Genomic DNA, 50,075 nt, shown 5'->3' with positions numbered 1-50,075 from the left:
CACCCGATTCAGCTTCTTTGATCATGGCAACAATTTGTGATTCGGTGAACTTGCTTTTTCTCATCGTAAAACTTCCTTCTTCTGTTAATGGGAATTCTACTCAAGAACTGTTGCAGTTTATGGGGGAGTTACAGCTTGAGACATGCTTAGTTGAGGATACCAGGCAACGCCGGAATTATTGGTTGAACCGTCTCCTATTCAGCAAACGCAAAAAAATAATAATCGTCTCTTGATGTTATTTTTCATGAGTGAATGTGGCATTTTGGCTCAGCTAATTCTACATCTCTTTTTCGAAAATCTTGAGCAACATCTCCATTCGACGTTCTAAGATGATAAAACTTTCGTCATATTTGAAAATAAGGGATATCTGATGCACTTTAAAGACCGATACTAACCAGTATCGGTCATTATTGTTTTTTGAAGTAAACCAGCTATATATCTTACAAATAAGCACGCTCAAAAAGATAAATCCAAGCAAAAGCTACGGCGTCATTTTTTTGCTGTGACCAATACTTTTTTAACGGCTTGAGCATGCTGAATAAATAGTTGAATTGATTTGGTTGTTTCGCTTTTGCCATTCAATAGAATATGAAGCGGGTTTTATAGCTACTAAAACTAGGATTGTATGTTTCACGAAGTATTTCATTCTCTGCCCCTCCTTACTGCTTTACATACTTAACATACAGCCAGTTACATTTGGTAGTCTATTAAAAATGCTTCATCTCAGATAACTGGGTTTGGCTAGATGAATTTGTGATTGTGTTGATTGAATTTTTTCCTTTACTTTTGCTGCACCTTTACAGGCTAGAATATTTGCTTCAGTTAACTTTTCTATGGCTGCTAGGAACATATCTTTTGTCTTTTGTGCCTTTGCAAAACGCAGCTTTTTATTCAGTTGTCGAATTCTTCTAGACGTTATATTACAAGCTCTTCTAAATTCCTTCTGCTGCTTTTTTAATATTAAAAGATGGCGTCGGAGTTGGCGCTGATTTCTGGGTCCATTGATACTACTTTTCAGTTTTTGAAATAGGTATTTCTCGATAAGGTCAACAAACAATGTGATGAATTCCTGTGCGTCATTAAAATAGCTCGGATATGCTTGTTTCAAATCTGTTATGGATTTTACTGAAACAAGTACAACATCTTTATTTAAGTCATTCTTGTAGCTTTGTTCTAACTTTGAATACTTTTGATTTACTTCTGGTAGTTCTGAGCTTTGAAACGGAATGATACTGACCTCATGTTCATTCATATCTGTCATCACTAAATAATAATCATAACTACCCTCTCCGCCATCAATTTCTTCAAATATCCTTTTGGTTGCGCTAGAGTATGCCAGCAGTTTGTGCGGCAATTGCAAGAAATCCCATAACGTTATGAGTCTTATACACAAGCTTTCTGTTCCGATATTAGTGTGTAATTTAACCTGATCATTATCAATAGCCATAAGGTCACCAAAATACCGGAAAAACTTAAGGCTTACTGTGTCTCCCTGTGAGCTTTTTAAGGATTGCTTTAAATATGCCCCCAATGTTTCTACCGCAGTAGCCCAGTAGTGCTGCCGCTTAGTCCTTAATTGTACTTCAATAAATAGTCCATCATGACCAGGAGATTCCCCAAAACTGTTATATTTATAAACTTGATGTATGCCTCGGTAGCCTGTATCTTTGGGAAATTGAATATAGTCATCAGTCCTTACCAACTCAAGATCGCCAAGTTGTGCAATTAGCTTTTCGCTTACATGGTAAACATTATTCAACGAGTTTAGTATTACTCTGCATCCTCCGATATCTTGCATATTTGCAAGGCTCATTGATGGCTGTAACAAGAGTTTATTAGTGATGGATGGCGTTCTTTTTAGTCTCTGCGCTACAACAGCTTCATCATCAACAACTTTTGAGACGGTCTTTAACTGATCAGCTATTTGTTTTAATGGATATGCATGGGATGCTCTCCAATTTGTTAGAACGGCCAGATCTTCTTCTGTGTACGTGTTTTTTCTTAAAGCCTTGCCAGCGTTCTGAATTCTCTTTTTACTATACTTAGGCTCTTCATTTGGTCTTGTTGCTGCTTCGCTGTTCAATATCTTAGTCCTTGAAAGATCTATAACGGATTTTAGCTGAGTAAAAATTAGCGATTACAAAGATGATAGAAACATCTTCTGTTTATGTAAAACGTTTTACACCTAAAACCTAGCTCCATCATTTTTACACTCGCTCCCACAGTAACCGACGAGCGAAGAAAAACTATGGAGCAATTGCCCCTACCCAAACCGCCTAAATTTTGCGTATTCCGGTTGAAACCGAACAGCCAGGTGCTTGTCAGCAAGGCCAACAACGCGTCAAAGGTCTGTGACCTTGAAGGCGCGCACCGGGAATTTGAACTCGAACTAACCAATGTCCGTGAGGATGACGCATTAGCCCTGGATGCGTTCCTGGCCGAATTCCGTGGTCAGCTGGGCAAGTTTGTCATGCAAGACTTCAAATCTAGAAAAAGCCCTGCTGTTGACCGAACTTGTTACAACTCAAACCTGTCGCTTGTATCGCTAACATTAGGCCTAAAAACAAGCCATTACCCTACTTCCTGACGTGACTGCCCTGCTTCAACAAAATAACAATTATGCAAAATGTTAAATTATACTGTATACAATATAATTTAACTGGTGTAAGTTACACAAAGCTTTCGTAACGTTCAAAAATCCACTGTATCTTTATGGTTTGAAGTTAGGTGGCTGATATAAATGCACTTTTATGCAGTTCCAGGAAAATAACAGAGTACCAAAAAAGGTACTTGCAACAACGCTACAAGTTAACTTCGGGGATAAGAAAACAGGTTCTTAACATCCATATGTTAACAAATAAAAACAACAGGAGAACACTATGCCTTTTTCTAAACGTGTGTTGGCAAAAACACCGACCAGAAAAACACTCTGCCAGGCTACGGCTATTTTGCTGACTACGCTGTCCCCCGTCACGGTATTTGCAGGCGAGCCTGTCAAGGTAAATCAAACTGCACTTGATAGTAGGATACAATCCGTATTTGCGAATTCCACCAGCCATAAACATGGAGGACAGATCTGTGGTACCGACCATAATTCACAGGACTGGTCTGCTATCCAAAAAGAGAATCTCAGACAACGGTCTTTGAGTTCCAGTTTCGCAACGCATATTATGTCTGAGCTTGCGAGTCAGGACGATCTTGCAGCAGAAAATGGCAATGGTGTTCCCGGGCGTTACTATATTCCTGTGGTAGTGCATATTTATGGCGACAGATACAACTGTGAAACAGGCACCTACTGCTTAACTGAGCAAAAAGTCATAGACGGACTGAACAAGTCTAACCAGGATTTCCTGGGTTTAATCACTGATGATGGACCCATTGCGCCCGAGTTTCAGGCAATCAGGCAAAATCTTAACATTGAATTTGTATTGGCAAAAAAAGATCCAAACGGCCAACCAACAAATGGTATTGTCCGCCACCCAGAAAAGGCAGGATATGGTAAAGGCAGTGGCGTTGACGATCAAATTTCAGCCGATGCCTGGGACAACTTTAAGTATATGAATATCTATATTCAGCAAGACTTATATGATGACGGGTCTACCAATAATTCCGGCGTTGCCTGGTATCCGCAATTGAGTATGTCTCAAAATGGCTTGTCACGGGTTGTTTATAATGGTGATTATGTTGGCGCTAACACCAATGAAAACTTCCGCTCTGTTTTGACCCATGAGTTTGGTCACTGGCTAAACCTGCCCCATACCTTTGATGGTGATGTCTGTACAATTCATTCTGAGGCTTTTTGTAATGCGACTGGCGACGGCTCGTGCGATACGCCGCAAATGAGTAGCAGCATATTACAGAACAACGTAAAAAACTGCCTGGGCCAGCCCACAAACACAGAAAACTTTATGCATTACTCTGATAACTATGCCATGTTCACCAGTGATCAGGTAAACAGAATGACCGCTGCCCTTCATGGGCCTGCAAGGGCAACGCTTTGGTCTAATGCAAACCTAATCGCCACTGGCCTTGATGAGTATACCAGCAATGCTGGTCATCCATGGGATGGCACGTCCGGCGCGGTTACGCCGCCAAAGGGCGATGTTATTCAGTCGTTTACAGATCTATCAGGTCAAAAAGGCGAAGTGGAAAACTACGAGATCTCGGTGCCGGCTGGTACGCAGGCTGTCGCATTTTATCTGGATGGTTACGATGAAGATCCTGATATGTATGTCTCTAAAGGTAAAGCACCGGTTAAAAATGGCGATAACTGGGACGCTGATTTTATCTCATTCAGAAGTGCAGGCTCTCCGGAGCTGGTGACGATTTCTGCTCCATCCAGTACAGTGCCCTATCACACTGCAATTGACGCTTTTAGTGCCTATTCAAATGCGACGCTCAGTGTCATTTCTGGCACTGACAATACGCTGTGCAATGGCTGTGAGCGCGTATTCTTAGCCGAGATTAATAACCTGGAGTCTGCTAAAGGTGCCGATCCAAAAACCTATCAGTTTGAAATCCCATCTGATGCTGTACGCACGGTTGCGGTAATGCCTGGCGGGTATCAGGGTGACCCAGATGCTTATGTTAGTATGAACTCAGTGCCAACGGCTGATAAACATGACTGCGGGCCATTCAGTGCGCCAAGACACAGCGAGTACTGCGAATTTGCAGCTGGCGGCGGTCAGTTAAATATCATGATTGACCCTTTCCTAGAGTATAGCGGCGCTTCGTTAGTTGTTTATTATGAACGAGCTGGTGACTCTGACTTACCCATCGCACAAGCGAATGGCCCTTATAGTACCACTATTGGAGAGTCTATTCAGTTTAGCAGTGCGGGCTCAAACGATGCTAACGGAAGTATTGTCAGTTACTACTGGGAATTTGGTGATGGTAACACCTCCACCGCTGCAAGCCCTGTGCATACCTACCAAAACGCAGAGGTATATACCGTGAAACTGACCGTAACAGATAATGACGGTAACACGGCAACAGATACTGCAACTGCTGAGGTGAAATCAGAACTTGTGGCCCCTACTGCACTAGCCAATGGCCCCTACTCTGCCATGTCAGGACAAGCCGTCGCCTTCAGCAGTGCAGGTTCTGAAGATCCGGATGGCAATATTGTTACTTACCAGTGGGAGTTTGGCGACGGCAACTCAAGCAATGAGCCGAACCCCAGCCATACCTACACTCAGGCTGGCGACTATACGGCAACTTTAACAGTGACAGATAACGTTGGACTGAGTAACAGCGCGCAAGCCGCCGTAAGCATTTCCGGCATTGAATACTGTTCAGCCAGTGGCAACACCCGATATGAATGGATCGCAAATGTACAAAATGGATCGTTCAGTAACCCTTCTCAGGCAGAAGGATATGGTGATTTTTCTAATCAGACTATTAAGCTTACAGAGGGAGCTAACCTGTTTACCTTCACGCCAGGTGGAAGTTACACCGAGCATTGGGTTGCCTGGATAGATTTTAATAACAATGGTCAGTTCGAAGAATCTGAGCAGGTTATGTCAGACGTGTCTGGTAAAGGCGAAGTGACAGGCTCAATTAATGTTCCTGCAAGTATGGTGGGTTCTAAAGCGAGATTACGTATTGCTATGAAGTACAACGGCGCTGCTGCCAGTGCCTGTGGCTCGGTAGGTGATGGAGAAGTTGAGGACTATACCGTTGAGATCATGCCCAAAGATATCAGTGGTTCGGTACCTGATGCATGTGCGACTCAGCAGCCAGTAAGCGGCGGTCGACTGGTAGCGGGCGAAGCGACCTGTCTGGGCGGAGACGGTACTTTATGGTTATCTATTGGAGATATTACCTCTACACAAAGCCTGGCTATTACAACAGCGCATGGCAGTGGAAGTCTGAACATCTTGTACAAAAATGGTGGCTGGCCAAGTGATAACGATAAGGACGCACAATCTAATTCTGGTGGCACAACGGAATGCATTCAAATCGCAGCTGGAAGCGAGTATTGGTCTTACCTAAAGATCTCTGGTAATGCAGAAAACACCAGCATAATTGTCGACTTTGACGCACAGCAATGTCGTAAACAGTAGTCGATAACAAGCTTAAGCCAAAAAGCAGCACCTGAAAAGTGCGCTGCTTTTTGGCTATTACTCTTTCCTAAGGTGTTTTTGCAGGAACATATCTGTGTTCACAAAGTTAAAAGAAAACTGCCCGCCCATAACTCAAGATAGTCAGAATTTACAAAACCTACTGGAACTTCTTAATGCAGATCATGTGTTTATTAAAGGGCCAAATAAGTGTGAATTACTCATAATTTATCACTAGCTGTTTACATTCATTTACATGAAAAATATATCATAACAACTCCAATAATCGTGAATTAAATATTACAAAACAACTAGCTGTGTGAAATCTGCTCAACTCTTATAACTCAAATTACATGTAATATAAGTAAACGGAATTTAAATTAAAAGTAACCTCGTGTTTACATTCAAGTGCCTTCTGTACGCATTGCTGAACGGAAGGAACAACAACTAAATCTAGGGAAAAACTATTATGACAACTAATAATTTAAAAATTGGTGCCGTTGCGCTGGCTATTTCAGGCATGTTCGCTGCAACTCAAGCTGTGGCAAATAACGCTGAAGCGTTCAATAGCGTTGCAAGTATGGCGCAGTTGAGCAAGAAAATTGAAGGCCAAAACACTGCAGGCACGCAGTTTATTATTAAATATAAGGACAATAGCAATCAGCTTATGTCCATCTCTGAGGCCGAGATGTCTCCGGCGATGATGAATTCACGAGCACAAACTTTTGTTAAGAGCTTCAAGAGTAAAAAGAAAGCCTCGTTACAAACTAAATATGTCCGTCAAATGGCATTGAGCAATCACCACGTTATGCGCGTTGACCAAACGCTTTCTGCGGCTGATGCGCATAGTCTGATGCAGGAAATGGTCGCGACTGGCAATATTGAATACATTGAAATCGACCAGATGTTGCAACCTTTCGCTACACCTAATGATCCACAGTACTCAAGCCAATGGCACTATTTTGAGTCTGCCGGAGGTATCAATGCACCTGCGGCGTGGGATAAGGCAACAGGTAATGGTGTGGTAGTGGCTGTGCTGGACACTGGTTACCGCCCTCACTCAGATCTGAACGCAAACATCCTGCAAGGTTACGACATGATCTCTAACTTGTCGGTAGCAAACGACGGCGGTGGTCGTGACAGCGATGCACGTGACCCGGGTGATGCAGTATCTGCTAACGAGTGTGGCTATACACATAGCGCACGTAGCTCCAGCTGGCACGGTACACATGTAGCAGGCACAGTCGCGGCGGTTTCAAACAACGGTCAGGGTGTGGCTGGTGTCGCATATGACGCCAAAGTTGTTCCTGTACGTGTACTTGGTAAATGTGGTGGTCTGACTTCGGATATCGCAGACGGTATCATTTGGGCATCAGGTGGTTCAGTATCAGGCGTACCATCTAACGCAAACCCGGCTGATGTAATTAACATGAGCTTAGGTGGCAGCGGCGCATGTAGCTCAACAACTCAGAGCGCTATTAACACGGCACGTGCTAACGGCACGACCATCGTAATTGCAGCGGGTAACGACAACTCAAATTCTGCCAATTTCAATCCGGGTAACTGCTCCGGCATCATCAATGTTGCTTCTGTAGGTCGTAACGGTGGCCGCGCATATTACTCAAACTACGGTTCAAACATCGACGTTGCTGCACCTGGTGGTGCGCAAAGCTTTGCCAATGACCCGGAAGGTATTTTGTCTACTTATAACTCTGGTAGTAACGGACCTTCAAGTGATAGCTATGCATACTCACAAGGTACGTCAATGGCGGCACCTCATGTTGCAGGTGTAGCGGCCCTTATCAAGCAAGCTAAACCCTCAGCAAGCCCGGACGAAGTTGAAAGTATCCTGAAGAGTACTGCTCGTAGCTTCCCCGCCACTTGTAGCAGTTGTGGTAGCGGTATCATTGATGCTTCGGCTGCGGTGGATGCAGCATTAAATGGTACCGGTGGCAATGAATTGCAGGATGGTGTAACCAAATCTAGCCTGAGTGGTGGTTCGGGCAGTGAAACCTTTTACACATTTAATGTTGGTAACGGGGTAAGCAAAGTGACGTTTACAATGAGCGGCGGCTCAGGCGATGCTGACCTGTATGTACGTGCAAACGCACAGCCTACTCGCACGACTTATGACTGTCGTCCTTATAAAAATGGCAATAACGAGGTGTGTACGGTTAATAACCCATCGGCGGGCACTTTCCACATCATGTTACGAGGCTACTCGTCGTATAGTGGCGTAAGTCTTAAGGCCCAAACAAACTAAGGTTTTGCTGTAAGCCAGGCGCCCATTCTCCTGGTTTACACTTAGTTTGGCTATAGCCGATTTAGTTATAGACAAACTACCAATTGGGCATTGTGCCACCTTTTGCGCAATGCCCTTTCATTTTCCCATGTATGCCGGCGCAGCAACCATACTTCTTAGCATTCGCCATTACTGTACACATACACAGTCTCAGAAATCGCTTTATTTTGGCGATGAACTCATCAAAAAATTAATCCTCACTGAAATTAAAACGGGCTTGTCCGGTCTTCTTGGTACATCCATTTGCATAGGACCATTATGTCACACTCAACAAATTATAAGGTGATTGCTTTTACCGTTGCCCTAAGCCTGATGTTACTCGGTAGCTCGTTTATTCTTGGGGGGAATATTGGTTACGTAGAAAAAGCCCTGGGTTTTTACTCGCTCAACGATTTATATTCAATGCAGAGTCTTAGTCAGGTATTTGGGCTATTTTTCTTAATTACGGGCATAAGCGTTGGCGCAGCGCTTTTTATAACTCAGTTACGCAGACCACAATTTGCTTTTCTCGTTGTATTGAGTGGTATTATGTTACTAACCCTGTTCGATGCTGGTCGCTGGATTGCAGCACACGGTGGGTTTCCGGTTATTGGTTCAGGTCAGGGTATTATTAAGTATTTTGCTCTGTTACCTTTGGCGTTTTATTTATGTTTCACTAAGCGGATCTCAGCACGCCAGCATGCAATATTAAATTATATTCCCGTAGCTATCGTACTTTTCTGGATTGGTGGAATGAAGTTTCTAGAATTGGAAGCCAAGGCCATAGTGCCTTTGGTCGAAACCTCCCCGTTTATGGCATGGCTTTATCAGGTGTTCACAATCCAGCAAGCGTCAGATTTAATCGGTGTTTATGACCTGGGATTTGCAATACTACTTGGCGCCGGCATTTGGCTTGGCCGACGTAATCTGGTTTTGATTGGTATAGCCGGTACAGGTGCTGTATTTATTATGACACAGACATTTTTGTTCACAGCCGATGGTGGGTTTTCACCGACTACCCTGATAGACGGGTTGGGGTTATTCATAATCAAAGATCTCTGGTTCATTTGTAATCTCGCCATCATCTTCGCGTACGCCCGTGAATTGCATGCTTCGAAAGCAGAAATTTAAGGCTTTGATATTTTAAGTGCTCGCTGCGGATAACGCGCGAGCTCGGTTTTCCGTTGCAATCTTGCTAAGCTTAGTTCAGAATAAAACACTGTTTATATAATCAGTGTTATACACATACAATGACGCCATTAGTTGATACGCTTAAGCAGCTCAGGTACTTAGTCGCACATCTTGAGGACAATACACTCGAGACAGAATACCCAGATATTGCCAACTTTCTAACCAGTGAGGTCTTTGATCCACATTGTTGTAAAAACGATCTGGCGTTTCTTTATCAATTTTTGTATGTATATGGGCGCAAGTCAGAAGCCACATTTAATCGATTTCGTAATGAAATAGAGCGCTTTTATCTGTGGTCCTGGACAATAAAAAAAGCTTCTGTATTTGATCTGAAACGTGAAGACATTGAGGCATATGTTGAGTTCGTCGTTGAGACCAGTGACGACTGGGTTGCCCAATCAGTGCAATGGCGTTTTAAGGATAGCAATGGTTTAAGGGTTGTGAATTCAAATTGGCGACCCTTTATATATAAGGCTAATGGGGTGAGTCAGCAAACACTCGCATCAATGTTCACCGCATTAAATGTGTTTTATAAGTTTGCCATTTTGGAAGAAAAATCATTTGCTAACTTTGTTCCCGTGGTGAAAAAGAACTGCCCTTATCTCGTAGTGCAGTCACAAATTAAGATGCCAGACACACTGAGTGACCTGCAGTGGGAATATGTGTTTGGTGTTACAAAAGACCGGTGTGAAAAGGACCCTAAGCTTGAAAGAAACCTGTTCACATTAGCTTGTTTAAAAGGCTTATATTTACGGATATCCGAATTGTCTGACCGCCCGCAATGGGCACCTGTAATGAGTCATTTCTGGCAAGATCAAGATGGTTTTTGGTTTTTGCGTATAATGGGCAAAGGAAACAAGCTTCGAGATGTCACATTAAGCGAAGAATTCATTGAGTATTTAAAGCGTTATCGTTTAAGCAGAGGGCTGACTTCCTTACCTCGCGTCGATGAACCCCACCCAATTATTCACAAGCTTCGCGGTAGCGGAGGTATGAATGTAAGACAAATTCGCAGAATCGTGCAGGAAAGTTTTGATCTGGCAATTAAAAAGCTCAACGAGGATGGGTTTCAGGAGGAAGCTGAAAACTTACAAGCAGCTACATCACATTGGCTTCGCCACACTGGTGCCACGCACGATGCGCAGCACCGCCCTCTTAAACATTTATCCGAAGATCTGGGTCATTCAAAAATAGCGACGACCGATCAGATATATATCCAGACTAATATTAAGGAAAGAGCCAAGTCTGGGATAAAACGTAAATTGTAGATCTCTTTTTTATTCTAAATACAACGAAAGCCTAATGATTTATTTGAGCATCATTGGGTATCGTTGTTACTTCATAAATGGAAGCTCTGTAAACCCTGATTCGTCTTCACACCACTATAGTTAAAATTCTCCGATCTCTTTAATTTAGAAGTGAAAAAGAACACATCATACTATATAGCGCGATGCTACTCCCGCGACATTATTCCCGTTTATCTAAAAAAACAGTCAAATGGAATGTTGATTTTTAAATTATGTTAAATCGAGGTTTGATAAGAAAATCAGTGAATGGGTGTAAGTAAAATCGAAAAGTAGCGACACAAATACGTATCGCTACCATCTATTGTATTAGAGATTCTTTGCAATGTACTCTATCGGATGCATTGGTTTTTTATTCTCGTAACGCTTCACCTGACAACGACAAGAAAAACCCGTAGCCAGTACAGTTTCTTCTGCTATATTACTCGTGTGTTTTTGCCACGACATTTCATATAACGATCTTGAGTTGTGCTGATGATCGGTTTCATGGCCATAAGTGCCAGCCATTCCGCAACACCCTGTTGCTGGTGTCTCCAAGTTCACACCAAGATGCCCAAAGATATCTTTCCAAACAGTTTTGCTTTCAGGTATAGCACTGGTTTCTGTGCAATGACTAAGTAACTTGACAACGGAGTTGCCGTTTACGTTTGACAACTTCCCAACTGAAATCCAGTCCTGAGTTGACAGCCACTCATGCGCAAGGTGAACTGTAAATGCTAATTTGTCTTCATTCAGGATCTTGAGATATTCGTCTCTGTAACATAGGACCAAAGAGGCATCTAACCCAACGAGTGGCCGGCCATAACTGGCAATACGTGACAAAAACTCAGTGGCAGACTTAGCTGTTGATTTAAATTCTTTTAAAAACCCTTTTACATGTTGAGCTTTACCGTTTGGAACAAATGGTAAGAGCACTGGCTTTTTACCTAGTTTAGTAATTACGTGCATAAATGCTTCTACTAACTCAGCTTCGTAGAAACTGGTAAACGGATCCTGAACGATAAAAACAATATCGGACATTTGCTCTTTTGACAGAGTGGAAAACTTTTTCTCGTCGTACTTATACTCACTGTTGGTGCGTTTGTCTAAAGTTGGGACGCTTAACGTTGGCGTATCTACATAACCCACAATATTTTTCAATGCTGATTTGACAGGAGCAAAATTCACAACAAAGTTAGTAAGTCTTGGCAGCTTAGCCATCAGAGGCGTTGTTTGTTCCACATTTGCAACAAGGTGATCCTTTAATGGACGGTTGTATCTACTGTAATATAGATTTAGGAAGCGAGCCCGAAAACTTGGCACATCAACTTTAATCGGACATGCAGTGGTACACGCCTTACAAGCAAGACATTCATCCATAGATTCTTTGACTTCATGTGAAAAGTCATAGATGCCCTGTTGTTTCTTTCGGTTGTTTCTAAAGCGCTCCCACCAAGTGGTATCGTTTTCTTTTTCTATCAGGGTTTTCTCTGAAGATAGTAAATCGACCCCCTGCTCTTCCTGAAGACGAAACCACTCTCGTATCAGAGAAGCTCTGCCTTTAGGTGAGTGACGGCGATCTTTGGTCACTTTATATGACGGGCACATTGGAGAGGCTTCATCATAATTAAAGCAAAGCCCATTGCCATTGCAGTTCATTGCGTTTTCGAAGCTTTCTTTGACTTCAATATTGATAGCTCTATCAAACCACGCACGTTTCTGGCCATCAACACTAACCAGGCTGTCATTGCACTCTAATGGTGTGCAGATTTTCCCCGGGTTCAGGCGATTATTCTTATCGAACACTGATTTTATTTTTCTGAGTTCAGTAAAGAGTGCGTCACCAAAAAAAGCCGGACCATATTCGCTTCGATATCCTTTACCATGCTCGCCCCACATGAGCCCACGATACTTAGCGGTCAATGCAACGACTTGATCTGATATTTCACGCAACAATTTTTCTTGTTCAGGATCGCACATGTCTAAAGCGGGTCGAACATGTAGTACGCCGGCATCCACATGGCCAAACATGCCATAGTGCAAACCTTTACTGTCCAACAGTGCCCTGAACTCTAAAATAAAATCTGCAAGATTTTCTGGTGGTACAGCGGTATCTTCTGCAAAAGCAAGTGGCTTCTGTTTTCCTTTGGTGTTACCCAGCAAGCCCACTGCTTTTTTACGCATAGCGTATATTTTTAGTATATCGGCTTTATCATTAGTAAGTTGATAGCCAACAACACCCGCTTCTCGGTTGGTGATAAGTTGGTCAAGTTGACTGCATAATGAAGAAACTTTTCCTTCGATCTCTTCAGGGGTCTCGCCATTAAACTCAACCATGTTGAGGCCCTGAACCTCAACTCCTGGAACATCCGAGATTAAGTCCGATACTGAATGCCAAATGATGTCTTGCTTGGCTAGATTCAGAACTTTACTGTCTACTGTTTCTACGGAAGTTGCATTTGCCGCAACTAAGAAAGGTGAGTTCCTCAAAGCAGATTCGAAAGAATCGTATTTAATATTGATGAGTGTTTTGTACGGCTGTATGCGGGTTACGTTCAGTTTCGCTTCGGTAACTATCCCTAACGACCCTTCAGATCCTGTGATCACACGGCTTAAATCAAATGTGGTCATCTCATCGTCAAAGACATTTTCGAGATCATAGCCCGTGAGGAATCTATTAAGTCTCGGAAATTTCTCAAGGACTAGTTCTCTATTTTCCCGGCAGCTAGTTAATACTGTCTTATATATTTCACCAACTCTATTAGTCTGCTCAGCTAGAAGTTCCGCTTTTTCAAGTTCAAGTTTATTGGTGTTGAGCTCAGTGCCATCCACAAGTATAGTTTTAAGTTCCAGTACGTGATCGCTGGTTTTACCGTAGACCAGAGAGCCCTGACCAGAAGCATCGGTATTTATCATGCCACCGATAGTCGCGCGATTACTGGTTGATAGATCTGGCGCAAAAAAGAATCCGTAAGGCTTCAGAAAATCATTCAATTGATCTTTTATGACGCCAGTTTGTACTCGTACCCAGCCTTCTTCTTCATTTATTTCAAGAATTTCTCGCATGTAACGAGAGAGATCGACCACTATCCCAGGTGTAAGAGATTGCCCGTTAGTACCTGTTCCTCCCCCTCTAGGCCCAAAGCTTAAAGACAAAAAAGGGTCCAGAGATGCTACTTGCATTGCAACTTGTACATCTTTGGTATTTTTAGGGTAGATAACGGCTTGTGGTATTTCTTGATAGATACTGTTATCAGTAGCAGTGACTATACGGGTCGCATAACTTGTATCTGTATCCCCGCTAAAGCCTTGGCCGCAAATTTTACTGATGTAATCATTTAATAATGTGTTGGCAGAATTCTGCTGGGTAATTTCGGCAATCATGACGGTAATAATTTATTGCTTTGGCACTATTGTATCATGTTGAGTCTCTTTAAAAATCTGGAATTTTTTGTTTTGTTACACTTTGAAAAGGATCAAAGCAGATATATGGAGTAAATTTAATACCAATATCGAATTTGAGGTCACACTATGAATAAAATTATGATGAACTTAGTTGCAGGGGTTTGTGCTTTGCTAGCGATAGTGTTTATTGTGGTACCAGGCCCGTCGATTTTCTTTCTGCTTGGTGCGTTGCTTTGCTTATCCTTCAATTACCCGTGGGCACGAGTATGGCTGAAAAAGAGTCAAATATGGTTTAAGAGTGCCTGTGTTCAACTAGACAAACGTTTTAGATAATTCTTTTAAAAAAGGCCTGCATAACGCAGGCCTTAATCAATCTTTATCTAAGCTTTGTTTTGCTCAGCAAGGTATAGCCAGGTTTCGAGAACAGTATCAGGGTTAAGCGATACTGAATCTATCCCCTGATCAACCAACCAGGCTGCAAAGTCTTCATGGTCAGAAGGTCCCTGTCCACAAATACCTACATACTTGCCTTTTGCTTTAGCTGTTTGAATTGCCATAGAAAGCAGCTTTTTGATGGCCGGGTTACGCTCATCGAATAAGTGAGCAATAAGACCTGAGTCGCGGTCGAGACCAAGTGTTAGCTGAGTCAGGTCATTTGAACCAATTGAAAAGCCGTCGAAATACTCAAGGAACTCTTCTGCTAACAATGCGTTAGAAGGCAACTCGCACATCATGATAACCTTCAGGCCATTTTCGCCGCGCTTAAGACCGTGTTCTTCAAGCAGCTGTATAACTTTTGCAGCTTCTTCAAGTGTACGAACGAATGGGATCATGATTTCAACATTATCGAGACCCATTTCGTTACGAACGCGTTTGATTGCTTCACACTCAAGTGCGAAACATTCGCGGAAATCTTCTGAAATATAACGAGATGCGCCGCGGAAACCGATCATTGGGTTTTCTTCTTCCGGCTCATACTGTTGACCGCCAACAAGGTTTGCGTATTCGTTAGACTTAAAGTCTGACATACGAACAATCACGCGCTCTGGCGCAAATGCTGCGCCAAGGGTAGAGATCCCTTCGACAAGTTTAGCAATGTAGAATTCAACAGGAGACTCGTAACCAGCAATAATTTCTTTGATTTCAGCTTGTAAATCAGCTGGCTGACTGTCGAAATTGATCAACGCTTTAGGGTGTACACCAATCATTCGGTTAATGATGAACTCTAGACGAGCAAGACCAATACCTGCATGTGGCAACTTAGCAAAGTCAAAAGCACGGTCTGGGTTACCCACATTCATCATTATCTTCATCGGAATGTCAGGCATTGAATCGATACGTGATGAGATGACTTCAAAGTCTAGTTTGCCTTGGTATATATATCCCGTGTCGCCTTCTGCACACGAAACCGTTACTTCATCACCATGTTTAATGGTGTCGGTCGCATTACCACAACCAACTACTGCCGGAATTCCCAACTCTCGAGCGATGATTGCAGCGTGACAGGTACGACCGCCGCGATTCGTTACGATTGCGGCTGCGCGTTTCATGATAGGTTCCCAATCCGGGTCTGTCATGTCAGTAACCAGGATATCGCCCTGCTCGACTTTATCCATTTCGTCAATCGAGTTAAGTACGCGTACGACACCACTACCGATTTTGTGGCCAATTGCACGACCTTCACAAACGATGCTTGATTTTTCTTTAAGCTGATAACGCTCCATTACGTTAGCATCTTCATTAGAGCGTACCGTTTCTGGGCGAGCCTGTACGATATAAAGCTTGCCATCGTTACCATCCTTTGCCCATTCAATATCCATTGGACGGCCGTAATGCTTTTCGATGATAACAGCTTGCTTTGCTAATTCCTGTACTTCGCTGTCTGTGATGGAGAACTTGTTTGACAGCTCAGGGTCCATATCAACAATCTCTACTTGCTTACCGTGAGACTCATCGTTCGAATAGACCATTTGAATTGCTTTGGAGCCAATGTTACGTCTTACAACTGCCGGCAAGCCCTTGGCTAGTGTTGGCTTGTGGACGTAAAACTCGTCTGGGTTTACTGCGCCTTGTACGACCATTTCACCAAGACCATAGCTCGAGGTGACGAAAACTACGTCCTCAAAACCTGATTCTGTATCAATCGTAAACATAACACCTGAGGATGCTTTGTCTGAACGTACCATACGCTGAATACCAGCTGATAACGCGACGCCGCGATGGTCGTAGCCCTGGTGAACACGATAAGAAATTGCGCGGTCGTTGAACAAAGAGGCAAAAACGTGCTTGATAGCGACCATTACTGCGTCGATACCTTTAACGTTAAGGAAAGTCTCTTGTTGTCCTGCAAATGAAGCGTCTGGCATATCTTCGGCTGTTGCTGAGGAACGAACAGCAAAGGAGACATCGTTGCTTTCATCGCCGTGTAGTGAGGCGTATGCGTTGCGAATGGCTTGGTCTAATTCTGGCTGGAAAGGAGTATCAATAACCCATTGGCGGATTTGTGCGCCGACTTTGGCAAGTTCGTTGACGTCGTCAACATCGAGGGAATCGAGAATAGTGTGAATTTTCTCATTCAGGCCTGATTGCTCGAGGAATTCATTAAAGGCGTCTGCCGTTGTTGCGAATCCACCGGGTACTTGTACACCTGCATTGGCAAGGTTAGATATCATTTCACCCAGAGAGGCATTTTTACCACCAACCCTAGGTACGTCTTGCATACCTAATTCTTGATACCAGAGAACGTAGTCTTGCACGGAACTGTCTCCAAAAACAAATTGTATTTAATGTGAGAGAAAAATTGACCTTCCTATAGGTCGAAGGCATTCTACAACTTAATGCATAGCGGCGTAAACCGCGACACGAAAAAATACTAAAAAAGTAATTGAAAGGTTAAAATGAGAACTGCATTTTATATATCTGATGGAACAGCGATTACATCAGAGGTATTCGGGCATGCGACGCTGTCGATGTTTCCCGTAGACTTTAATCATAAGACGATCCCTTTTGTGGAGACTGTCGAAAAAGCGGAAAAAATCAAAGAGCTAATTAATGCCACAGCCCAATCAACCGGCGAAAAGCCGCTGGTGTTTTTCACTTTTGTAAACCCCGAATTGTCCGATATTATTCTTGCATCAGACGGGGTTTGTTATGATTTCTTGTCTTACTCCAGCGAAATTGTAAAAAGAGAGCTGAAAGTCGCTCCGGTACCAAAAGTTCATCGCACACACAGCATTCATGAAGCCACATATGACTTCAGGATTGATGCTGTCAATTACGCACTGGCCAACGATGATGGCGCAAATGTAAAAGATTACGAAAAAGCCGATATTATTTTGGTTGGCGTGAGTCGCAGCGGCAAAACACCGACGAGTTTGTACTTGGCCCTGCAGTACGGTATCAAAGCTGCAAATTATCCAATGACAGAAGATGACCTTGAAAAAGGCGCTTTACCTAAGTGTTTGATGCCTTACAAACAGAAGATATTTGGTCTAACGATCGACCCAGAACGTTTGTCGGCCATAAGACAGGAGCGTATGGCTAATTCAAGATATGCATCAATACGTCAATGTCGGATTGAGGTCAGAGAGGTAGAAATGTTATTTAAGAAGAATAAAATACCTTACCTGAACTCTACTAAATTCTCAGTCGAGGAGATATCAGCCAAGATTATGTCTGAAACTAATCTGGAAAGGCGTAAATACTAATAAAAGGGCCTTCAAGGCCCTTTTACCTATGTTCTATACTCTGTTTCTTGCATCCTTTAGCAGGTCTGCAACCAGAAATCCGAGTTCCAGGACCTGATCTGCGTTTAAACGTGGATCACATTGTGTGCGGTAACGTTGCGCCAGGTCTTCATCAGACAGACCATATGCACCGCCGATACATTCCGTGACGTGTTGACCTGTCATTTCTAAGTGCACACCACCAGGGTATGAGCCTTCAGCTTTATGCACTGCGAAAAACTGACTTATTTCGCGCAAAATGTTATTGAAGCTACGCGTTTTATAGCCTGTACTAGCCTTTTCAGTATTACCGTGCATCGGGTCGGAACTCCACACGACCTTACGGCCTTCCTCCTGAACCTTTCTGACTAAAGCCGGTAGCTTTTCTGGTAAAACATCAGCCCCCATTCTGGTGATCAGCGTAAGGCGGCCGGGTATGTTTTCTGGATTCAAAGCGTCGATCAACTCGATAAGCTCGTCAGGTTTCATACCTGGACCAACTTTCACACCAATCGGGTTCTTAATTCCTCTGAAAAATTCGATATGTGCGTGGTCAAGTTGCCTTGTACGTTCACCAATCCAAACAAAGTGTGCTGAGCAATCATACCAGTCACCACTTAAGTGGTCTCTGCGAGTCAGGGCTTGTTCATAACCAAGCAGCAGCGCTTCGTGTGAAGTATATAAGTGAGTTTCTTTAAGACTTGGGGCAACGGTAGAGTCGATACCGCAAACCTCCATAAACTCGAGTGCTTCCTGGATTCGATTGGCCAGTTGCTGAAACTTCTCTTTCATCGGATTTGCTGCAACAAAGCTCATATTCCAACGGCTGACTTGATGAAGGTCTGCAAGCCCGCCTTGCGCGAACGCACGCAGCAAGTTGAGCGTTGATGCACTGTGATGGTAGGCCGTCAGTAATCTTTTCGGATCTGGTATGCGAGCTTCTTCCGTAAATTCAAAGCTATTTACTATGTCACCTCGGTACGAAGGCAAAGCTACACCATTGATTGTTTCAAAATCAGAAGATCTGGGTTTTGCATATTGCCCAGCCATTCTTGCGATTTTAACAACCGGACACTTGCCTCCATAGGTCAGCACTACTGCCATTTGCAACAACGTCTTAAATGTATCTCTTATACTGGTCGCGCTGAAGTCAGCGAACGACTCGGCGCAATCCCCACCCTGAAGTAAAAAAGCCTTTCCTTCGCACACATCTGCTAGGCTTTTATACAGACTTCGGGTTTCTTCTGCGAATACCAAAGGCGGTGCAGCATTAATCTGTTTTTCTACTGAATCAAGCTCTAATTTATCCGGATATTCAGGTTGTTGAACAATCGGATGTTCTCTCCAGCTATCTGGGCTCCAAGGTTTCATATTTTCCTCATTCCTCATTAGTTACCTCAAAGGCAAGGTACCTTATAGACGCTACAGCTTCAAGGATATTTCGAAGAAATTAATAGTTCAAACAAAATAAAGAACACATCATACATTTATAGATTTTTATAATACTCAGCATCTCAGTCATATAAACGTAAATCTCCAGAAAATAAAGCTATACCACTCGGTCTGTTTAATGTGTTTTCGGGTAATTCTTCATATCAAGTAATTATGTTAAATTAACTCACTATCAATAAGTTTGCGTATGTTTTCTAAGATAACTTATGATTACAATGTCCTGCTACATAGCAATCATAAGATGATGACCCTTGTATCCAGGCAGAATATCGTGTCATGGTTATTTCAAGGGGTTATTGCCACAATCTGTATCATGTCTAGAACTAGTCAAAGTTCAACGGCGGCGCTCATTTAGCAGTTACCTAACCCAGCCTTAATACCATGACACACTACAATTTCGAATAAGATACTTACGATAAACACTTTTGACCCAAAAGCATGTCCTTACTTTACGCACAGATTGCGAGCCCTGCCATGCGAGGTTTCTAATGTGTAAATATGCTTTACCGCGACATGTTTTAACCGAAGTATCATGCAGTTAGGAAAGCCAACGATCGTTTATTACTAAACAAACCGGCTAGCCATTCACTGAAGTATTAAAATTTACAACTGCAGAATTTAAGTGGCAGTTAAAGCTACACCGCTTAAAGGGTCATAAAGTGATTCGTTGGATAAGTCTGCGCACTATATTGTGAGTATATTGTGAGCGCTCATTGTTGTAATATCAGAGAAACATGCACAGGCTCTTTGGTGCGACAACGGCGCAGACTTATAGCTCATCACGAGTTCAAGTTCGGGGTTAGCCTGGTACCCGTCTATCAAAATATTCTTATCAGCTTAAAAAATTAGATGAGAAAGTATCAAGGCGGTTAGAGCTAACAACTACTATCAATCACCGATTTCAGTTGGCCTGATTGATGATAATTTTAGTACCAGAGTTCAAAAGCTAAGATAGATAATCGAGATGTGTTTCCTATAGACAATTAAATTTGATCTATTTGGTACATCATTGATGCATTTCTTTCTGGAAGACTAAGATTTGCGGCTAGGTCACACATAAACAAGTTTTCTAAGAAAACTCTTTTCCGCCGAAGTTGACCTTTGCAAATTTGAATGTTCTGAGCATTTCAGGCTATCAATTCTTGAGAACTGATAAGCGCCCTTATATTGAAATGAAACAATAGATTACTAAGAAGGAATATGTGCCTGAGATTGCTATTATTCATTGATTGCAGAAATTACTGATGTAGAAAGAGTCATTTTTCGGAAAAGGATGTGCCTGTATTTTTTGACTACAACAAATGTTCATTCAGACCCACAAAAAGCTTTAGCCCCTGCTCTTGAAGTTACGAGTAATTCTCTATATTTCAACATGAGTTTAGCTGCTACAAAATTAACTACGTCTCCAGATCAAGTTGTAAAAAAGAGACAAGTAGTCTAGAATTATAGGAACACATCATACTTATATTGTATTTAATTTTTACCGCAGCAAAACTCAGCTTATAACAAATTTTATCAAGAAAATGGAAAGTAAGTGTATAATCACTTCTGTTTTTAAATAGTTTTGATTGGTCATCTCATGAAAAGTAAACTGTCTATAAGGTCACATTTTGATTATCTTTTTGAACAAATATCTTTGTTCTGTGAGGAGATACAAGCTGCAGATATTACACAAGCTGTATATTTTAAGCTTCCTGCTGTAGAAAAAAAGGACGAGACTTCGGCTCCTGAAAGTATTCCTGTAGAAAAATTGAAGGGAGATGTAGCTCTTTCACATTGTATTACATCATTTAAAGACCTTTTTCTTGATAAGAAAGAAAGTGGCAAAGTACTTACACGCCATCCAGGATTGCTTTTAGTTAACGACCCAAAAAGTGAAATTCGAAATCGCCTAGTCGAAATTAACTTAGCTAAAGATGCCTTTAAAGAACTAGTTCTAGAAATTGCAAATAACGACGCAAGATTTGAAGCAGTGCATAGTGCGGTGCCAGGGTTAGTAACTTTGGCAGCTTATAGAAAGATACACTTTGAACACACAGTGCCATATTCAGTCCGTTTTACCTGGATGACCAAACACTCAACAAAAACATTGTCTAAAAAGGCCGCTTTGGACATACTCCAACGATCGTCTCAATATACTAATCCAAGAGCAATCGACCAAAATAATTGGCAATCAATTGTAGAACAAGAACGACTTAGGGTTTCAAGTTTATCTTCTTCAGCAAAGTTACGGATTAGGCGCCCTACCAGAGTTAGCCCAGAGGTGAATGTTCGTTTTAGTGCAAAGAATCGATATCATGTAAGCGGTGCACTTCCATTCGTTCTTTTAAATCCACAAAAAGAAACAAAGATTGGTGAGTTAAAAAATTACATTCGAGAAGATACTGATCCACGAAAGAAAGAATACAATTATTTGATAGAAAGAATTTATCTAGAAAAAATTAGCGAGGATCACAAGTAGAAGCTGAACTAACACATCACACATTACCTACAAAGTTGAAAGTACAGGCACTGAGTGTATATCCATTCCTTTTTAGCTATTTCCGTTCGAACGGTTAGTTTGATGAACTACTAATATACTTAAGTGCAAAAATTTACTGTTCATATATTTGTATATTATTTAAGGATCATTAATTTTTTAACTAATTATGGTTATGTGTCTGTTCTTGATATTATTATCTTCGTTACTCGTCTTACGTATTCCCTTTCATTATAACTTTGATGTCAAATTAAAAATTCGATAGTAAGCACTCACATTGTTCACTAATCTTTTAGTGAGCAATGACTTTGTCGCTAAAGTGATATGTAACATAAACACAATATACCCAGCGCTAGGTTGAAAACATGAAATTTTATTTTCTTTAATAAAGCGGCCAAGTTCAAATCAGGTATATCTAACAACGGAAATCCATATTCGACATTTTTCAAAATATACTGAAGTAAGTCATCCTTTATGATCTATATCCAAACACTGTCACTAGATCTATTTTGACAACTAATAAGAGCACTCGTAAGCTGGCTAACCATTATACTCCTCGCCCAAAATATGGGAATATCCACAGCTAGAACACATCATAGATAGTCAGTGAAAGTATCACATTAAAATTACACATTACTTTGTAGTTCACCCAGCTATCAATGTACGTCTGAATATGGAGAGTGCTTTGAAAAGTCGCAAATCAACGAATATTTCACCACCCCTAAGAACACATCATTAATAAGCGATAGATCTTACAAAGCATCGCTGCCTTACTACTCGTCGCTCCTAAAACAACCATCAATACTTGAGCCATACCAGATTTTCAAGTTAGGTGTCTACTCCACGGGGAACACATCATTAATAAGCGATAGATCTTACAAAGCATCGCTGCCTTACTAATCGGCGCTCCTAAAACAGCCATCAATACTTGAGCCGTACCAGATTTTTAAGTTAGGTGTCTACTCCACGGGGAACACATCATTAATAAGCGATAGGTCACACAAAGCATCACTACCTTACTTCCCTATTCTCCTAAAACAGCCATCAATACCTGAGCCGAACCAGATTTTTAAGTTGAGTACCTACTCACGGAGAACACATCATAAATTAGGTGATTCGTCACATAAATCATCGCAGCCTTATCAAACATTCAACTAAAGCAGCAACCAGTATCTTATCCTTAAGACCGGATACGTGGAACACCGAATGCAAACTAACTAGTGTCGGTTGATGCACATGACCGCCCAGTCTATCCAGGTTTGACGCTAAGTACTATTCCATAAAGAACACATCATAAACTGAACGATGAATACATAAATCATCGCAGCCTTGTGTCCCAATCACCTAACACAGCAAATTAATAGGCGATAGATCATACAAAGCATCGCTACCTTACTACTCAGCCCTCCTAAAACAGCCATCAATACCTGAGCCGCCCCAGATTTATAAGTTGAGTACCATTCATAAAGAACACTTCATTAATAAACGATAGATCACACAAAGCATCGCAGCCTTGTACCCCAGTCACCTAACACAGCAATCGGTATCTTATCCTCGATCCTCGCCATATTTAGAAACTAAGCCTTCCCTAAAGAACACATCATTAAAAAGCGATAGGTCACACAAAGCATCACTACCTTACTTCTCTATTCTCCTAAAACAGCCATCAATACCTGAGCCGAACCAGATTTTTAAGTTGAGTACCTACTCACGGAGAACACATCATAAAATAGGTGATAGGTTACATAAATCATCGTAGCCTTGTGCTCCAGTCACCTAACACAGCAATCGCTATCTTACCCTCGATCCCCTCCATGTCAGAACACATCATTAATAAGCAATAGGTCACACAAAGCATCACTACCATACTTCTCTATTCTCCTAAAACAGCCATCAATACTTGAGCCGTACCAGATTTTCAAGTTGAGTACCTACTCACGGGGAACACATCATAAATTAAGTGATAAGTAACATAAATCATCGTAGCCTTGTACCCCAATCACCTAACACAGCAATCGGTATCTTACCCTCGATCCCCTCCATATCAGAACACCGAATACAAACAAGCTTAGTTTTGATCCATATGGGTACTTGTCCTCGGCATATTTAGAAACTAAGCCTTCCTTAAAGAACACATCATTAATAAGCGATAGGTCACACAAAGCATCGCTACCTTACTACTCGACCTTCCTAAAACAGCCATCAATATCTGAGCCGAACCAGATTTTTAAGTTGAGTACCTACTCACGGAGAACACATCATAAATTAGGTGATAAGTTACATAAATCATCGCAGCCTTGTACCCCGGTCACCTAACACAGCAATCGGTATCTTACCCTCGATCCCCTCCATATCAGAACACCGAATGCAAACAAGCTTAGTTTTGATCCATATGGGCACTTGTCCTCGCCATATGGATCAAAACTAAGCCTTCCCTAAAGAACACATCATTAATAAGCGATTGGTCACATAAATCATCGCAGCCTTGTACCCCAGTCACCTAACACAGCAATCGGTATCTTACCCTCGATCCCCTCCATATCAGATCACCAAATGCAAACAAGCTTAGTTTTGATCCATATGGGCACTTGTCCTCGCCATATTTAGAAACTGAGCCTTCCCTTAAGAACACATCATTAATAAGCGATAGGTCACACAAAGCATCGCTACCTTACTTCTCTAATCTCCTAAAACAGCCATCAATATCTGAGCCGAACCAGATTTTGAAGTTGAGTACCATTCATAAAGAACACATCATAAATATAATGATTAGCCCGAAATCATCGCAGCCTTATCAAACATTCAACTAAAGCAGCAACCAGTATCTTATCCCTAAGACCAGATACGTCGGAACACCAAATGCAAACTGACTAGTTTGCGGTTGATCCACATGACCGCCCAGTCCATCGAGGTTTGACACTAAGTACTGCCCTATAAAGAACACATCATAAATATAATGATTAACCCCAAATCATCGCAGCCTTGCCAGCCATTTAGCTAAAGCAGTACCCAGTATCTTATCCTTAAGGCCGGATACGTGGAACACCGAATGCAAACTGACAAGTTTGAGGTTGATCCACATGATCGGCCAGTCCATCCAGGTTTGACACTAAGTACTACCTCGTAAAGAACACATCATTAATTAAGGTGTAGAAATCATTCTTTTAAGATTGCCCTATCCTGAACCCCTTTACCCTGCTATCAATATATGCCTGAACAAAGAGGTTACTTCAAAGGTCGGATATAAGCGAACGTTTTACCATCAAAAAAACACAAGATATGTAAATACGAAATATGATTCTATGTGTTGTTAAATCTGGTTTTTCAATCAACACTATGCAATTAAGGAAGACACATTATCCATCTTATAAATATCAAAACTCTGCTGACATGTCGAAAATTCAATATCACTTAGTATTTAACATAATAATAGTTAGCTCTTCGTATGAAAGAACCAAACTCAATCATTTCCAATCAAGTTACTTTTTCACGATTTCTTCCAAGGTATCTTCGTCGATCACTTCCGCGTTTTCGACAATTCGCTTACCACCCTGGATTTCAATTCGCTTATTATGTTTATTTAAAGCTAATATTTCATCACAGAACTGTGCTGAAGGATGCATTTCGTATACATAGTCTACGATTTTGCCACTTTTATCATCTTTTACATTAGAAATATGATACTCAGAGATAGCCCCTTTTTCGATCAGGTCTTTCATAGTCGTCGTCATATCTCGTCGTAATGCTTTCAATTTATTGTCGGTTATTTCATCATCTGGGTAGATTGAGCCATACTTTTCCATGATAGATAGTAGACGGAAATGATAAGTTTTTCCCGGGGCGGCATATCTCCATAAGTGGTATAAGCGCAACATCATCCAGCGAGAAAGGCCACGTTTAAGTTCTTGCGCGCTATTAAAGTAGTATCCTTTATACTCTAAATTGTCGATCATATTATGAACAAAAGCATTCAGACAGGCCACACACTTAACGTTACCACCTTGCCCTTTTTTACCACTGAAGTGAAGTGACGATAAAAAGTTCATATTAGACTCATAAAATGAGTCATCTATATCTGTACTTTTTGTGTCTGTTGCACGGTATTTGAACGACAGCTTTGAACCTTGCAAAGCCTCTAAAGATTCTTTAATTTGCGGATAAGGCATTGATTGACCAACAGCTTTTAGCTCCTGGGCCAGTTCATTCATAGAGAAGATCACAGCATATTGAATACCGGACTTAAAATTGATTTTTACAATCTTACCTTTTGAAGCCAGACGAATAAGAGCACGCTCAACTTTTTCCTCTCGGTCCGACGGCCACACAAGAAATTCTGCTTCTTCACCATCTTTTTTACTACTTACAACAGCCGGAGTGATTTTTAGTTCACCATCGTAAACAATACCGTCGACTTTTTCCGAAATTCTTCTGGAAATAATGGTTTTCTTTGGCGCTTCTTCAAGAGGTAACTTTTTATAGCCAGAGCGCACAAAGCGGCCCCAAAGGTCGTAATGATTAAAAGTGTTAGAATAAGCTCGCAAACCATGACTAGCACTTTCTAATGATACTCGAACATCTTTGTTGTCAGTAAACAACGCTAAACTTTCGTTATCGGTTGCACTTTCAACACCATGGATCTGACCTCTAAGGGAATCAGGTAAATTATCAACGGAGATGTTTACCTTACGGCTCATTTTATTACTTCCAGAATTTTGCGACGGTTAATGACAACACATTCACGATCAAAAGTTAATTGTTTAAGTTAGTAAAAAACTGATCTGCACTAAAAAATCAGTCTTGGATCACTTTTTTACTAAGACTCGGCCCCCAGGGATCCAGTTTATACCAACTCATACACCAAACCACTTCAAAAACGCCCGTAAAGGCTTCAAACAGGCCTGTAAATCAGGCTTTCTCAGATCTGTTGTGGATAAAAACGGATCAAGCTGGTAAGGATCCGATCTATTCTAAGTACAGATCAGATCTATACCTATTAAAACCAGTGTAAACGATAAATAAAGTGTATAACTTACTGAATTAACTTAGTAAAATATGGATCCATTACGCACGGATAGTGGACAAGTATGTGTATAAGTTGTGCATATTGGAAATATTAAAAACCCTGTTAGTAAAACACCGATCTAGGAGTACGAAAAGATCTGATCTTAACCAAGTATTTTCTTGATCCAGAAGTTTGACGATATTTTCTTAAAAAACAGTTAGATAAATGTAGATATCTGTCTCTTAGCCTTTAATACCTATAGATCTAACCATTCCTAAACTTATTTATTTATACTTTAGGTAAAGTATAAATATAGATGTCTTTGTTTTTTTATGTTTACTGCAAAAGTAATGGACATTATAATAATTCCCATCATTTGAAGGAAATAACGTATGTCTATCAATAGCAATGCGCTCTCAACGTACAGGCTGCTTAAAGCAACCGCAGAAGTCGCTGAAAAATCCTTAGAAGGTAGAATTCAGCATTATCGCGCACATCTTAAAAGTGAAGATAAAGAACTTCGCACATATACACAAAAGGCAGCAGCAGACTTACTTGGCGTAAACAATAGAACACTTAAGCGACGTCATGATCAAGGTGATTTTGATCACTTGGCTATCCAAAAAGGTGCAAACGGCCATTACGCCTATACATTGGCCAACATCTTCTCAATGGCCGAGATATTAGGTATTGAAGCTGACCACAGAAAACCAAATGACAAGCTACAGGTTATCGTTATAAACAGCCTCAAAGGTGGATGTGGTAAAACAACCAGTCTGGTAAATATCGCAGCAGCCCTTGCTACCACGAACATTAAAAGATATCGCATTGGGATCATCGATCTGGATCCGCAAGGATCATCTTCCAGCTTCTTCCCTTCTCAGGATCCGGAGCCAATCACTGTCGGCGATCTTATGCGCGACTGTATCGAGTTAGATGAAGGTGAAACCTGGCAACAACTGGTATCAGATGCATTCAGAGAAACACATATTCCTAATATTCGCGTATTACCGTCAGGTATGGACGATTTTTACTTTGAACATGAAACTGCTACTGAACTGAAAGAATCATCCAGTTATGCACAAACACGTCATTACCATAAGTTAAAAGAAAAGGTCATAGAGCCAGTCTCAGAACAGTTCGACATTATCTTGATAGACACAGCACCTTCGCTTAACTTCATGTTCTACAATGCACTGATGGCCTCTACGGCCATGCTTATCCCTGTACATCCGGAAGCCGTCGATTTCGATGCCAATAACAAGTACTTAAAAAGACTGGGAGAGATCTACCATACAGTCGCAGCGCTTGGACATGAAGGCTGGGATTTCATGCAGTTTTTGGTCACAAATTACGTCAAAGGAAACCATTCTCAACGTGATATCGTGAAAGACGTCCGTAGTGCGTTTGGTCGTCAAGTGATGAGCTACCCTATAAATCACAGCTCTGCGATCACCGCAAGCTCTTCATCGTTTAATACTATTTTTGATCAAAAAACCTCTGATTCACTTGCAAGCAGAGAGTCTTTGATCAAATCACAGGAAAATATAAAAGATGTCGTGGATGAGCTAGAAATGTTAGTTCGGTCAAATTGGCCATCAACTCAGTCATCACTCGATCAGTAAGCAGGTAAACAATTTCATGGCTAGAAAACGTAAGAACGATACACGCATCGATCCATTTGCAACACCCGTTGAGGGCAGTAGTTTAGATGATCTATTGGATCAGGCAAAAGTGGGTGATGTGATCACCATGCCGGCTCCCAGCGATCCTAACAGAATGATCACTCTGATCTGTAAGGTAATTAAGCACAACGAGATCGCACAGATCACAAAAGTATATGGCGATAACAGGCGTGACCAGACACTGCTTAACGAGCGTTCTGTGGCTGACATTCTACCAGCTATTGAGGCCGACAAGCGCAATCTACACCCTGCGTTATGTTGGGAGAAAGGCGCTGTGCATGAAGTGTTGTCAGGCTCCAGACGCAGGAAAGCCTGCCTGCTCGGAGGCGCTGATTATGTCATTTTAACTTCTGCTGACTTCACAGATGAAGATGCCAAAGTACTTTCAGTGTCATCGGATCAATATATAGCGCCGAGTTTGTGGGAACAGGGTAAAGCCTTCTCCCAAACCAAGCAGGCACTTATCCAACAGGGTAAGAAAGGATCTTACCGTGAAATTGCAGCTATAGAGGGCTTATCACATACCGCTATTGCAGATTCGTTAAAAGCATATGAGCAAATCCCGCTCGAAGTTGTGAGTCTATATCCAACGGCGAACCATTTGGGTCGTGAAGCTGCTAAAAAGTTGATCATTGCTATTCAGGAACATAGTGAGGGGTTTAAGCAAAAAGTGGCAGAGTATACGCCCGAGAAACTAACTTCGGAGGCCGTCAGTGACGAAAAACGAGCGGTATTACTCACAAATTATCTGACCACTTTTGCAAAGACAGAGTCCCGAAACATCGCATTGCTTGAAAACGACTATGTCAAAGTTCAAAGAAACATAAAGAGCGGTGCTGTCACAGTTAAGATAGATGATCGCGTTATGACCGAGAAACGGCTGGAGCAATTAGAAAAATTGCTTGCAAGTTTCAATTAAACAATAACGGCCGGGTTTATCGGCCGTTATTCGTACTGTATCCGCACTGTTGTCATCCAACCAGTCAAATTTTCCGGATTTATCGCCATTTGCCCCTTTAGCTCAAATACGTAATTTCATATACTGCTCTTTTACGTCTTTTTTATTGTAAACGAATGTCTTCGCAGTTATCTAAAGAGCAACTTCTAGCACTATTTGAGGAAATTAAACAAGAACAGTCGACCCAGTTTCCGCTGTCCGAACGATTTCTCAAACAGTATTTCAATGCTGCCTTGTTAAGTAAGGCCAAGCAATATTTGCATGATGAACAGATTAGCTTTCTGGAGCACTCTGAGGACTTCACAAAGATAGACGCTCAGGTGATGGGTAACTTCGGCAATACCTTCACTCAACACATCAAAATAGAACAGATTAAAGGGGCGCCTTCTGTCGAAGCCCAGTGCACGTGTTCAAACAACCCTAAATGTCGCCACATCGCGGCTGTCCTGTTGAAGCTGAAAATAGACCACTCGGGTGGTTTTGGTGAGTCCTATCTGGTCAACGATTGGTTCAATGAGCTCGCACAATTGCAACAGGCCAATGATCTGGATGTCACCAATGTTTTGTTATTCGTGCTCGAGTCCCGTGGTAATGAACTGCTGGTCAACCCAAAAACCACCCCGCAAAAGCCCGATGGTGTTTATCCTCTTGGCCGCGCACTGACCGAACACCAGCTCAACAGTCAGGTACCGCCAAAGGATATCCTGGAAAGCGACTTCAGGTTGTTTTCCTGGATCCGCTCGCAAAATACGCCAGGTCACTTCGAGCTATCAGGAAGCTGGGGATTTTCAGCCTTACAACAGCTTGTGCAGAGCAAGCGCTGTTTTTACCAAAACAGCCGCAGACCGCTTGCTTTTGGTCATAAGCAACACCTGGAGTTTAGTTGGGAAAAAGAGCGTGATGAATATCGTTTGACCAGTCATTTAAGTGGGGTCGAGCAGTGGCAATTGATCAAAACGGATCCGCCTGTCTATCTCGATACTGAAAATATGTTACTAGGTCGGATCGAATCGGAACTAAGTGCTCAGGAAATTGCCCACTTGCACACAATGCCTTTGATCAACGCTAGTAAGATTGAGGCCGTGATTAAACGATTTCAGGATGTATTTGCCGACAATATAGTTCCGCCGCCTCATGGACATGAGCATCTTATCAACAAAGACAAGCTGGTTGCCAGATTGAGTATTGAGCCTGGTTCACCTCTGAAGCTGGCTTTGTCATTATTGGATAAAGAGGGTCGTTACTCCAAAGCTAAGCAGCTTAACCGATGCGAGAAAATGCTTAATGGACTTGGCTTCTCAGCTCAACAAAATCACTTTGTGCTTCCGCATGATGATGATGTTACCTATCACTGGTTTAATAGCGAAGTTCGCCCTTACCTACAAAGTAAACTCTGGCAGGTAGATGAATTACAAGGTGGTCGAGCGGTACAGGCGCCAAAGGTCACTTTGGTACTAAAACGAGACAAAAAACACCACGTCATTGGCCGGGTTATGTTTGATGATAAGCTGGTTACGCTGGACTGGGACAAAGTACCTTCCCATGAAGTCAATTCTCTGGCTAATGTTTATCAGTACATTGATATCGCAGAGCAGTTCTATGCCATACCTAAAGCCGTCTACGACGAGTTGATACTGCTAAAAACAAGGTTTAGCTATTACCTGTCCAGTTCACAGTTCAAATTTCCTCTGTCGTATGCCAGTAAGCTGTTTGAGCTAAACGCAGTTGAAAGTGTGTCTGATGACAGGCGCTTGTTAGATTATCTTGACGAACTGAGCAAGCCTGAACAACAGCATGCTTCTGGTGTGCCCGACTCTGCTGAGCATTTTACGCTCCGTGATTATCAGGTGCAGGGAGTAGACTGGTTACGTTTCCTGAATCGCCATCAACTTGGTGGCATTCTTGCTGACGATATGGGGCTGGGTAAGACGCTTCAGGTGATAGCTTATTTTATTTCTCAACACAACACGTTAGTGACCAAGCCTTCGTTGATTGTTTGTCCGACTAGTCTGGTTGGTAACTGGCAGAACGAATTCCGTCGTTTTGCGCCACACCTGCCGTTGCTGACGGTGCATGGCGCACAGCGTGACAAGCAGCTCAATCAGGTCGCTAATGCACGCTTTATAATCACCACTTACCCGTTACTAAAACGTGATTTAGCGCACTACTCTGAGCTGGAATTCGATTCTATTGTGCTTGATGAAGCACAGTACATTAAAAATGAAACCGCGCAGATTTCCAAATGTGTTAAGCAGCTATCTGCTGAATTTAAACTCTGTCTGAGTGGTACGCCGGTCGAAAATAACCTCCTTGAGTTAAAATCTTTGCTCGACTTTGTAATGCCTGACGTACTGGGTACCAAGCAACAGTTTAAGCACTACTTCCAGCAGCCTATCGAGAAAGAAAGCGATACTCGACGTGCCAAAGAGTTACAGTCTTTAATTGCGCCTTTCATTTTGCGCCGAACTAAGTCCGAAGTTGTGCGCGAGCTCCCAGCAAAAACTGAGTTGGTTAAAAAGCTTGAATTCAGCGGTGCACAAGCTGATATGTACCATCAGGTACAGGCTAAAATCGAATCTAATCTGGTTGATCTGTTTAAAGAACAGGGTGTGGAGCGCAGTAAGCTGGCATTTTTAGATGCCCTTCTCAAGTTGCGTCAGATCTGTTGCCATCCCAGCCTGGTTGATAAAACTCAGACGTTCAACAGCGCAAAGTTTGACTGGTTATCAGGTCACTTACCTATTTTCTTAGAAGAAGGTCGCAAGGTGATTATTTTCAGCCAGTTCACCAGTGTACTGGACATGATTGCCAGCCATTGTGACGGCTTGAATATTCCTTTCACTATGCTGACAGGTCAAACACGTCAACGCGATAAAGTAATTGCTCGCTTCACTGAGGGTGAGGTCGATGTCTTCCTGATCAGTCTTAAAGCGGGCGGAACGGGTCTGAATTTGACTCAGGCTGATACCGTGATCCATTTTGATCCCTGGTGGAACCCTGCCGTCGAAAATCAGGCGACGGACAGAGCTTACCGGATTGGTCAGGATAAGCCTGTGTTTGTTTATAAGCTGATCATCGCTAATTCAATTGAGCAGAAAGTCTATCAGATGCAAAAAGACAAGCAGGCTCTGGTAGACGCTTTGTTTGCTGATGCAGGCGTGAATTTGACTCAGTTTAATGAAGCGCAAATGCTCGAAATGATAAAAAGCTAATTTTTTTCTGAACTTTTTAGAACAAGGGAGGGTCTATCATTATGCTTGTTGTTAACGCCAAGTTTGTAGTAAGCATATTGTTGATTTCCCCCTATTAAATACAAGTTTTGTATCGAGCCGGTTAATTATTAACCGGCTTTTTTTTATGCGTTTTTAAGCTGTTCCATATTTGATCCACATTGTTCGACTTTAATAGCCATATTGGCGAATTAGGACGCGATGGACTCAAGGGGCGAGCTATGTTGTGCTACGAAAACGCAATTTCACAGTTAAACTTTATTGAACCTCAGTCACAGTGTGATTATGATCTACTAAACGAGGTTGCCAGTTCAGATGATCTGGCCAGCATTCTGACCATGTTGCTGTTTGATGAAACTTTGTCGGATAAGCTAAAGGGTCAGGTTAAAAAGCAGCTTTCACAACTAAAGGCTAAATCGAGAGGCTAAATGACATCTAAGCACCATATTCTTATCGTTGAGGATGATTACGATATTGCAGAGCAGGTAATGCTGTTTTTTAAAGCTTCTGGATTCGAAATTACCCATATTGCAGATGGTGCTTTGGTGGTTGACTGGGTGAGAGAAAATAACCCTGAAGCCATTTTGATGGACATCATGCTACCTAACCAGGATGGTGTTGAGTGTATGCGCCAGATCCGAGAGTTCTCAATGGTACCGATTGTGATGCTAACGGCAAAGGTATCTGAAGCTGACCGGTTAAAAGGGTTGGAATTTGGTGCCGATGATTACGTCTGTAAGCCATTCAGTGCTGCGGAACTGGTGATGCGTATCAAAGCGATTCTGCGTCGCTGCCAGGCAGCCCCTAGCGCGTCTCAGGAAGCCGCCATCGTGGTGGATGTGGATCAGTTAATCGTTTCTATCAAAGGCAACACCTTGTCTTTGACTAAAGTTGAGTTTGACGTATTTGCCATGTTGTATCAGGCGCCTAACCGGGTTTTCTCTCGTCAGCAGATTCTCGATCATATTCAGCCCGACAACTTTGATATTTCCGACCGCGTTATAGACAGTCATATCAAGAACATCCGTAAAAAGATCAAGCAAATCGAGTGCTCGCCCAAAATTGTTGAATCGGTATATGGTGCTGGCTATCGTTTCAATGAGCAGCAACTTGATGCTTAAATGACGGCGCTGATGCGCCGCTAGCTTCCTACAACAAATTTTAAGAAAATCACAATATAATAGGCATTTAGGCTGTGTAGTTGATATTATCTAAACATAGTTACATCAAGAGAATGCCTATGTTTTTGTCCAGTTTAGCCACCCTTTCTCCTGCTCAAATTTTGACATTACTCAGTGCCGGCGCCGTGTTATCTTCATGTGTTTTTGCTCCCCTGTATAGTTTGTTTCGGCAAAAGAACCAAACTGCCAGACAACAGTTGATGGTGCAAAATGAGCAGTTACAGAGTCAGCTTGCACAATTAACTGATGAGCTGAAACAGGCACAGAGCCAACATTGGCAACTACATGGTGATTGTCAGCAGTTGCAGGCTCGGCTGGATGAAAAGCAACGTCAAAGTAGTGAGTTACAGAATCGCTGGCAAAAAGCAGAAGATATGGCCCAGGATACTCAAGCGTACGCTCACCGCCTTGAGTTGGAGCTGACCGATGTGAAAACCACCCTTGCACAAAAGCAGCAGTCTTTTGATGCGCAACTGGCTCAACTTGAACAGTCAAAGGCCGTTTTAAAGCAAGAGTTTGAAAATCTGGCGACACAAATTTTTGAGGACAAAAGTGAAAAGTTCGCTCGTCACAGTCAGGATAAAATTTCTCAGCTGTTACAACCCGTTCAGGGCGAATTAAAGGGCTTTCGGGATAAAATGGAAGCCATTCACAGCGAAGAACTCAAACAAAGAGCCGCACTGCGCACCGAGTTATTGCATTTGCAGGCCAACAACCAGGCCATCACTGAGCAGGCGCATAAGCTGACAAACGCGTTGCAGGGCCAGAAGAAAACTCAGGGTAACTGGGGTGAACTGATGCTCGAAAATGTGCTCGACAGTGCGGGTTTACGTCCGGGTAATGATTATCAGCGCGAGGTGAGTTTTTCGACCGAAGAAGGTAAATACCGCCCCGATGTCATTGTGTATCTGCCTCAAGCGCGTCACCTGGTGGTGGATGCTAAAACCTCTTTGAACGCTTATACCCGCTATGTCAATGCTGAGCAAGATAGCGAGGCAAATCAGGCTATTGTCGCCCACGTTGAAGCAGTAAAAGCAAGGGTAAAAGAGCTGGGAGACAAATCTTACGAGCGATTACCTGGGCTGAACTCTCCCGAAGTGGTGATCATGTTTATTCCGGTGGAATCAGCATTTGTTGAGGCCATTAAGTATGCGCCCGATTTATATCAATACGCCCTCGAGAACAAAGTGTTGATTGCAACACCAACTACCCTGCTGACCAGCCTGAATATCGTGAAACAGTTGTGGCGTTTTGAAGAGCAAAGTAAACACAGTAAGGAGCTGGCGCTGCGTGCAGAAAAGTTCTACAGCAAGCTGAATGCATTTTTACATAGTTTGGAAGGCGTGGGAAAACAACTGGATAAGGCTCGGGAAGGGTACGATAAAGCGATGGCACAGCTCTACAGCGGCAAAGGGAACCTGATTAAACAAGCCTCTGAGTTTAAAGAACTTGGCGTCTCAGTATCTCGCGAGTTACCGAGTGAATTAACAGAAAAAGCGAAACTTGAACTAGAGTAAGGGACAACCTCTAACGCGAATGTTTCTGCAGGAAGCGTGTGAGTACTTGTTTCCTGCAGCAGGTAATACCTTGTGGAGTCGCAATACTCATTGTTGAGTTTGCGACTCTGTACTTTGCGATCTAACGATCTTTGTAAATTTCATTGGCCTTGAAAGCTTCTACTTCCAATGGAGAGTTATCATAGCCATATTCAGCCAGGTCAGAAAAGTGCTGTGTCACGATAGCCTGCAAGCTGGAGCGTTCAATCTGCAGAACATGGACAAGTTCATGTGCCAGTTTGGGTGTTGTGAGTTCAAAGCCGTGACGTACGTAGATAGAATAACCAAATACCTGAGCGTTATTGATAATGCCCTCTCCCACAAACCCAAGTGCTTCGCCTAACGTTTTCAAGGCAAAGTTGTCATGAGGAAAAGGGACTTCGTCAACATAGACTATCCTCACCTTTTCCGGAGATTGTATGCCTATCTCTTTTGCAATTGCTAAGTGCTTTTGATCTAAAGGTTCGCCAATCTGACGACCTTGTATATCAGTTTCTTCAGCCCAGCTAATATATTGGGGCAAAAGTACTGAGGATATCAATGTTTGGTGAAAGAAAATGATACCTAGGGTGGCGGTAAACACGATGGCTAAGAGTATTTTTATTATTTTCATTGTTGGTTACTCATTTATTATTATTAATTTTCCTTAATTCATAAGAATTGGGGGTAAGCAGGAAAGCAAGCTCATAATACACTAGTCAATAAAGATTATCATTTTTAACAGTGTAGTAGCCAAAATAGAGGCGTATTTAACAGGGGAAGTTATAAGCGTGTCGCAGATAATAAAAAAGGGCCATCAGGCCCCTTTCGTATTTGGTATGATCAGCTATTACACAAGGCGTACTTGCCTCTGCGTGGCATGTCTGTATACAGGTAAATATACATGTCGTTATTTTGTACATCTTGCCAAACACGACTGTTGGCTGCCGGGCACAGAGAATTACGAATATACTCTTTCACTTCGCTTTCAGACATTGCCAATTTAGTCGGGATCTGAATAAACACATTGAGCTCGCCGCTTTTAAAATCAATATTGTTAAACTTCCAGCTGCCCATCATGAACTGCTTAGAAAAGTAGCGTGTAATGCGTTTTTGGGCACTTGAATCAATTGCTGCGATCTGAATGTCTTCAGATGAGCTATCAACAAAGTAGGTCCATGCAGCTGAAAGTATGATAAAGCCACCTAACAACATAGACCAGATTGGTAAAGTGGTTTTTACTGTCGTATTTTGCTTTTTCTGACGATGTCTGGATTCAACAATTTTTACCCATTCATTGTGTTTCATAGTTCGCTGTGTCATAGACCATTCCTCCCGTGTATATTGCTTATTAAAACCAATCATTGTGGAAAGAAAATGGAGGAACCCCCTTGTCACACCTGATCGGATCAGTTGTGGGGCGATTTTTATTGAGGTCGGATCTGTGAAGCGATAGCGGGTTTAGCGATACGCAAAACGTTAATATACGGGTGGTTTGATATTATCAGACTTTAGTACCAAGCGAATGTTTTTTAATCTTACCTGTTTTAAAAAAGAACGATAAGTATGATTAAATAAAGCGCTAAAAAAATGCCTGACATAATGTCAGGCATTTTGAGTACTAAATCTGTGATACGGTCTGTGGCACTTTTACTTTAGGTGTGGCTGAGGCCGCATATAATGTAACCCGCACAGAAAGCCCCCCTAGTCTGCTATCTCTTAATTCAATGTCACCTGACATGGACTCCACCAGGCTTTTACATAAGGACAACCCCAGACCTGATCCTCCGGTTGCTCGACTGCGCGAGCTTTCTACTCGGTATAAACGCTCAAATAAGCGCGGCTTTTCATTGTCAGACACGCCCGGTGATGAATCCTCCAATTGAATGATCAGTCCCTCACAGTTTTGCCGGATTTTCAGACGTACCTGACCCGGTTTATCGGTGTACAGGCAGGCGTTTTTTGCCAGGTTATCTATTACCCTGTCCAGCTTAGGTTTGTCTATCAACACACTGGCATTAGTAGGAATTGAAACATCGGCACTAAAGTGCAGATCATTGCTTTGCACCATTCGCTTGATGTCGTAGCAATAACTGTCTGCGAGTGTACGGGTACAGTAGGGTTGATTATTGATCACCATTGCCTGGTTATCAGCCTGCGAGAGTTGATAAACGTCTGAGATTAGATGGTTTAGCTGGGATATTTTTTCATTGATCTTGCTGTATGCCAGAGTGTCGTCTTCCAGCAGATTATATTCCAGTGCCTCTATGTGTAGCTTAAGCACGCTCAGCGGCGTTCTCAGTTCGTGAGAAATATCGGCCAGCATTTGATCTTTTTGTTTAAGGTTTTGCTGGTAAAGGTTGGCTCTCAGGCGCGTCGTACGGTTTTTGCTGAATAAAATATAGGTGATCAAAATGCCCAATAACAGACAGGTCAGGGCAACAAACAGCCACATGCGCTGCATCAGTTGTGCATTGCGCAACTGACTTTCTGTAAGCTTACGATGATGCTCTGAGTCATCTAAGCGTTGCTGTTGCATAACGGTATCTATGGTGCGTTTGTGAGTCAGTGCCTGCTCTGAGTTGGCCTTTTCTATATTCTGGGCAAAAAAGGTATTTGCCTGGCTTAGGGCTTCATACGCCTCCTGATGGTTGCCTTGCTGAAAATCGTATTTGGCCTTGAGGTTATAGTAAACCTGAGACATATGAGTGTTCTCATTTTCTACATCCATAAAATGTGTCAGCCACTCGTAGTGGGGCTGGGCCAGTTCTGGTTTATGCTGATATAAATAGGCACGGGCCATAATGACGTGGGCATAGAAACGCTGTATCTGGTTATCACTTTGCGCGGCGTAATGCATAGATAACTTAGCATGCTCTTCAGCCTTGGCTCCTTTTTCCAGCTTGAGATAGGCCTGGCTGATTAGCTTATGGGCACGCGCCAGGCTGACATTGGCCGGAATTTGCTCAAGCAGCTCAATGGCCTCAGTGGTTTTTTCTACGGCCAGTAAGTAGTTTTTGCGTTTAAATGTGACCTGAGCCAGTCTCAGCGCCGTGCCTGCAATATTACTTAGCTCACCCGACTTCTTGTCTGCTACCAAGGCCTTAGTAAAAAAGAACTCGGCTTGCTCCAGGTCGTTAAAGCGCATTGCCATATCGCCCAGGTTATAAAAGTTGTTTGCCACCACCCCGTGAAGCTGACTGTCTTTTAGCGCATCTCTGGCTTTAAGCTGAAACTGCATCGCCATCGCCATTTCGTTCTTGTAGTCATACAAGGTTCCGAGATTAGAATAACTTTGACCTATCAAGTCCTTATTATTCATTGATTTAGCTGTTTCTAAAGCTTGCCTGTAGTTACTTTCTGCATCATCCAGCTTGCCCATACGTCGGTAATTAATCCCCAGCTCCTTATAAAGCTGAAACTGGCTGTCGACATCCAGCTGAAATTGCTTGGGTAATCTGTCTAACGCATCAATCGCTTGCTGATGATTGCCCTGCTTGCGATAGATTTGTGCTTCAACAAAGCGCGCCTTTAATTGCTTTTTTGCATCAGTGTGGATGTAAAATGGGGTCAAACTACTGAGTGCCTGCTCGTAATTGCCCGACAGCTCGAGCTTTTTTATCTCTTGCAGAGTTAAAGTAGAGCCGGTTGCCTGTGCATTAACTGTGACTATACTGAGTAACGCAAAAGCAGATTGAAGCAGTATTTTTTTCATAATTTCTTAGTAGTACATAAGACTTTTTTCAGAGTATGCAATAATTGTGGTGCAATTATGGATCTGTAAAGGGGGTTTACAGTACGCTGAGTTGGTAAAATCATGATTTATTGGCTATCTAGTTAGTAAAATTTTGTTTTATCCGTGTACGGACTTAGTAAAATTTTGATTTATAGACATCAGAGTTAGTAAAAATGTGGCCTGGGCCGTATTTATTATTGCAACTAGTCGAATTTTTCAGCTAGAAATCGGTGGCTTTTTTCGATTTTTGAGCCAAAACACGATGGTTTTACCCACTTTTTCTGTCCTTATCCCTGGCAGACACAGAAAGTCCCCCAGCTAATAAAATCTTGATCCAATAATTTGGGAGAGTATATACGGGCGGGTAAAATTCTGATCCGTGCTTGTCTGGTTGAAATGCACAGGGGCAAATCAAACGACAATAATCGTTAGGTCGTTGAGTTGTGCGGGCAGTGGTTATGGTGCTGGAATTAGAGATAGTAAAAATCTGATCTAAAAAGGGCCCGAAGGCCCTCGCTTGATTAAGGAACTATATGACAATTAAAACTGGTTCATGGTGTTGGCTTCACCGCCTGCTTTCAGTGCGTTTTCACCACTGAAATACTCTTTATGTGTATCGCCAATGTTTGAGCCAGCCAGGTCCTGATGTTTTACAGAAGCCTGCTCGCGGCGAATTTCTTCTCTCTGGACGTCACGTACATAGGCAAGCATACCCAGGTCACCAAAGTATCCTTCAGCCAAAATATCAGTGCTCAGTGCGGCAGTGTGGTATGTCGGCAAGGTGATCAGGTGGTGGAAAATACCCGCCTGAGCGGCACCGTCACGCTGGAAGGTACGTACCTTAGCATCGGCTTCTGCAGCCAGCTCCGATTGATCCAGTTCAGGAGACATCAGCGCTTTTGGATCTTGAGTTGGATCCGGGTACGCAGAAAGATCTTTGCCTTGTGCCTGCCACTCTGCGTAAACCTGTTCACGGAACTTCAGTGTCCAGTTAAACGACGGTGAGTTGTTGTAGACTAGTTTGGCATTGGGCACCTGCTCACGGACTCGGTTTACCAGTTCTGCTATTTGCTCTACATTGGGCTTTTCAGTTTCAATCCACAACAGATCGGCGCCTGATTGCAAGCTGGTAACACAATCGAGCACAACGCGGTCTTTTTCAGTGCCTTCTCTGAACTGATACAGGCCATTGTCGAGGCGAACTGGCTTGCACAGCTCACCATTTTGTTTAATGACCATGTCACCTTCGTTCAGATCTGCAGCGCCAGAGATAACTGTGGTGTCGAGGAACGCGTTGTACTGGCTGGCCAAATCGCCAGGTGTTTTAGAGACCGGGATTTTCTGCGTCAGGCTGGCACCCAGAGAATCTGTTCGGGCGACAATAATGCCATCTTCTACACCCAGCTCTAAGAATGCGTAACGTACTGCATTGATTTTCGCCAGAAAGTCCTCGTGAGGTACGGTGACTTTACCGGCCTGGTGGCCACATTGCTTGGCATCCGATACCTGATTTTCAATCTGGATGGCACACGCACCGGCTTCAATCATTTGTTTTGCCAGCAGGTAGGTGGCTTCCTCGTTACCAAAACCGGCATCGATGTCAGCAATGATTGGTACTACGTGAGTTTCGAAGCTGTCTATCTGTGCTGTAATTGCCTGGATATCACCGCCCTGCGCTTTGGCCTCATCCAGCGCCTTGTAAAGGTGATCGAGTTCACGCGCATCCGCCTGTTTTAAGAAGGTGTAGATCTCTTCAATCAGCTTAGGCACGGCGGTTTTTTCGTGCATGCTTTGATCTGGCAGTGGCCCAAATTCAGAGCGAAGCGCGGCAACCATCCAACCACTCAGATACACGTAAGAGCGCTTAGTGGTCTTGTTGTGGCGCTTGATGGCCATCATCATTTGCTGAGCCGTAAAGCCATGCCAGCAGCCTAGTGACTGCGTATACTGACTGCTGTCGGCATCATAAGCCGCCATATCTTCACGCATTACCTTTGCTGTGTATTTAGCGATATCCAGACCCGTTTTAAAGCGGTTTTGTAAGTGCATTCTGGTTGCAAATTCGGGGTTGATCCCCTGCCATGTATCGCCCTGAGACTGGCACAATGTAGTAAAACGATCAATTTGAGAGGTATAACTGCTCATAACAAAATTCCTTCGAACGGGTTTAAGCTAACTGGTTTATGTTTGTTTGCCAGGAGCGAGTGTGAGAGTGCTGCCTGGCGCTTAAATAAACACTAGACCGACCAGTTGAATTTTTTAAATTTATAGTTGTTATTGCCAGTATATTTATTGTGAATGGGTAAAAGGGTTTGTTTTTACTGAAATTGGCTTATTTTAAAGTGACCCGTTCAAACCCGATCAAGGATCACTCACATGAGTTCTCACATTTTACAGGCCGGATTGCGTATCGATACCCGCCTGTTTGACTTTGTCGATCAGGAGCTGCTGCCTGGCACCCAAATTAACGCAGATGACTTCTGGTCAGGTTTTTCGACTATTATTCACACTCTCACACCCAAAAACCGGGCGTTGCTTGCCAAGCGCGATCTATTACAAAAACAAATTGATGACTACCATTTAGCGAACCCGAGCTGGGATGCTGATAAGTATCGGACATTTTTGACCGAAATTGGCTATTTGGTGCCTGATGTTGCTGTGCAGCCTATCACCACCGAGCTGGTTGAGCCTGAAATTGCTCGTATTGCAGGTCCGCAATTGGTAGTGCCGGTCAGTAATGCGCGGTTTGCGCTAAACGCAGCCAATGCCCGCTGGGGTTCACTCTATGATGCGTTGTATGGCACAGATGTATTGCCCGAAGAGGACGGCGCGGAGCGCGCGAGTGGGTATAACCCGGTACGGGGCTTTAAAGTGATGGCCTATGCTCGCCAGCTACTGGACCGTATTTTGCCGCTGGCACATGGCTATCATATTGAAAGCACCAACTATGCGGTGGTACAAGGTGAACTGATCATCACGCTTAACGACTCAAGCCAGGTTAAACTGGCGGAACCCGCGCAGTTTGCCGGATATAACGGACAGCCACAGAGCCCGTCGGCGTTACTGTTTAAACACCATGATCTGCATTTTGAAATCCTGATCGATCCTCAGGATCCGATCGGCCAGGCAGATAAGGCCGGGATCAAAGACGTTATCCTGGAATCCGCGCTGACCACCATTATGGATTGTGAAGACTCAGTTGCAGCTGTGGATGCCGAAGATAAAGTACAGGTTTACCGCAACTGGCTGGGTCTGATGCAGGGGACACTCGAAGAACAGTTTGAAAAAGCGGGTAGGACAGTAACCCGTTCACTAAATGCCGACAAAACTTACCTGACACCTGATGGCCAGTCGCTGAGCCTCAAAGGCCGCGCTATGATGTTTGTGCGTAATGTTGGCCATTTGATGACCACCCCCGCCATTTTGGATGAGCATGGTGAAGAGGTGTTCGAGGGAATAGTCGATGCGGTGATCACCGCAACCGCCGCGCTGCACGATCTGCAAGGTGATGGTGCGCTTAAAAACTCCACTGCGCAGAGCGTGAATATCGTCAAACCCAAAATGCATGGCCCGGAAGAAGTGGCCTTTACCGGCGAGTTGTTTAGTGCAGTAGAGCAGTTGCTGAAATTACCTGAAAACACCCTAAAAATGGGCATTATGGATGAAGAGCGTCGTACATCTGTAAACTTACAGGCCTGTATCAATGCGGCACACTCCCGCGTGGTGTTCATCAATACCGGGTTCCTGGACAGAACCGGTGACGAGATCCACACGTCTATGCTGGCAGGCCCGGTATTACCCAAAGGCGAGATAAAAGCACAGCCCTGGATTGCGGCGTATGAGGATCGTAATGTAGACACTGGTCTGGCTTCGGGCTTTGCGGGTAAGGCACAGATAGGCAAAGGCATGTGGCCAATGCCGGATAAAATGGCGTTGATGATGGAGCAAAAGCTGGCGCATCCGAAGTCGGGTGCCAATACCGCCTGGGTGCCCTCTCCCACCGCGGCCACTTTGCATGCCATGCATTATCACGAAGTTGAAGTGGCGACATTGCAGCAGCAAATTGCCCAGCGGCAGATGGCAAGCCTTGACGACCTGTTGACACCGCCGCTACTGGGCACACGACAGCTTAGCGATGAAGAGATCCAAACCGAGCTTGACAATAATGCCCAGGGAATTCTGGGTTATGTGGTGCGATGGATAGATCAGGGTATTGGTTGCTCGAAAGTACCCGATATCAATCATGTTGGCCTGATGGAAGACAGAGCAACTTTGCGTATCTCCAGCCAGCACATTGCGAACTGGTTGCACCATGGCATATGCAGTGAGGAGCAGGTTAAGCGCACTTTTGTGCGTATGGCGAAAATCGTCGATGAGCAAAATCATCATGACGCGCAATACCAGCCTATGAGCGGCGAAAACATCGAAGACAACTTGGCCTTTGCGGCTGCTCTGGCGTTGGTGCTGCAAGGTAAAGTACAGCCAAATGGCTACACGGAACCTCTGCTGCATGCGTATCGACGTCAGTACAAGGGTCTTGTTCAGTAGGTTCTTTGATTAGTCTGAGCAACAGAGTGTAAAGGGGCTTTACGCTCTGTTGCTCTGCAAAATGTCGGCAGATGTAAAATTGCGTCAGACTTATGTTGTAACCCGTTGAATTCTATGAGTGCCCTGCATACTCTTACCCAAAGTGATAAGTACGGATAATATTGATTATGTTGTCAGGGAAATACCTGTTGCCGGGGATTAGTACCCTATTGTTGTCGGGGTGTATTTTTGTGCCGCAGACCGAAGTCAGCTTTGACGAATATTGCGGCGTTTATAAAGAATCGACCAGTATAGAAATGGCGCCCCGTGCTGCCAGCAACCTGATATTTCATGAGCTGGAATTGGCTGGCGGGCTTGCACTGGCATTGTCCAACGGGGTTGTAAATGCACAGCAACAGCAAGCCTACAAAGAAGCCTGCCTGGCAAATGGGATTGATATTGATGCCGAAGCAAGGCTGAGTCCCGACAGCGCTAAATCTCAGCTCCAAGCGTCACAATATTGCGACAATCAGACGTCTGACCTTTGTGAGATTGAACGGCGTCGGTAAACATCCCTCTTCTTTTGTACACTCTGTTTGTGAGTAATAGGATGTAATAGGAATTTCTTTTGTTGTGAACTACCTTTTATGAGCACTACCGCCTTGAAGAAACGGACGGGCAGTAGTCAAACCGTCACGAAGGAGCAAGTTCATGAACGAACCAATTAACAAAGACGTATTGAGCGGGCTGAAAGAAATCATTAAGCCCGAACTCAGAATTTCAAAGCAACAAGAGCAAGAGATAAAAGCGCGTAGCGTTGATTACAAGGCTGCTGATATCTCGTGTGTGAAAGCCATCGCGCAGGCGGCTATCAACGTTGAGCTATTTACCATTCCTCTGTATATGACTGGCCTATACTCCATTTATGGGATGCACCAGATTGGCGACAACTCCGGGTTATATCCGGGACGTTGGTGGCCTGGTTTGGCAGCAACAGCTGGTACGGTGCCAAAGGGGCGATTCGATGAATATGACGCCGTAGTGAAGCCGACACCGACGGATGTCTTAACAGTCAACGAGCAAGTATTCAATGGTGTATACAGTGTGTTTGTTGAAGAAATGCTGCACCTGCAACTGGCTTCTAATATGGCCAGCAAGATCGGACTTACACCGACTTTTACCAGTGAGGCACTGATCGATAAGAAATATGGCTGGCAGTGTTACAACAATCAGACCATGATCCCGCACATTCTGGATTTTAATGACTGCGACAGCGATCTGAATAAGCTGAGCCCTGAAGTCAGGGATTACTTTAAAGCCCACTTTAAGGGTGAAAGTTTGCAGGATCTCAGGGTGAATGCTACGGAACTTAACAAAGAGCAGGCGCTGCTGTTTTTATTGATTGAAGAAACCGAAGAAGACGCGCAAAAAATTATTGCACCCCAGTACCTCAAACCCGGTGCAGATGGTCGTCCCAAGTACTTTGAAAATGCCCCGTTCAACTGGTGGCAACCCAGCTACAATGAAACCAACCTGCCGCTGTTTGGCTCAATCGGCCATATGTACCTGTGTTACTGGAACTACCTGCAAATTCAGTATGACGATGGCACGTCTTTGCTCGATGCGCTGTTAGGGTCAACACCGGTGCAAAGAGACTACTTTAACGTCCGTCCCGGCGATGACGAGTACCAGGCACAATTTCCTGGCGTTGACGGGTCTTTGAATTCGCCAGAACTGGATGATACACGCCACGATGAGCTCAAAGTTAAACTTATCAACAACATCAATGCCATTACCGATCAGGGCGAAGGTCAGGGCGTGGTTGAAACAATCTGCCAGCAATGGAGCCATGAAGCCTGGGCACAAAAAGCCCTGAGCAGTTTGTTTGCGCAAAAGACTGAAGATACGCATACCGTGCAAGAGAAGTATCAGCCTGATGAGAACGCACTTAAAGCGGATTATCCGGGTACACCTATCTCAGGATCGGCGTGTGCACGGATCATGAATAAGCGCAAAGATCATTTCTTGATCTTCAAGCAAACACTGGAATTGATCGTTAAATACAGTGATCCCAGCTACTCAGAACAAGAGAGGTACCTAACCTGGAAAGACTGGCATGCCGAAGGTAAGCGTTGGAACAGGGAAATGCTGAACCCGGGTACCTGTGATAAAGCAAAAGAGCAGCACCCAGACTTACCTGGGGTTGATGAGATCGTTGCTGCACTGAACAATCTCAGCAGCACAGAAAAAAGCAAGGTGGAAACCCACCTGCTGTTCAGCCAGTCGGCAGTAGGAACCATTAAAGGTCTGACAACCGCGCTGGACCGCTACTGGTCAGGGAAAACCGATGAGTTCCCCGGGCCTGCAATGGGTGGCTCTGGTGACCGTGTCTCAATTTGCTGGGCCACGACTGGGATGGCACCTGATCTGGTGACTGGCATTGCACCGCAGGAAGAAGGCGTCTTGTATCATGCCTGCCAGGGTATGAGTTATAGATCGGAGGATGCAGGACTACCACCAGCCCAGGTGTTCCATAGCTGTAAAGGCTCAAACGATTGTAAAGCCCAGGGTGGCTGTGGTTTTGTTCACAGCACAACACCGGGTGGCAGCTGTGGTGCCAGTGGCGCTAAAGGCATTAAGAGTGCGCCGGCCGACAACAAATGTAATAACCTGGGTGGGTGCGCTGTGCCTATTTCGGCGTCGCAGTTATTCCCATCCCTGCCAGCCGATGACAGTGATGGCTATAAAATGCAGTTGTTTAGTTTTGATGAAGACAACAACTTCACACCGATTAGCTACATTACTCCTGATGGCGGTGATCCACAGCTGGACTGCGACTCATCTGATAAGACCACGCCAATGCCCTATAAAGAAGGGGACGCGGTGTACAAGATTGCCTGGCAGGCTTATTGTAATGCCAACGATCTGGTTAATAAGCAGACCGGTGAAATCCCTGCGCCACCAGAAGTGGATGACATTCGTCTGGCACTGCCGCCTTCAACATAAGGAAGCGCCATGTCGGATAATTATAATGGGGAGGCGCGGCGTGATACCGCAGCCTCTTTTTCTCATACCGGGAACTTAGGATTTGGGGTTGGCTTGCGCAGCCAGCATTACCCTGAGCTGATGAGCATTGACCATGATACGGCAAAAAAGCCGGTGGACTGGTTTGAGATCATCAGCGAAAACTACATAGACAACTTTGGCTATGGCCGCCACGTGCTGGAAACACTCAGAGCACACTACCCTATGGTGATGCATGGCGTATCAATGAACATTGGCAGCACAGATCCACTTGATTTTACCTATCTGAACAAGCTCAAAGCACTGAGCGATTTTGTGCAGCCTGCGTGGGTGTCGGATCATCTGTGCTGGACTGGCGTGGCCGGGGTAAATAGCCACGACCTTTTACCCATGCCGCTGACCGATGAAAGTCTCGACCATGTTATCCGTCGGGTTAAGCAAGTGCAGGAAGTGCTGGAGCGTCCGATTGTGCTGGAAAACCCGTCTACCTATCTGGAGTATTGCCATTCCAGCCTGAGTGAACCGGCTTTCTTTACCGAGCTGGTGAATGCCACTGGTTGTGGTATTTTGCTCGACGTCAATAATGTGTTTGTCAGTGCGTTTAATCATGGCTTTGATCCTGAGGCGTATATTCGTGCCCTGCCCCACCAGCAGATTGTGCAGATCCATTTGGCGGGCCCAAGCGATTGCGGCGACTGCCTGATTGATACCCACGACCAGCCTGTACCGCAGCAAGTCTGGGCGCTTTATGCATTGGCGCAACAGCTGACCGGCGGCGTGTCGACCTTACTGGAATGGGACGCCAATATTCCGCCATTTGACACCCTGGTGGCGGAGCTGAATAAGGCAAAGCAGGTACTTAATGGCGAGATGCCCGCGCAGGCCGTGCACCAGAGCGATATGGCGAAATTTTCAACGCCTGTGGTACGGGAAATGCATCAAAATACAGACCTGGCACACAGCTTAAAACCGGTAGCAAAATGACCTACTCAACCCCACAACTCAGCCAGTTGCAAAACTGGTTGTCTCACGTTTTAATTTCTCGTGGTGACTTGCCAGAAAAGTTGCTTACAGCGGGCCAGCGTGATGGCCTGACACTTGAACAGTGCGTTAAATCGACCCCACAGTTGCCAGCCGAGCGTCGGGTGGATATCTATGCCGCTGGCTACGTTATGCGACTGGTGGAATGCCTGAAAGGGGAATTTGCCCTGCTCTGCGCCTTTATGGGCGATGACGTCTTTGAGGTGTTTGCCAAGGCATATATCGTGACCTTACCGTCGCGGTCTTTCACTTTGCATACGCTGGGTAAATCGTTTGTCAGTTTTTTGGCTAATACCCGGCCACAGGGGGAGTTCGACGACAAACAGCGCGCTATGTTCGATGTGCCCGTGGAGCTGGCCCGGTTCGAGCGTGCCAAAGCGGAGGTCCTACTGGCCGAAGGACTGGAAAACACGCCCCCAGCCGAGCTGGTACTGAACGAATTTGAACTGCTGGGCGGCGGCGCGTCGCTCAATCTGATGGTGCCACCGTGCCTGCGATTGCTGGTCAGTGATTACGATCTGCTGCCCATGGTTGAACAGTTAGAAACTGCCCAGCCACATACCCTGCCTGGCAGAGAAACCCGTTATATCGCCCTGACCCGGCAAAACTATCGGCTGATCACCCAGCCGCTCACCCACTGGCAGGCGGATTTGCTCAGCCACTGTGGTCAGGCTATGTCGTTTGAACAGGCGCTGGTACACAGCGCCCGCCGTCAGGGCATGGAACCTGCTCTACTCAGAGCCCGGCTGGCCATGTGGCTACCGGCCGCTGTTGCCTGTGGTCTGCTGGTGGTCGAGCGCGCCAAACGCCCGACTACAAACACCGAAGATGCCTCGCACTACTTATAAGCGCAGCGCGAGGGGCGAATATCCAGAGGCTTTCGATTTTGTAATTGCTCGGAAAACTTGCTTGCCAGTTGATGGCGCCAATACGGTGCCATCATCTCTTTGTTGGGCGCTTTGGGACCAAGCGTCACGTACTCAATCGGGGCCAGATGATCGTCTCTGTGCAGCTCCAGATATAAGCGTGGCGCAGTGCCGTTGGCAAAGTCGGGAGCTGAGCTTTGGATCTCCTTTGCACCATAGTCCAAATGCGTGACTATCACTCTGTGTTCCTGCTCATCCTTATAATGGGCGTCTTTTAGCAGGTAGGGTAATGGGCCGAGTAGCCAGGCAAGTGTTTGTAATTTCTCGGGTGTAGGTTTCTTGCCAACAAATTTATCGACCTCTTTTTTAAGGTCCTTGAAGTATGTTCTCAGCTCTTTGGCACCCTCGCCCAGTATCTTAAAATTATCTTTGAGATACACAACCCGGTAAAACGCAGTGCTTTCCTGAGGAGACTGGCCGGTATTGGTAAATGACGGCATCCTTTCCTCTTGCTCTGTGTGGTTGCCCTGCTCTTCCAGTAATCGATAGTCAAAAAAGCGCTCTGTGTTAAAAGTAATGGCGCAGCCGCAGGCATCATCATTTAAATGGTTTTTACTGTAAAAGCGCCACATATTCAGGCTGTCGCTGTCCGGTAAAAAGCAGCCAATAAATACCGGATTGCCTTCTTCCGGCTCGTAACCTAATTCCTGCCAGAGTAACTTTCCCTCATTGGGGTCATTGACTGCATTGATATGCCCCAGTCTGAAAGGGCTTTTTTCCAGTAAAATGGCCTGGCCCACATCGAAAGACGTGTAATGAGTCATAGTACGATGTTTTTTGACTTGAAGGTGGGAGAGTATCCTCTCTCTCAAAGCGCTAATTGACTTTGATTGTTCAAAACGCTCTGCTCTATCGCAGAGCTCATAGGCTTCAAAGCTAAGTTGGGGGTCTTTGAATACTTGTTCGCACAGCGCTTTTGTCCGAACGTAGCTTTGTTTTACACCGTCACCTTGAAAATAACTGAAGGCCAGGTTGAGCTGGGCACGGTTATTTCCTTTCTCTGCGGCGAGGCGATAGTATTTATTAGCTTGTTTACTGTTCTGTTTTACTCCTCTGCCAAAGTCGTACATGTAACCTAAATTACACAGAGCTCTAGTATTGCCTTGTTCAGCAGCCAGCTGATAGTACTCAACGGCTTTCTTATCACTTTGCACTACGCCTTTGCCGAGCCTATACATCACACCCAGATTGCATTGGCCGTACGCATGCCCTTGCTCAGCAGCCAGCTGATAGTATTCAACGGCTTTCTTATCACTTTGCACTACGCCTCTTCCGTGCTCATACATCACACCCAGATTGCACTGGCCGTGCGCATGCCCTTGCTCAGCAGCCAGCTGATAGTACTCAACGGC

At 43.9% G+C, this 50,075-nt stretch carries 30 protein-coding genes; 20 read left to right on the top strand and 10 right to left on the bottom strand.

All coding sequences use genetic code 11. From position 1 onward, the window contains the following. Window positions 1-233, top strand: a 233-nt coding sequence (locus tag ACXAH1_RS22030; protein ID WP_475199679.1) for a hypothetical protein, incomplete at its 5' end; no start/stop codon positions are given. Window positions 234-718: 485 nt separating this feature from the next. On the opposite strand, the gene ACXAH1_RS22025 is transcribed toward ACXAH1_RS22030, so the two are convergent. Next, window positions 719-2,083: a RelA/SpoT domain-containing protein gene (locus tag ACXAH1_RS22025; RefSeq protein ID WP_475199676.1), complete on the bottom strand. Its 1,365-nt coding sequence runs from the start codon at window positions 2,081-2,083 to the stop codon at window positions 719-721. Between the two features lie 165 nt (window positions 2,084-2,248). Here ACXAH1_RS22025 and ACXAH1_RS22020 point away from each other — a divergent pair, with 165 nt between their 5' ends. From ACXAH1_RS22020 to ACXAH1_RS22000, 5 genes are all read left to right on the top strand, one after another. Further along, the gene (locus ACXAH1_RS22020; RefSeq protein WP_475199675.1) at window positions 2,249-2,587 is read left to right on the top strand and encodes a hypothetical protein; all 339 of its coding nucleotides are present in this window, start codon (window positions 2,249-2,251) and stop codon (window positions 2,585-2,587) included. A 292-nt stretch (window positions 2,588-2,879) separates the two neighbouring features. Then, window positions 2,880-6,065: a M43 family zinc metalloprotease gene (locus ACXAH1_RS22015; RefSeq protein WP_475199672.1), complete on the top strand. Its 3,186-nt coding sequence runs from the start codon at window positions 2,880-2,882 to the stop codon at window positions 6,063-6,065. A gap of 466 nt (window positions 6,066-6,531) precedes the next feature. After that, window positions 6,532-8,325, top strand: coding sequence for a S8 family peptidase (locus ACXAH1_RS22010; RefSeq protein ID WP_475199671.1), 1,794 nt, complete (start codon window positions 6,532-6,534; stop codon window positions 8,323-8,325). Window positions 8,326-8,622: 297 nt separating this feature from the next. After that, window positions 8,623-9,474: a DUF417 family protein gene (locus tag ACXAH1_RS22005; protein WP_475199669.1), complete on the top strand. Its 852-nt coding sequence runs from the start codon at window positions 8,623-8,625 to the stop codon at window positions 9,472-9,474. A 119-nt stretch (window positions 9,475-9,593) separates the two neighbouring features. Then, the gene (locus ACXAH1_RS22000) at window positions 9,594-10,802 is read left to right on the top strand and encodes a tyrosine-type recombinase/integrase (RefSeq protein ID WP_475199666.1); all 1,209 of its coding nucleotides are present in this window, start codon (window positions 9,594-9,596) and stop codon (window positions 10,800-10,802) included. Between the two features lie 345 nt (window positions 10,803-11,147). Here ACXAH1_RS22000 and ydiJ read toward each other — a convergent pair whose 3' ends face one another. Then, on the bottom strand, window positions 11,148-14,201 hold the full coding sequence (gene ydiJ / locus ACXAH1_RS21995) for a D-2-hydroxyglutarate dehydrogenase YdiJ (RefSeq protein WP_475199665.1): 3,054 nt from the start codon (window positions 14,199-14,201) through the stop codon (window positions 11,148-11,150). A gap of 147 nt (window positions 14,202-14,348) precedes the next feature. On the opposite strand from ydiJ, the gene ACXAH1_RS21990 reads away from it, so the two are divergent. Further along, window positions 14,349-14,555, top strand: a complete 207-nt coding sequence (locus ACXAH1_RS21990) for a PGPGW domain-containing protein (protein WP_475199664.1) — start codon at window positions 14,349-14,351, stop codon at window positions 14,553-14,555. Between the two features lie 47 nt (window positions 14,556-14,602). Here ACXAH1_RS21990 and ppsA read toward each other — a convergent pair whose 3' ends face one another. Then, entirely contained in the window at window positions 14,603-16,978 is a 2,376-nt protein-coding gene (ppsA, locus tag ACXAH1_RS21985) for a phosphoenolpyruvate synthase (protein ID WP_475199662.1), read from the bottom strand. Between the two features lie 141 nt (window positions 16,979-17,119). Between ppsA and ppsR the strand changes: the two genes are divergently transcribed. Further along, window positions 17,120-17,929, top strand: a complete 810-nt coding sequence (gene ppsR / locus ACXAH1_RS21980; protein ID WP_475199660.1) for a posphoenolpyruvate synthetase regulatory kinase/phosphorylase PpsR — start codon at window positions 17,120-17,122, stop codon at window positions 17,927-17,929. Between the two features lie 33 nt (window positions 17,930-17,962). On the opposite strand, the gene ACXAH1_RS21975 is transcribed toward ppsR, so the two are convergent. After that, entirely contained in the window at window positions 17,963-19,318 is a 1,356-nt protein-coding gene (locus ACXAH1_RS21975) for a class II 3-deoxy-7-phosphoheptulonate synthase (protein ID WP_475199680.1), read from the bottom strand. A gap of 1,660 nt (window positions 19,319-20,978) precedes the next feature. On the opposite strand from ACXAH1_RS21975, the gene ACXAH1_RS21970 reads away from it, so the two are divergent. Further along, complete coding sequence (locus ACXAH1_RS21970; protein WP_475199658.1) at window positions 20,979-21,860, top strand: DNA replication terminus site-binding protein; 882 nt, start codon at window positions 20,979-20,981, stop codon at window positions 21,858-21,860. A gap of 3,497 nt (window positions 21,861-25,357) precedes the next feature. On the opposite strand, the gene ACXAH1_RS21965 is transcribed toward ACXAH1_RS21970, so the two are convergent. Further along, the gene (locus tag ACXAH1_RS21965) at window positions 25,358-26,572 is read right to left on the bottom strand and encodes a hypothetical protein (protein WP_054017691.1); all 1,215 of its coding nucleotides are present in this window, start codon (window positions 26,570-26,572) and stop codon (window positions 25,358-25,360) included. Between the two features lie 700 nt (window positions 26,573-27,272). On the opposite strand from ACXAH1_RS21965, the gene ACXAH1_RS21960 reads away from it, so the two are divergent. From ACXAH1_RS21960 to ACXAH1_RS21935, 6 genes are all read left to right on the top strand, one after another. Continuing rightward, window positions 27,273-28,505 (top strand): AAA family ATPase, encoded by a 1,233-nt coding sequence (locus tag ACXAH1_RS21960; RefSeq protein WP_138553567.1) that lies wholly within the window; start codon window positions 27,273-27,275, stop codon window positions 28,503-28,505. Window positions 28,506-28,521: 16 nt separating this feature from the next. After that, the gene (locus tag ACXAH1_RS21955; protein WP_475199655.1) at window positions 28,522-29,484 is read left to right on the top strand and encodes a transcriptional regulator; all 963 of its coding nucleotides are present in this window, start codon (window positions 28,522-28,524) and stop codon (window positions 29,482-29,484) included. A gap of 155 nt (window positions 29,485-29,639) precedes the next feature. Beyond that, complete coding sequence (locus tag ACXAH1_RS21950) at window positions 29,640-32,735, top strand: DEAD/DEAH box helicase (protein WP_475199654.1); 3,096 nt, start codon at window positions 29,640-29,642, stop codon at window positions 32,733-32,735. A 239-nt stretch (window positions 32,736-32,974) separates the two neighbouring features. Beyond that, window positions 32,975-33,181, top strand: coding sequence for a hypothetical protein (locus ACXAH1_RS21945; protein ID WP_054017687.1), 207 nt, complete (start codon window positions 32,975-32,977; stop codon window positions 33,179-33,181). Further along, entirely contained in the window at window positions 33,182-33,874 is a 693-nt protein-coding gene (locus ACXAH1_RS21940) for a response regulator (RefSeq protein ID WP_138553559.1), read from the top strand. A gap of 119 nt (window positions 33,875-33,993) precedes the next feature. Next, complete coding sequence (locus ACXAH1_RS21935) at window positions 33,994-35,451, top strand: DNA recombination protein RmuC (RefSeq protein ID WP_475199651.1); 1,458 nt, start codon at window positions 33,994-33,996, stop codon at window positions 35,449-35,451. A gap of 121 nt (window positions 35,452-35,572) precedes the next feature. Here ACXAH1_RS21935 and ACXAH1_RS21930 read toward each other — a convergent pair whose 3' ends face one another. From ACXAH1_RS21930 to ACXAH1_RS21915, 4 genes are all read right to left on the bottom strand, one after another. After that, window positions 35,573-36,103 (bottom strand): hypothetical protein, encoded by a 531-nt coding sequence (locus ACXAH1_RS21930; RefSeq protein ID WP_475199649.1) that lies wholly within the window; start codon window positions 36,101-36,103, stop codon window positions 35,573-35,575. 209 nt (window positions 36,104-36,312) lie between these two features. Then, window positions 36,313-36,792, bottom strand: coding sequence for a hypothetical protein (locus tag ACXAH1_RS21925; protein ID WP_253044706.1), 480 nt, complete (start codon window positions 36,790-36,792; stop codon window positions 36,313-36,315). A gap of 298 nt (window positions 36,793-37,090) precedes the next feature. Continuing rightward, the gene (locus tag ACXAH1_RS21920; RefSeq protein ID WP_475199648.1) at window positions 37,091-39,184 is read right to left on the bottom strand and encodes an ATP-binding protein; all 2,094 of its coding nucleotides are present in this window, start codon (window positions 39,182-39,184) and stop codon (window positions 37,091-37,093) included. 561 nt (window positions 39,185-39,745) lie between these two features. Further along, window positions 39,746-41,350 carry an isocitrate lyase gene (locus tag ACXAH1_RS21915; protein ID WP_475199647.1) on the bottom strand — a complete coding sequence of 535 codons (1,605 nt, stop codon included), beginning with the start codon at window positions 41,348-41,350 and terminating at the stop codon, window positions 39,746-39,748. A 231-nt stretch (window positions 41,351-41,581) separates the two neighbouring features. Here ACXAH1_RS21915 and ACXAH1_RS21910 point away from each other — a divergent pair, with 231 nt between their 5' ends. From ACXAH1_RS21910 to ACXAH1_RS21890, 5 genes are all read left to right on the top strand, one after another. Then, entirely contained in the window at window positions 41,582-43,753 is a 2,172-nt protein-coding gene (locus tag ACXAH1_RS21910) for a malate synthase G (RefSeq protein WP_475199645.1), read from the top strand. A 167-nt stretch (window positions 43,754-43,920) separates the two neighbouring features. Then, a complete protein-coding gene (locus ACXAH1_RS21905) occupies window positions 43,921-44,301 on the top strand; it encodes a hypothetical protein (protein WP_475199643.1) in 381 nt (126 codons plus the stop codon). A gap of 142 nt (window positions 44,302-44,443) precedes the next feature. Further along, window positions 44,444-46,738, top strand: a complete 2,295-nt coding sequence (locus ACXAH1_RS21900) for a ferritin-like domain-containing protein (protein WP_475199642.1) — start codon at window positions 44,444-44,446, stop codon at window positions 46,736-46,738. Window positions 46,739-46,747: 9 nt separating this feature from the next. Next, entirely contained in the window at window positions 46,748-47,740 is a 993-nt protein-coding gene (gene bufB, locus ACXAH1_RS21895; protein ID WP_475199640.1) for an MNIO family bufferin maturase, read from the top strand. Beyond that, complete coding sequence (locus ACXAH1_RS21890) at window positions 47,737-48,645, top strand: HvfC/BufC family peptide modification chaperone (RefSeq protein WP_475199639.1); 909 nt, start codon at window positions 47,737-47,739, stop codon at window positions 48,643-48,645. Before bufB ends, ACXAH1_RS21890 begins: the two co-directional genes overlap by 4 nt. On the opposite strand, the gene ACXAH1_RS21885 is transcribed toward ACXAH1_RS21890, so the two are convergent. Further along, on the bottom strand, window positions 48,636-50,075 hold a 1,440-nt coding region (locus ACXAH1_RS21885), incomplete at its 5' end, for a tetratricopeptide repeat protein (RefSeq protein WP_475199637.1). The genes ACXAH1_RS21890 and ACXAH1_RS21885 overlap by 10 nt on opposite strands.

The sequence above is a fragment of the Pseudoalteromonas sp. AWH4_217 genome, from assembly GCF_056161105.1.
The sequence above is the reverse complement of the archived record's forward strand: the minus strand, read 5'-3'. Positions and strand labels throughout refer to the sequence as shown.

Bases quoted from the DNA above. Each gene is read 5' to 3' on its own strand.
- ACXAH1_RS21935 (WP_475199651.1), top strand. From the start codon at position 33,994: ATGTTTTTGTCCAGTTTAGCCACCCTTTCTCCTGCTCAAATTTTGACA.
- ACXAH1_RS21915 (WP_475199647.1), bottom strand. From the start codon at position 41,350: ATGAGCAGTTATACCTCTCAAATTGATCGTTTTACTACATTGTGCCAG.
- ACXAH1_RS22010 (WP_475199671.1), top strand. From the start codon at position 6,532: ATGACAACTAATAATTTAAAAATTGGTGCCGTTGCGCTGGCTATTTCA.
- ACXAH1_RS22000 (WP_475199666.1), top strand. From the start codon at position 9,594: ATGACGCCATTAGTTGATACGCTTAAGCAGCTCAGGTACTTAGTCGCA.
- ACXAH1_RS21940 (WP_138553559.1), top strand. From the start codon at position 33,182: ATGACATCTAAGCACCATATTCTTATCGTTGAGGATGATTACGATATT.
- ACXAH1_RS21970 (WP_475199658.1), top strand. From the start codon at position 20,979: ATGAAAAGTAAACTGTCTATAAGGTCACATTTTGATTATCTTTTTGAA.
- bufB (WP_475199640.1), top strand. From the start codon at position 46,748: ATGTCGGATAATTATAATGGGGAGGCGCGGCGTGATACCGCAGCCTCT.
- ACXAH1_RS22015 (WP_475199672.1), top strand. From the start codon at position 2,880: ATGCCTTTTTCTAAACGTGTGTTGGCAAAAACACCGACCAGAAAAACA.
- ACXAH1_RS21920 (WP_475199648.1), bottom strand. From the start codon at position 39,184: ATGAAAAAAATACTGCTTCAATCTGCTTTTGCGTTACTCAGTATAGTC.
- ACXAH1_RS21975 (WP_475199680.1), bottom strand. From the start codon at position 19,318: ATGAAACCTTGGAGCCCAGATAGCTGGAGAGAACATCCGATTGTTCAA.
- ACXAH1_RS21900 (WP_475199642.1), top strand. From the start codon at position 44,444: ATGAACGAACCAATTAACAAAGACGTATTGAGCGGGCTGAAAGAAATC.
- ACXAH1_RS22020 (WP_475199675.1), top strand. From the start codon at position 2,249: ATGGAGCAATTGCCCCTACCCAAACCGCCTAAATTTTGCGTATTCCGG.
- ACXAH1_RS21960 (WP_138553567.1), top strand. From the start codon at position 27,273: ATGTCTATCAATAGCAATGCGCTCTCAACGTACAGGCTGCTTAAAGCA.
- ppsR (WP_475199660.1), top strand. From the start codon at position 17,120: ATGAGAACTGCATTTTATATATCTGATGGAACAGCGATTACATCAGAG.
- ydiJ (WP_475199665.1), bottom strand. From the start codon at position 14,201: ATGATTGCCGAAATTACCCAGCAGAATTCTGCCAACACATTATTAAAT.
- ACXAH1_RS21910 (WP_475199645.1), top strand. From the start codon at position 41,582: ATGAGTTCTCACATTTTACAGGCCGGATTGCGTATCGATACCCGCCTG.
- ACXAH1_RS21925 (WP_253044706.1), bottom strand. From the start codon at position 36,792: ATGACACAGCGAACTATGAAACACAATGAATGGGTAAAAATTGTTGAA.
- ACXAH1_RS21965 (WP_054017691.1), bottom strand. From the start codon at position 26,572: ATGAGCCGTAAGGTAAACATCTCCGTTGATAATTTACCTGATTCCCTT.
- ACXAH1_RS21890 (WP_475199639.1), top strand. From the start codon at position 47,737: ATGACCTACTCAACCCCACAACTCAGCCAGTTGCAAAACTGGTTGTCT.
- ACXAH1_RS21950 (WP_475199654.1), top strand. From the start codon at position 29,640: ATGTCTTCGCAGTTATCTAAAGAGCAACTTCTAGCACTATTTGAGGAA.
- ACXAH1_RS21990 (WP_475199664.1), top strand. From the start codon at position 14,349: ATGAATAAAATTATGATGAACTTAGTTGCAGGGGTTTGTGCTTTGCTA.
- ACXAH1_RS21945 (WP_054017687.1), top strand. From the start codon at position 32,975: ATGTTGTGCTACGAAAACGCAATTTCACAGTTAAACTTTATTGAACCT.
- ACXAH1_RS21905 (WP_475199643.1), top strand. From the start codon at position 43,921: ATGTTGTCAGGGAAATACCTGTTGCCGGGGATTAGTACCCTATTGTTG.
- ACXAH1_RS21930 (WP_475199649.1), bottom strand. From the start codon at position 36,103: ATGAAAATAATAAAAATACTCTTAGCCATCGTGTTTACCGCCACCCTA.
- ACXAH1_RS21955 (WP_475199655.1), top strand. From the start codon at position 28,522: ATGGCTAGAAAACGTAAGAACGATACACGCATCGATCCATTTGCAACA.
- ACXAH1_RS22005 (WP_475199669.1), top strand. From the start codon at position 8,623: ATGTCACACTCAACAAATTATAAGGTGATTGCTTTTACCGTTGCCCTA.